This is a genomic window from Bradyrhizobium sp. WSM2793 (assembly GCF_000379585.1).
GTDB lineage: Bacteria > Pseudomonadota > Alphaproteobacteria > Rhizobiales > Xanthobacteraceae > Bradyrhizobium.
The window spans coordinates 219,063-265,218 of the sequence record NZ_KB902835.1 but is presented as its reverse complement, the minus strand read 5'-3'; the positions used below and the strand labels follow the sequence as shown (position 1 = coordinate 265,218).

Here is a 46,156-nt window from a genome sequence, read left to right as displayed (position 1 = left end):
GAAATATCGACTTGCGCGAAGGTCCGCAGATGATCCGCCCGCCCTGACGAGCCCAGGCAGGTGATGTTCTGTTCGGGGATGCCCTGGTTCACGAGCCGCGCAAGAAGACCGTCGCGCAGCATGGGATCGTCAAGCAGCGTATGCTTGATGATGATCCTGGATCCGGGCACCTCGCGCATCGCCCTCGACCACACGCGGATGGCCTCATCCGAGATCTTGGAGATGCGATTGAAAACGCCAAAGGTCACATGGCCGTTGCGGAGCATGGGAAGCTCCGAAGCAGGCACATCCAGGATGGGATCGATCGTGATCAGGCAAGGTAGATCGCAGACCTTTTCAGCCAGTAGACCACGGGCCGATTCCGGAATGAAGATCGGATCGGCGAGCACGTAGTCCATGGTCTGAAGGCCGGTGCCCGTGGCATGTCCGAAGCCCGTGACCTGGATCGGGGCGGGCTTGCGGGCGAAGACCGGGAGCCTGTTGCCGGTCGTATGCCCTGACACGTCGATCAGGATATCAATCTTGTCAGCCTCGATACGATCGGCCAGTTCGTCGTCCGAAAGCTGCCAGGCGTCGACCCAGACGTCCGCCAGCGACTTGAACTTGGCGGTCATCTCATCTCGTACCGGCGAGCACGAATAGCAGACGATCTCGAACTTGGCGTGATCATGGTGGCGCAGCACCGGCAAAAGACCGAACGCCGCTGAGTGGTACCAGAACTCGGCCGCGACATACCCGACCACGATCCGTCTGTCAGGATCGAGTTGTCGGGGTGCGTGCGTCCTCTGCGCCAATCTGGCGCCGATCGCATCCCCCCAGGATTTGCGCGCCGCTTGCTGGATCGCGAAATCGGCGTCGGAGAGAAAGTCCAGAAAATAGATCTTCCGCGCGAGCAGGTCCGGCTGGTCCGGCGCGATTGCGAGCGCGGCGTCGAGATGTTCGATTGCGGCTGCGATTTCGCCCTGGTTGGCAAAACAGGAGCTCAGCAGCGCCAATGCGATCGCCGAGCGCGGATTTTCTTCGAGCAAAGCCGTGCAGGCCAGGATCGCCTGCGCGGTATTACCCATGCTCAACGCGACTTCCGCCTTCCCCCGCAACGCAATTTCGAGCTTCGGTGAAAGCGCAAGGGCTGCGTCAAAATCCGCCGCCGCCTGTTCCAGCCGCGACAGCGCAAGATTGAGCCGTCCGCGGTGCGCCAGGAGCTTCGCCGAACCTGGCCTGATCGCGAACGCCGCTGCGAGCGCGGCTTCCGCCTCGTCGTAATGCTTGAGCTCGATCCCGACCACGCCCTTGCCGATAAGGGCTTCGGCGTGACGCGGCTGAAACAACAGAGCGCGCTCGAAACTCTGCCTGGCGCGGTCAAATCGGCCCAGCGCCAGCTCGGCGAGGCCACGATTGCAGAGCGCATCGGCATTGTCGGGCTTCAGGGCGATGGCGCGGTCGTACAGCTCGATGGCCTGTTCGGGCAGGTTCATCTGAAGCAAGGTATTGCCAAGGCCGGCCAAGGCCGGCGCAAAGTTCGGCTTCAGCGCGATCGCCTTTTCCTGACAGGCGCGAGCGGCGTCAAATTTCTGAAGGGCCAGATGCACTGCCGCGAGATTGTTGTGGGCCTCGTGCGAGCGTGGCTCGATCGCGATTGCGCGCTCCAGCAGCTGCTGCGCCTCCTGCAGCCGCCCGCTTTGTTGCACGCTCAAGCCGAGCAAATGCGTAGCGTCGAAATGATCCGGAACGGCTTGCACGATCTGGCGGCAAAGCGCCTCGCTCTCCGCATATCTACCCTGGCCATAGGCGCTCGCCGCTGCGGAGATGATACCGTCGGCCTGCTTCTTCAATTTCTTCTGCAACCGCGCATTCTGGAATGCGCGCGCGCCGGCGCTGCTCTGCAAGATGTCTCTCCGGGAGATGGTGCTCGGCGAGTCTAGCTGATTCGCGCAGTTAGCCTGACGGTCGGCGAGACCGGAAATTACCCGGGATATCCCGGGCCCGCGCTGGACTGTCCTGGCTCAGGAACCGCTGGGCGCGCCCGCCTCGCCGGCGACGGCGTTGCCTCACCCCGCAGCGGCGGCACAATAGTCGCGCCAGAACTGACGATAACCCGCTTCGAGCTCACGCGTGTAGATCTCGACATTGCCGGCTGGCGAAGCTGCGATCCGAGCCGGTAGGCCCGCGCGCAATTTAGCCAGATGCTCGGGCTGCGACGCAAACTTGCGGGCGATCTCGACATAGCCGTCGTCATCCTCGGCGACCCAGTCGTTAAGCCCGACCGCCGCCACGATGGCGCCGCCGGCACGCGATGAGGCGCCATGACCGAGCTTGGCCACGACAGGAACGCCCGCATAGAGGGATTCCCAGGTGCTGATGCCGCCATTCTGCGGGAATGGATCGAGCGAAATATCGACTTGCGCGAAGGTCCGCAGATGATCCGCCCGCCCTGACGAGCCCAGGCAGGTGATGTTCTGTTCGGGGATGCCCTGGTTCACGAGTCTCGCAAGCAGGCCGTCGCGGATCATGGGATCGTCAAGCAGCGTATGTTTGATGATGATCTTCGATCCGATCACCTCGTGCATCACGCTCGACCACACCCGGATCGCCTCGGCCGAGATCTTGTTGACACGGTTGAACACGCCGAAGGTCACATGGCCGTTGCGGAGCATGGGAAGGTCCGACGGCGGCACATCCAGGATCGGATCGATGGTGTTGAGGCACGGCAGGTCAAACACCTTTTCGGCCAGCAGATGCCGTGCCGATTGCGGAATGAAGACGGGGTCCGCGAGCACATAGTCCATGGTCTGCATGCCCGTGCCCGTCGCGTGTCCGAATCCGGTGGCCTGGATCGGAGCCGGCTTCCGCGCGAAGACCTGCAGCCTGTTGCCGGTCGTGTGGCCCGAAACGTCGATCAGAATGTCGACATGGTCGGCCTGGATGCGATCGGCGAGCTCGTCGTCCGAGAGCTGCCACGCATCGACCCAGACGTCCGCCAGCGACTTGAAGTTGGCGGTCATCTCGTCTCGTGACGGCGAGCACGAATAGCAGATGATCTTGAAGTTGGTGTGATCATGATGGCGCAGCACCGGCAGCAAAGTCAGCCCCGCCGAGTGCTGTCGGAATTCGGAAGCGACATAGCCGACCACAATCTGCTTGTCCGGATCGAGCGGCCGCTTCGGCAGCGTCCGCCGCGGTATCCTGGAGCCGATCACGTCCCACCAATCCCATCGCACCGCCTGCTGGAGCGCGAAATCGGCCTCGGCACGGAAGTCCTGCAAGAAGATCTTTCCCCGGATCGCATCTTCATAGTCCGGCCGGATCGCCAGGGCGCGATCGAGATATTCGATCGCGGCGTCCATGTCCCCCTGGTTCGAATGAGCAAAGCCCATCAGCGCCAGCCCTGTCTCCGAGCGCGGATTTCGCTCGATCAAGGCCGCAGCGGCCGCTATCGCCTGCGCTGTCTTTCCCATCACGAGGCAAGCCTGTGCCTTGCCTCGGAGAGCCAGTTCGAGCTTGGGCGAAATCGCAAGCGCCGCCTCGAAATCGGCGATCGCCGGTTCCATGCGCTGCAGCTCGTAATTGAGCCGCCCGCGTTGCGCCAGTATCTTCGCCGAAGCGGGCCTGATTGCGAGCGCCGCCGCGAGAGCAGCTTCCGCATCATCGTAATGCTTGAGCTCCAGGCCGACCACCGCCTTGCCGACGAGCGCCTCGACATGGCGCGGCTGAAACAACAGCGCGCGCTCGAAGCTTTGCATGGCAGGGGCAAACCGGCCCAGCGCCAGCTCGGCCAGACCACGATTGCAGAGCGCATCGGTATAATCGGGCTTCAGCTTGATGGCGCGATCGTACATCTCGATCGCCTGTTCGGGCAGGTTCATCTGAAGCGAGGTATTGCCGAGGCCTACCAGAGCCGGCAGAAAATTCGGCTTCAGCGCGATCGCCTTCTCCTGACATGTACGGGCGGCCTCGAATTTCTGAAGGGCCAAATGCACAGCCGCGAGATTGTTATGGGCCTCGTGCGAACGCGGATCGATCGCGATCGCGCGCTCGAGCAATTGTTGCGCCTCCTCCAGGCGCCCGCCCTGTTGCGCGCTCAGGCCGAGCAGATGCGTCGCGTCGAAATGATCCGGAATGGCTTGCAGGATCTGACGGCAGAGCGCCTCGGTCTCCGCATGTCTGCCCTGGCCATAGGCGCTCGCCGCGGCAGCGATGATGGCGTCGACCTGCTTCTTCAATTTCTTCTGCAACCGCGCATTCTGGAATGCGCGCGCCCCGGCGCTGCTCTGCAAGATGTCTCTCCGGAAGATGGCCCGTGGCGAGTCTAACTGATTCGCGTTCCGGGCCGGCCGGTCGGCCGGAGCGGAAATCCCTCCGGGCGTTCCGGGGCGTGTTGCAGGATCCGGCTCAGGAACCGCCGGATGCGTCTGCCCCGCTTACCGCAGCGTCGCCGCTTTCCGCGCCTGCGGCACAATAGTCGCGCCAGAACTGACGGTAACCCGCTTCGAGCTCACGCGTATAGATCTCGACATTGCCGGCGGGCGAGGCTGCGATCTGAGCCGGCAAGCCCGCGCGCAACTTCACCAGATGCTCGGGCTGCGACGCATATTTGCGGGCGATCTCGACATAGCCGTCGTCATCCTCGGCGACCCAGTCGCCGAGACCGACGGCGGCCACGATGGAGGCGCCGGCACGCGAAGAAGCTCCAATGCCGAGCTTGGCGACGACGGGAACGCCCTTGTAGAGGGATTCCCAGGTGCTGATGCCGCCATTCTGCGGGAACGTGTCGAGCGAAATATCGATCTTGTCAAAGGCCATCAGGTGATCGTCGCGCGAGGTGGTGCCGAGGCACGTGATGTCCTCCTCGGCAATGCCCTGCGCGATGAAGCGTGCGATCAGGTTATCGCGCAGCAAGACATCATCGAGCAAACCATGCTTGAGGATGATCTTTGATCCCGGCACCTCCCGCATGATGCGCGACCACACACGGATCGCATCATCCGAGATCTTGTAGATGCGGTTGAACACGCCGAAGGTGACGTAGCCGTTGCGGAGCATTGGCAGTTCGGAAGGCTGCAGATTGGTGACCGGCTCCATCGTGATCAGGCACGGCAGATCGTAGATTTTCTCCGGAAACAAATGTCGAGCCGATGGCGGAATGAAAATGGGATCCGCGAGCACGTAGTCCATGGTCTGCATGCCCGTGCCCGTCGCGTGTCCGAAGCCGGTTGCCTGGATCGGAGCCGGCTTCCGCGCGAAGCATTGCAGCCGGTTGCCGGTGGTGTGGCCCGAAACGTCGATCAGGATGTCGACATTGTCGGCCTGAATGCGATCGGCGAGTTCGTCATCCGACATTTGCCAAGCGTCGACCCAGACGTCCGCCATTTGCTTGAACATGGCGGTGTACTCGTCCGCTCCCGGCCAGGAGTAGTAGCAGATGATCTTGAACTTGGCGTGATCATGATGGCGCAACACGGGCAGCAAGGTGAGCCCCGCCGAGTGTTGCCGGAATTCGGCCGCGACATATCCGACCACGATCTGCTTGTCCGGATCCAGCGGCCGCTTCGGCAGCGTCCTTTGCGGAATCTTCGAGCCGATCGCATCCCACCATGACTTTCGTACAGCCTGCTGGACCGCGAAATCGGCATCCGCGAGGTAGTCCAGCAGGAAGATCTTGCCTCTGATCGCGTCTCCATAGTCCGGCCGGAGCGCCAGCGCACGATCGAGATATTCGATCGCAGCGTCCATCTCTCCCTGGTTCGAATAAGCGAAGCCCATCAGCGCCAACCCCATCTCGGAGCGCGGGTTGCGCTCGATCAAGGTCGTCGCCGCCGCCATCGCCTGCGCGGTCTTTCCCATGACGAGGCAGACCTGAGCCTTGCCCCGAAGGGCCAGTTCGAGCTTGGGCGAAATCGCAAGCGCCGCATCGAAATCCGCCAGCGCCTCGTGGAGGCGCTGCAGCTCGTAACTGAGCCGCCCGCGCTGGGCCAGGATCCTCGGCGCGCCGGGCTTGATCGCAAGCGCCGTGGCTAACTTGGCTGCCGCCTCCTCGTGGTGCCGCAGCTCCATGCTGACCATGCCGCTGCCGACGATGGCCTCGGCGTGACGCGGCTGAAACAGCAGGGCGCGATCGAAGCTCTCCTTGGCGCGCATGATCTGCCCAAGCACGAGTTCGACCATGCCGCGATTGCAGAGCGCGTCGGCATAATCCGGTTTGACCTTGATGGCGCGCTCGTGCATTTCGAGCGCCTGCTCGTACAGCCCCATATGCATCAGCGTGTTGCCGAGATTGGTCAGCGCCACCGCGAAATTGGGCTTCAGCGCGATCGCCCTCTCCTGGCAGCGCCGCGCGTCCTCGTAATTGCCGAGGTCGAAATGCACGGTCGCGAGGTTGTTATGGGCATCGTGCAGGCGCGGATCGAGCGCAATCACGCGCTCCAGCAGCTGCTGCGCCTCCTCGAAGCGCCGGCCGTCATGGGCGCACATGCCGAGCAGGTGGATGGCGTCGACGTGATCCGGAAGGGCTTTCAGGATTTCGCGGCACAGCGCCTCGGTCTCGGCATATCGGCACTGGCCATAGGCGTTCGCCGCAGCGGCGATGACGGCATCGGCCTGCTTCATCAATTTTTTCTGCAATCGCGCATTCTGGAATGCGCGCGCGCCGCCGCCGCTGTTCTGCAAGGTGTCTCTCCGGAGGATGCCCTGAGGCGAGTCTAACTGATTCGCAGCCATGGCCGGCCGGTCACCCGGCCGGCAGCGACTCCGGGATTTCCCGGGGGGCAACGCAAGGTCGGGCTACGCCACCTCGCCGCGTTCCGAGGCCGCGGCACAATGATCGTGCCAGAACCGGCGATAGGCCGCTTCGACCTCACGCGTGTAAAGTTCGACGTTGCCGGCAGGCGAGGCTGCGATCCGAGCCGGCAGTTCCGCCCGCAATTTCGCCAGATGAGCGGGCTGTGCCGCATATTTGCACGCGATCGCGGTGTAGCCGTCGTCATCCTCGGCGACCCAGTCGCCGAGGCCGACGGCCGCCACGATGGAGCCGCCGGCGCGTGCCGAAGAGCCATTGCCGAGCTTGGCGACGACCGGAACGCCCGCATAGAGCGATTCCCAGGTGCTGATGCCGCCATTTTGCGGGAAGGTGTCGAGGGAGATATCGACTTGCGCAAAGGCCAGCAGATGCTCGTGGCGCGTGGTCGAGCCCAGGCAGGTGATATTGTCTTCGGCAATGCCCTGAGCCACGAACCGCGCGATCAGGCCGTCGCGCAGCAAGGCATCGTCGAGCAGCCCGTGCTTGATGATGATCTTCGACCCCCTCACCTCACGCATCACCTTCGACCACACCCGGATCGCATCATCCGAGATCTTGTAGATGCGGTTGAACACGCCGAAGGTCACATGGCCGTTCCGGAGCATGGGAAGCTCCGAGGGCGGCACGTCCAGGATGGGATCAATCGTGATCAGGCAGGGCAGATCATGGACTTTCTCGGCCAGCAAATGGCGCGCCGATTGCGGAATGAAGATGGGATCGGCGAGCACGTAATCCATGGTCTGAAGGCCGGTGCCCGTAGCGTGTCCGAAACCCGTGACCTGGATCGGGGCCGGCTTGCGGGCAAAGACAGGCAGCCTGTTGCCGGCCGTATGCCCGGATACGTCGATCAGGATGTCGATCTTGTCTGCCTGGATGCGATCGGCCAGCTCGTCGTCCGAAAGCTGCGCGGCGTCGACCCAGACGTCCGCGAGAGGCTTGAATCTCTCGGTAATCTCGTCCTGCAGCGGCCAGCAGGAATAGCAGACGATCTCGAACCTCGTGTGATCGTGTTGGCGCAGCACCGGCAACAGCGCGAACGCGGCCGAGTGGTTCCTGAATTCCGACGCGACATAGCCGACGACGATCCGCCTGTCCGGATCGAGCGCCCGGGGCGGCAGTGTCCGTTGCGGCAGCCTGGCGCCGATCGCATCCCACCAGGATTTCCGCGCCGCCTGCTGGACCGCGAAATCGGCCTCGGGCAGATAATCCAGGATGAAGATCTTGCGTGCGATCGCATCCGCATAGTCAGGTGATATCTCGAGCGCCGCGTCGAGGTGCTCGAGCGCCGTCGCGACGTCTCCCTGGTTCGCGTAGCAGGCGCCGAGAAGCACGATTGCGTAATCGGACCGCGGATTGTCCTCGAGCAGGGTCTTGACGGCCGCAATCGCCTGCGTCGTGTTTCCCAAGAGAAGATTGACCTGCGCCTTGCCACGCAGCGCGAGCTCGAGCCGCGGCGATTGCGCCAGCGCCGCATCGAAGTCCGCCGCCGCCTGCTCCAGCCGATGCAGATCGAAATTGAGCCGTCCGCGCTGGGCCAGAATCCGCGGTGAACCCGGCTTGATCGCCAAGCCTGCGGCGAGGGCGGCTTCCGCCTCCTCGTAATGCCGGAGCTCGATGCACACCATGCCCTTGCCGGCGATCGCTTCCGCATGACGCGGCTGAAGCGACAGGGCGCGATCGAAACTCTCCTTGGCGCGCTCGGACCGGCCGATCATCAGCTCCGCCATGCCGCGGTTGCAAAATGCATCGGCGTAGTCGGGCCGCAGCCCGATAGCGCGTTCGTGCAGCCTGATCGCCTGTTCGCCGAGGCCGACGTTCAGGAGCGTATTGCCGAGATTGGTGAGGGTGATCGGACAATTCGGCTTCAGCGCAAGGGCCTTCTCCTGGCATGCGCGGGCGTCCTGGAATTTCTGCAGATCGAAATACACAGCGCCGAGATTTCCATGGGCATCGGGCGAGCGCGGATCGAGCGCAATCGCGCGCTCGAACAGCTGTTGCGCCTCCTCCAGCCGCCCGCCTTCATAGGCGCGAAGGCCAAGCAGGTGCGTGGCATGGAAATGATCCGGAACCTCCTCCACAATGCCGCGGCAGAGCGTCTCGGCCTCGGCAAATCTGCCCTGCCGGAGCGCCTCGACCGCGAGCGACATGACGGCGTCCGCCTGCTTCTTCAACTTCTTTTGCAATCGTGCATTCTGGAATGCGCGCGCGCCGACACTGCTCTGCAAGGTCTCTCTCCGGAAGTTGGTCCGGAACGAGGCACAGCTGATTCGGATGGTGCCAGGCTGGCGGCCCGGTCAGACCGGCGCGGTCTCCGGATGGCAGGTGCTCAGCGCAAAATCTGGCTCAGGAACAGTTTCGTGCGGGCGTGCTGGGGCGCCGCAAAGAATTCGTTCGGCGTGTTGGCCTCGATGATCTGGCCGGCATCCATGAAGACCACGCGGTTGGCAACCTCGCGGGCAAAGCCCATTTCGTGGGTGACGACCAGCATGGTCATGCCCTCCTCGGCGAGGTCCACCATGGTGTCCAGCACCTCCTTGACCATCTCGGGGTCGAGCGCCGAGGTCGGCTCGTCGAACAGCATGACCTTCGGGTTCATCGTCAGGGCCCGCGCGATTGCGACGCGCTGCTGCTGGCCGCCGGACATCTGCCCCGGAAACTTGTTGGCCTGATGCGGGATCTTGACCCGCTCCAGGAACTTCATCGCGTTGATCTCGGCGTCCTTCTTCGGGATGTTGCGCACCCAGATTGGCGCCAGCGTGCAGTTCTCCAGCACGGTCAGATGCGGGAACAGGTTGAAGCTCTGGAACACCATGCCGACCTCGCGGCGCACCGCGTCGATGTGCTTGAGGTTGGGCCCGAGCGCGATGCCGTCGACGACGATCTCGCCCTCCTGGAATTCCTCCAGCGCGTTGATGCAGCGGATCAATGTCGACTTGCCGGAGCCCGAGGGCCCGCAGATCACGATGCGCTCACCCTTCTCGACCGCAAGGTCGATGTCGCGCAGCACGTGAAAGTCGCCGTACCATTTGTTGAGGCCGGAAATCTTGACGATGGGGTCGGACATGGTGACCTCGATCAGTTGCGACGGTGGGCGTTGAGGCGGTGCTCGACGAACAGCGAGTAGCGCGACATTCCAAAGCAGAAGATGAAGTAGATGATCCCGGCAAAGGCGAAGCCGGTGAACGCGGTCGAAGGCGTCGACCATTTCGGGTCCGAGAACGAGGCCCTGAGCGAGCCCAACAGGTCGAACAGCGCTACGATCGAGACCAGCGAGGTGTCCTTGAACAACGAGATGAAGCTGTTGACGAGGTTCGGAATGACGTGACGCAGCGCCTGCGGCAGCACGATCAGCGAGGTCGTCTTCCACCAGGACAGCCCCAGGGCCGCGGCCGCCTCGCCCTGCCCTCGCGGGATCGCAGCGAGCCCGCCGCGGACGTTCTCGGCCTGGTAGGCGCCCGTGAACAGCGCGATGCCGATCAGCGCGCGGACGAGACCGTCGACGGTGAAATTGCCGGGCAGGAACAGGGGCAGCATGTAGGTGGCGAAGAACAGCACCGTGATCAGCGGCACGCCGCGCCAGAACTCGATGAAGGCGATCGAGAAGATCCGGATCAGCGGAATGGTGGAGCGGCGGCCGAGCGCCAGCGCGATGCCGATCGGCAGCGAGGTGACGATGCCGGTGACGGAGACCACCAGCGTCACCAGGAGGCCGCCCCACAAATTCGTCGTCACGACCGGCAGTCCACCGCGATCGAGACCCATCAGCTTGATCACCGCGGCGATGGCGAAGAAGGCAGCAATGCTCGAGGCCAGAGCGCGCCAACCCGTGCGCAAGCCGCCGCCGAGGCCGAAGGCGATCAACGACACGACTGCGGTCGTGACGGCAAAATCGGCCCAGACCGACTGACCCGCTCCCTGGATCTGATCGCGCAACCAGGTCAGCGGAAGGATCAGCCAGGAGATCGCCGTGCCGACCAGCACGATGAAATTCCCGACCGCCCACAACAGCGGCGCGACGGCGGAAGTCTTGCTGAAACCGAGCACGGCCTGCCCGGCGCCGATGATGCTCTCGTCGAACAATTCCAGCAGGCCGGCGGTCCAACTGAGGCCAAAGCCCTTGATGCCGCCACCGTGCAGCAGAAAGAACGCGACCACTGGGAATGCGAAGAAGAACAGACTGGCGTTGAGCCCCTTTGCCGGCAGACGCGGCACGAGCAATGGCACAAGCAGGACCGCCGCAAGGACAAACGCGAGGTTGACCCGCCAGCGCTCGGCCTCGGGATAAAAACCATAGATCAATTGCGGCAGCTTGGCCTGGATGTAGGGCCAGCAGGCGCCGACCGCAAAGCCGGCGTTCTCCGTGAGGCACGCCGTGCGGTCCTTGCCGCTCCAGACCGCATCGACCATCAGGAACCTGACCGAGGGAACGATGGTGAACCACAGCAGCAGGACGCCGACGATCGTGAGCAGGATGTTGGTGGGCGAGTTGAACAGGCGCGTGCGCATCAGCCCGACAAAGCCCGTGGTCTTCATCGGTGCGGGACGCTCGGTGAGCAGGTCGCGGCGGACGAAGCTGCTCGAGGCGATATCGCTCATGCGCCCAGACTCCGGCTGACGCGCCACCCGTAGACGCTCATGATCGCGCTGGTGAGCAGCGAGATCAGGAGATAGATGCCCATGGTCATCGCGATGATCTCGATCGCCTGCCCGGTCTGGCTCAGCGACGTGCCGGCGAACACCGAGACGAGGTCGGGATAGCCGATCGCGACCGCCAGCGACGAGTTCTTGGTGAGATTAAGGTACTGGTTGGTCAGCGGCGGCACGATGACGCGCATGGCCTGCGGCACCACGATCAGCCGCAGCGTGTTGCCGCGGCTGAGGCCGAGCGAGGCCCCCGCCTCCATCTGCCCCTTGTGGACGGACAAGATTCCGGCGCGCACAATCTCGGCGATGAAGGCGGCGGTATAGGTCGACAGCGCCAGCGTCAGCGCCACGAACTCCGGGATGATCCGCGATCCGCCGGCAAAATTGAAGCCCTTCAGCTGCGGCAGCTCGAAGGTGAAGGGCAGACCGAACACCAACATCGTGGCAAGCGGCAGCCCGAACAGCAGGGCCAGCACGGTGGGCCAGATCCGGATCATCCGCCCTTCCTGAAACAGCGCGCGCCGCGCATAGAAGCGCAAGACCAGTGACGCGGCGATACCGAGCGCCAGCATCGCCAGGAATGGCATCAGGCCGCTCCCGCCGATCGGGCTAGGAATGACGAGGCCGCGATTGCTGATGAAGGCAACGCCGAGCAGCGAGATGCTCTGCCGAGGATTGGGCAAGGCAGCCAGCACCGCGAGGTACCAGAACAGGATCTGGAACAGCAGCGGCAGGTTGCGGATGATCTCGACATAGATCTCGCCGACGCGCGACAGCAGCCAATTGGGCGACAGCCGGCACAGCGCGACGATGAAGCCGATCAAGGTGGCGAAGACGATGCCCACCACCGAGACCACGAGCGTGTTCAGGAGCCCGACCACGAACACGCGCAGGAACGTGTCCGAACCGGTATAGGAGATCAGGGTCTGGTTGACGTCGAAGCCGGCATTATTCCTGAGGAAGCCGAAACCGGCGGCGATGTGCTGGTTTTCGAGATTGGCGCGGGCATTGGAGACGATCTCATAGCCGATCCAGCCCAGGATCGCCGCGAAGGCAAACTGGACTGCAATGCCGTTCCAACCTGCCTTGCCACCCAGAACGCGCCTGATCTTCAGCGCGATCTGGGGTGGCGGTTTTCGGGCCTCGGTGCTCATGCCGCTGCCAGCGGATCAGGATGATCAGCGGATCGGCGGCGCGTACTGAAGACCGCCCTTGTTCCAGAGATTGTTGAGACCGCGATTGATGGCGAGCGGCGAGCCCGCGCCGACATTGCGATCGAACACCTCGCCGTAATTGCCGACCGCCTTCACGACCCGCACCACCCAGTCCTTGGTCAGGCCGAGTTGTTCACCGAAATTGCCGTCGGTGCCGAGGACGCGCTTCAACTCGGGATTTTCCAGCTTCGCTTTCTCGTCGACGTTCTTCGAGCTCACGCCAAGCTCTTCGGCGGTGACCATCGCGAACAGGGTCCACTTCACGATGTCGAACCACTGATCGTCGCCGTGGCGCACCATGGGGCCGAGCGGCTCCTTCGAGATGATCTCGGGAAGCACCATGTGGTCGTTGGGATTGGCAAGCTTCAGGCGATTGGCGTACAGGCCCGACTGGTCGGTGGTGAAGACGTCGCAGCGTCCGGCCTCATAGGCCTTGACCGTTTCGTCGTTGGTGCCGAACGCGATCACCTCGTACTTCATGTTGTTGGCTTTGAAGTAGTCGGCCAGATTTTGCTCGGTGGTAGTGCCAGTCTGCACGCAGACCGAGGCGCTGTTGAGCTCGAGCGCCGAATTCACCTTGAGCGACTTCTTCACCATGAAGCCCTGCCCGTCATAATAGGTCACGCCGGTAAAATTGGCGCCGAGCGAGGTGTCACGCGAGATGGTCCAGGTGGTGTTGCGCGAGAGCACGTCGATTTCGCCGGATTGCAGCGCGGTGAACCGGTCCTTGGCGGACAGCGGCACGTACTTGACCTTGGTCGCATCGTTGAAGATCGCCCCGGCGATCGCCTTGCAGACGTCGACGTCGAGGCCGGTCCAGTTGCCCTTGTCGTCGGGCGAGGAGAAGCCCGGCAGGCCCTGGCTGACACCGCAGGACAGCATGCCCCGGTCCTTGACCGTCTTGAGCGTTTGCGCGTCGGCGGCTTGGGCGGAGAGGCCGGCGGCGAGAGCAAGGGTGAGAGCCAGGGTTACGCGTTTCATGGGCTTTGGGCCTTTCAAAGTCGTCTCAAGGAACGTTGTCTCAGGATCATCGCTGCCAGGGCCAGGCGTATCAAGGCCAGCCCTGCAAGAGTCATGCTGGAAAACCTTGCCGAACACCCGCCGATCCCGGGAGGCCATACCTTAATCCCCGCCGCAGGCGCCCGCCGATATGGCTGTGGCGCAAGGTCCGGTCAGACGATGGATCGAAGGTCGCGGCAGGCCCCTCAACATGCGGCGACTGAATAGCACCTGCGCATCACAGAACGACTGGCGTGCCGGGTCAAGGGGTTGACGGGACTCTTCTGTGTTCTGTTATTAACGACAGCGGCCTTTCGGCCAGCCCGTCAGGCGCCAAGCCCGAGCGGAAACGCGGTTTTGAAAGCAGACGCATGGATTCCTCGCACCCCCAAGAGCAGCAGGCCGAGACCCGGCTGGTCACCTCCGGCCGCGACACCAAGGCGCAGAAGGGGTTCGTCAATCCGCCGGTCTTTCACGGCTCGACCGTGCTCTACCCGACCGCCGAGGACCTGCACGCCCATCGCGGCGAGTTCACTTATGGCCGTCACGGTTCCCCCACCACCAAGGCGTTCCAGGAGACGCTGATGGCGCTGGAGGGACCGCAATGCGCCGGCGTCGGCATCGTGCCGTCGGGGCTGTCGGCGATCTCGACCACCCTGCTCTCGGTGCTCAAGGCCGGAGACCATCTCCTGGTCTGCGACAACGTCTATCGGCCCTCGCGCAATTTCTGCAACGGCATGCTCACCCGCTTTGGCGTCGAGACCAGCTATTTCGATCCGATGATCGGCGCCGGCATCGACAAGCTGTTCAAGCCCAACACCCGGGCCGTGCTGGTGGAGGCCCCAGGCTCGCAGTCGTTCGAGATGCCGGACATCCGCGCCATCGCCGAGGTCGCGCATGGGCGCGGCGCGCTCGTCATCGATGACAACACCTGGGCAACGCCGCTCTATCACCGCTCGCTCGAACAGGGCGTCGACATCAGCATGCAGGCCGCAACCAAATATATCGGCGGCCATTCCGACATCATGTTCGGCACCATCTCGGCAAATGCCAAGGCCTGGCCGATGGTCGCCGAGGGCATCCGCCTGCTCGGCGTCTGCGCTGGACCCGACGACGTCTTCCTGGCGCTGCGCGGCCTGCGCACGCTGTCGGTGCGGCTGGCACAACATCACCGCTCAGGGCTCGACATGGCGCGCTGGCTGGCTAGCCGGCCCGAGGTCGCGCGTGTGCTGCATCCCGGCTTGGAGACCGATCCCGGCCACGCGATCTGGAAGCGCGACTTCACCGGCGCGTCCGGCCTGTTCAGCATCGTGCTGAAGCCGGCGCCGCAGAAGGCCGTCGACACCATGCTGAACACGCTCAAGCTGTTCGGCATGGGCTTTTCATGGGGCGGCTTCGAGAGCCTTGCGATTCCCTTCGATTGCGATGCCTATCGCACAGCGACCAAGTGGGCGCCCGGCGGCCCGACGCTGCGCCTGCATATCGGACTGGAAAGCGTCGACGACCTCAAGGCCGATCTCGACCGCGGCTTCGCTGCCCTCAAAGCGGCAATGTGAGCCTGCTCACAAGGCATCTCGACTGCGGACGCGCCAACGCGCGCCGCGGCGGACGCTCAACGCGCCGCGGGAACGTGCAGCTGGCGTAAACGTTAACGCCGACGCGCCAACAAAAGGTTTGAACCTCAAGCATTTGGCGCTAGCCTCACCAATCGACTCCAATCCGGACACGGAGCATGGGAACGTTGGTTCTGCTCGATCTGATGGGCGGCGTTGCGCTGTTGCTGTGGGGCCTGCATATGGTCCACAGCGGGATCTTGCGCGCCTTCGGTCCCGACCTGCGGCGGCTGCTCGGCAAGGCGCTGAGCAACCGCGGCAGCGCTTTCGCCGCCGGCCTCGGCCTCACCGCGCTGCTCCAGAGCAGCACCGCGACCGCCCTGATCACGAGCTCGTTCGCCGCCGAAGGCCTCGTCAGCCTCGCCGCGGCGCTCGCCATCATGCTCGGGGCCAATGTCGGCACGACGCTGATCGTGCAGGTGCTGTCGTTCAACATCGCAGCCGTCGCGCCGGTCCTGTTCGTGCTCGGCCTCGTCGCCTTCCGCTCCGGCCCGCGATCGCGGATCAAGGACATCGGCCGCGTCTGCATCGGCCTCGGCCTGATGCTGCTCTCGCTGCACATCCTGCTCGACACGCTGGCGCCGGCTGAGAACGCACCGGGCGTCCGCATCGTGATGTCGGCCATCACGGGCGATCCCATATTGTGCATCGTCATCGCCGCCCTCGTCACCTGGGCCGTGCATTCGAGCGTCGCCAGCGTGCTGCTGATCATGTCGCTGGCCTATTCGCAGTTCATCACGCCCGACGCGGCGCTGGCGCTGGTGCTCGGGGCCAATCTCGGCAGTGCCATCAATCCCGTGTTCGAGGGCGCCAGGCGTGACGATCCTGCGAGCTACCGCCTGCCGGTCGGCAATCTCGTCAACCGCGTGATCGGGATTGCCCTCGTCCTGCCCTTCCTGGGCACGATCGCCGAGCACATGCACGCCTGGCAGCCCGATCTCGCCAAGATGACGGCGGCTTTCCACATCGCCTTCAATGTCGGCACCGCCGTCGTCTTCATCGGCCTGCTCGACACCATGTCGCGCCTACTCACCCGCCTCCTGCCGGATCGCGTGCAGGAGGCCGACCCAGCCCGGCCGCGCTATCTCGACGAGACCGCGCTGGAGACGCCGTCACTGGCGCTCGCCGACGCCGCCCGCGAGACGCTGCGCATGGGCGACCTCGTTGAAGTCATGCTGCGCAAGGTGATGGCGGCGATGATGACCGGCGACCGTGCCCTGGTCGACCAGGTCTCCAAGATGGACAATTTCGTCGACGGTCTCGACGAGGCCATCAAGCTCTACGTGACCAAGCTGATGCGGGGCAGCCTCGACGAGAGCGAAGGACGGCGTGCGATGGAGATCATCTCCTTCGCCATCAATCTCGAACATATCGGTGACATCATCGACAAGAGCCTGAGCGAGCTCGCCACCAAGAAGATCAAGCGGCGCTTCCAGTTTTCGGCGGAAGGGGCCGACGAGCTCGCCGCCTTCCACAAGCGCACGATGGACTCGCTGCGGATCGCCTTCGGGGTCTTCATGTCGGGCGATGCCAACGAGGCGCGCAAGCTGCTGGTGGAGAAAGCCGCGCTACGCAACACCGAGCTCGCCGCGGTCGAGCGACATCTCGACCGCCTGCGCGAGGGCCGCCCCGAAACCATCGAAACGACGTCGCTGCATCTCGACGTGCTGCGCGACCTCAGGCGCATCCACTCGCATATCTGCTCGGTCGCCTATCCCGTGCTCGACGCGGCCGGCGTGCATTATCGCAGGACCGAGGCGGAGACAGCGGCCCTGCCAACCTCAGGCGCGGCCTCGGCCTTGCCGCACTAGAACCTGGGCTCAGCGATCGAGCGTCTTCGAGGCGCGGCCGCGGTTCTTGATGATCAGCATGATGTTGCGGATATAGATGATGGTCGCGAGCGATTGTCCGAGGATGATCACCGGCTCGCGCTTCACGACGCCGTAGACCAGCGTCATCAGTCCGCCGCCCATCGAGCAGAACCAGAACGCCATCGGCACCACGCTGTTGCCGGCGCGCTCGCTCGCGATCCACTGCACCAGGAAGCGCGCGGTGAAGAACAGCTGCGCGACGAGGCCGAATGCCAGCCAGAAATCGAACTTGGCGACGAAGACGTCGTAGAGATAATTGCTCAGCGCCTGACCGTATTGAATGATCATGCGTTCACCTCAGTCACATCTGGTGTCGGCTTCTTGCGGCGGATCAGCCACCATACGCCGGCGAGATCCATGATGCCGATCCACAGCCGGTCGAAGAAGCCGTAGTTGGACACGCCGGAATGGCGCGGCCGGTCGATCACGTCGACATAGGCGATGTCGTAGCCTTCGCGGCGGACCAGCGCCGGCAGGAAGCGATGCAGCCCGTCGAAATAGGGCATCATCAGGAAGACCTCGCGGCGGAATGCCTTGAGCCCGCAGCCGGTATCCCGCGTGCCGTCCTTCAAGATGGCGTTGCGGACGCCGTTCGCTATGCGCGACTGGAATTTCTTGAAGCCGGTATCCTTGCGTCCGACACGCTGCCCCGCAGCGAGGCCGACGCGCCCTGTGCCCTTCTCGACCGCCGAGATCAGGTCGGGCAGGAAGGCTGGATTGTTCTGGCCGTCGCCATCGAGGGTCGCCACGATCGCGCCGCGCGCCGCGCGCACGCCGCTGCGCACGGCCGCGGATTGGCCGCCTGATCTGGCGTGGCGAAGCTGGCGCAGATTGTCCCGCTGCGCCATGATCGCCGCGAGCCGTTCGCCGGTCGCATCGGTCGAGCCGTCGTTGACGTAGATGATCTCATAGGCCCAGCGGCCATCGAGCGCCGCGCCGATCTCCGCGATCAGCGGCGCGATGTTGTCGGCTTCGTTGCGCACGGGAACGACGATGGAAACCGAGGGCTGGGACGTCGACAAAGGCGGCTCGTGGTTGGAAGTGGGCCTGGGGACCCCTGGGAACCGGCGGTCCCGGCAGGCAGCCGCTTTTATGGGGCGGATGCCCCGCGGGCAACCCTTTTGAGACGGCCCGAGACTGCCCCCGGAAGAGGCACAATGGTGCCATCGGCGCGGATGGCAAAACCCAGCCGCCTGGCCGCGAACCAATAGCGGACCGCCATGGCGCCGACCGTGCCGACCAGGGCGCCGGCCACGACGTCGCTTGGGTGATGGGCGACCAGCACCAGCCGCGTCAACAGGATCACGATTGCGTAAGTGAACATCAACACGCGCAGGCGCGGCCACAATGCCGACACGGCAAACGCCAGCGCGAACGCCGCCACGGCATGGCCCGAAGGCAGACTGGCATAGGCCCCCGTGCCCTCGAACGGCACGAAGTTGAACGGATTGGCCTTGCCGCCGACAAACGGACGTCCGCGGCCGATGACATATTTCAGGACCTCGGCAACGAACGCCGACACGGCAATCGAAAGAAACACAAATTGCAGCCGTGTGCCGAGACCGAGGAGCAGCGCGCGGCTTGTGCCGTGAAGCCCCGCCGCAACGAACGCCAACACCACCAGCACGCCCCCGAGCACCGAGAGCAGGTACTCGTCCTTGCCGAAATCGGTGAGGATGCGGATCGGCCACAGGCTTGGCGTGCCGCGCGCCGGCATCAGCTGGATCTCGGTCTGGTCGAACGCGAGCATCAGCGCGATGACGAGAGCCGCGCCCGTCGCACTGAGCCACAGCGAATGCCGCGCCAGCTTTCGCGCGGCCTCTGCGCGGCGCGAATGCGAGGGCGTGCGGACGAGCTGCGCCAGCGCGCTCCGGGACACGGCGAGCAATTGCGCGGGATAGCCCGGACGGGGCGCGGGGCTGGTCGTAACAGGCATCCTATTCGGTGCCTTCCGAGCGGAAGATCGAGATCGAGATCGCGCGCCCTTGCGAGAAATTGTAGCCGTCGATGCGGGTGCCAACCTTGTAGCGCAGCCCGATCGCCTCGGCGCGCTGCACGAAGCTCCGCTCCGAACGCTGCTCGATCAGCGCAAAGCGGCAGCTGCCCTGCCTCAGGAAGTCGGCCGCGCCCGACCCGTCCGTGAGCAGGGTCTGGGTGCCCGTCAGGAAGACGAGGCTCGGCTCGTGATAGCCGGCCGCAGCCGCCTTTGGCCCGACACAGCTGACGTTGCGCAAGGCGCGCGCGATCTCGATGCTCGGAAACAGCGGCGTCAGCGACGGCAGCACGATGCCATACACCACCACCGCCAGCATCAAGGCCGCAACCAGCGCGTTGAGCAGCGAGCGCTCGGCGCGGTTGTTGTCGTAGAGCCACCAGGCGAACAGGCCGAAAATCAGCGATGCCGCGATAAACGGCCAAGCCACAAAAGCGGGCTGCCGCGTCAGCATCACGGCGCCGACCACCGCGATGATCGAGGTGGCCGCGGGGATCGCGAACCACCAGGCCGAACCGCGCATCAGCCAGGAGCGCGACAGCACGCGCCGCTCCACCGCACCGGCGGTGAGGATGGCGATCGCCGGGTACAGCGGCAGCACGTAATGCGGCAGCTTGGTCAGCACCGCCTCGAACACGATCCAGGACGGGATCAGCCAGGCCAGCAGAAACTGCGCGCCGGGCTCACGCCGCGCCCGCCACACCGCGGGTGCCGCCATCGCCGCGAGCGGTGCGCCCGGCCAGAACGTGATCCAGAACAGCGCCAGGTAAAGTCCAGGCGGCGCACCATGGGATTCCTGGGCGCCGATCTTGCTCAGCATGTCGCCGCCGACGGAATCGGCAAAGAAGGCATCGCCCGCGCGCCAGAAGATCGCGACGAACCAGGGCAGCACCAGCACCAGCATCCACATCAGGCCCCAGACCGGGCGCAGCTTCCACAGCCAGGAGGCATCGCGGTCCTGGATCGCGAGCGCGGCTATGGTCAGCCCTGCGAACATCAGGATCAGTGGGCCCTTGATCAGGATGCCGACCGCAAGCGCGGTCCAGAAGATCGCGGGCCAGCTCCACGGCGGATGCGTCTCGTCCTCGGCGCGCTGCCAGGACAGATAGGCTCGCGCCATCGCACCCATCGCGGCGGTCACGCAGAACAGCAGCATCGCGTCGGTCTTGGCGAGCCGCGCCTCGACGCCGAGCAGCACCGAAGCGCACATCATCAGCGCCGCCAGCACCGCGGCACGCCGCGTGACGAACCCGAGCGCGGCCCAATAGGTCATGAGCACGGCGCCGATCGCCCCGAACAGCGACGGCAGCCGGTAGACCCAGATCCGCAATTCGGCCTTCGGCAGCTTGAGCATCGAGGCGGCTTCGACCGTCGCCGATTGCAACCAATAGATGCCGACCGGCTTCTTGTAGCGGACGTCCTCCTGAAAGCGGATATCGACATAGTCGCCGCTCTCGACCATCTGCTTGGTGGCCTGGGCGAACCGCGCCTCGTCGCGATCGATCGGCGGGATCGTGAAGAAGCCCGGCAGGAACAACAGCAGCGCGCACACGAGCAGGAAGGCAACGGCGCGGGCATGGCTGGCCGTGGCGACATCGAGCATGCGCACGAGCCCGCTGCCCGGATTTGCAGGCGATTTTGGCTCGCGGGGCGCTCCAAAACGGGGAGTTGGGTAGGTCTCGGCCATTGGTTCCGCTTACGCTGAAACCGCCATCGCCACAACCGCTTAAGGCAGGGTCATTGAATTCGAATGACGACTGTGTCCGCGGCGCCCGTGGCGTCGATCACGGTGAGCCGCGCAAAGCCCGGACCGGGCGGATCGATCAGGCGCTGGCGGCGGCCGTCGATCTCGCCGAGCGCCGTACCGTTAACCATGACGGTCATGGGAAGCACGCCGCCCGCGACCTTGACCGGCATCGCGGCGCTCTCCTGCCCCCCGGAGCGATCGACGTCGATCCGCGAGCCGTTCAGCGGAAACTGGATATGCAGCGCCTGCTCACCGCCGGTCCGCACCAGTTCCCCCACCGGACGGAACCGCTTCAGCGGCAACGGCAGCTTGGCGTTGCTGGCAACCAGGGTTCCCTTTGGCGGCTTCGGCAATGCGGTCAGCGTCTTGCCGCTGCGGGCGAAGGCATCGAACAGGATCGGTGCGGCGGCGACGCGCCCGATCAGGCCGGGAACCGGCGCACCGTCGGGCCGGCCGACCCATACCCCGATGGTCATCCGGCCGTCGAACCCGACCGACCAGGCGTCTCGATAGCCGTAGGAGGTGCCGGTCTTGAAGGCGATGCGGTTGTGGGCGGCGTTCTCCGGCGGCGGCGTTCCCAGCAGCACGTTGCCGACCTGCCAGGCCGCGACCTGATCCAGCAGCCGGAGCGGCTCGCGGTCGTCCTTGTCAGCGATCACCTCGCGCAGCGGCTTGGTGGTGCCGAGGCGGGCAAAGCCCGTATAGAGCTGGGCGAGATCCTGCAGCGTCACGCCGACGCCGCCCAGACCCATGGCAAGCCCCGGCGCTTCGTCCTTGGGCAGGACCAGGTTGCCGCCGGCCTGCCGCAGTCGCGACGCCAGCCGGCTCGATCCGACGCGATCGAGCAGCACGATCGCCGGCACGTTCAGCGAGAGTTGCAGCGCCTTCCTCACCGGCACTGTGCCCTGGAAGGTCATGTCGAAATTCTCAGGCGCGTAGGAGCCGAAGCGGACCGGCCGGTCGTCGATCAGGCTCTCCGGGTGGACGAAGCCGTCCTCGAAGGCGAGCCCGTAGATGAAAGGTTTCAGCGTCGAGCCCGGCGAGCGGATCGCACGGGTCATGTCGACCTGCCCTGCCCGGCTCTCGTCGAAATAATCCGCCGAGCCGACGCGCGCGAGCACGTCGCCGCTCTCATTGTCGACCACGATGATGCCGACCGAGATGTTCGGCCCGAGCGCAATGGCGCGGTCACGCGCCAGCGGCTCCAGCACCTTCTGCAGGTTCGCATCCAGCGTCAGCTTGATGACCGGCTTATCCTTGACGGTCGACAGCGCGGTATCGGAGGCATGCGGCGCCAGGATCGGCATCGGCTTGCGCAGCCTTGGCACGGGCACGGCCTTGGCCTGCCTTGCGTCGTCGGCACTGACCACACGCTCCTCGACCATGCGATCGAGCACGCGGTCGCGCGCCTTGCGCGCGGCCTCGGGATGGCGGTCGAGGCGGCGCGTCTCCGGCGACTGCGGCAGCGCGACCAGCAGCGCGGCTTCAGCCAGCGACAACCGCTTCGGCTCCTTGCCGAGATAGCCAATCGAAGCGGCGCGGATGCCCTCGAGATTGCCGCCATAAGGCGCCAGCGCGAGATAGAGGTCGAGGATCTGCTCCTTGCTCATGCTGCGCTCGATCTCGATCGCGCGCACCATCTGCCGCAGCTTGGCGTAGAGCGAGCGCTGCCGCCGCGGCTCCATCAGCCGCGCCAGCTGCATGCTGATGGTGGAGCCGCCAGAGACGATGTGGCCGCGCGTCGCAAGCTGCAACGCGGCACGCCCGAGTGCGAGCGGGTCGAGACCGTTGTGGGCATAGAAGCGCTGGTCCTCATAGGCGAACAGCAGCTTGAGATAGGTCAGATCGACGCTGGATTTGGCATCGACCGGCAACCGCCAGCGGCCGTCGGCCATGGCGTAGGCCCGCAGCAGCTTGCCGTTGCGGTCGACGATGGTGGTGGAGACGTGCCGGGCCTCGTCGAGCGGGAGAGGTCCGAGCGAGTAGACCCAGCCGACGAAGCCGGTGATGGCGAGGATGAAAGAGAGTGCGAGGGCGGAGAGGATACGAAGGCCGCGGCCCCTTGCTGCGTCATGGCCGGGCTTGTCCAGGCCATCCACGTTCTTGCCCGCTGCGCCACAGTTCGTGGATGCCCGGGACATTTGCGCGAAGACGCGCTCCGCGCTTTTGCCCGGGCATGACGACTGAGTATGTGGCTCCGCTGCGCTCATTCAATCAGCACTCACTTCGCCGTCCGCACCTCGACCGTGCCCGTGCCCGTCCGGCCGTAGCGCGAGGGGTTGTACATGTCCTCGACATAGGCTTGCGGCAGCACGTATTTGCCGGGCGAGACCACGCGCACGATATAGGCGACGGTGAAGACCGACTTCGAATCCGAGGCGCGATCGACCGCCGCCGTGAAGCGATCGTCGCGGAACTCGGTATCCTTAGGCTCCTCGCCGTCCTCGATCCAGTCCAGCGTGCCGCTGTCGCCCGATGAGACCAGCTTCGGATTGTCGATCTCCAGGCCCGCCGGCAGATAGTCGGACACCATGATGTGGCCGTACTCGGGCTTGGCCTCGGTGATCTTCAGCACCACGGCAAAGCGCTGGTTCTGCTTGACCTTGCTGATGTCGGCCGGCTTGCCGTCGAGCGTGAAGTAATTGCGCTCGATCTTGAAGCCGTTGGACGCGGCCGGCTCCGGCGTCACCGGCGAGCCCGACACCGAGACCACCGCCTGCACCGGCGCATCGCCGGTGTTGGTGATCTTCAGCGGCTTGCCGCTCAACGTGTCCGCCTTGTAGCTGCGATAGAGCGCGGTCTTGACCGGCTGGCCATCCACTTCCATGGACAGGTTCTCCTTGGCCAGCGCTCGCGCCGCCAGCACCAGCCACGCATTCTCCTGCGTGGAGGTGTAGGGCGTCAGCCCGCGCGCGGTCTCGACCCGCGACACCGCCTGCGTCAGCGTCGCCTTCGGCGCATTGCCTTCGCTGGCAAGCGACACCAAAGCTGCGGCATCGCGAAGCTGCGAGCCGTAGTCGGTGCGGCCGAACTCGAGCACCGGCTTGGGCGCAAGCGAGTCGAGCGCGGCGCCGTACACGCGTTCGGCGCGGTTGCGGTCGCCGACGAGAGCGAGTGCCGCCGCAAGCTGCGACTTCGCGATCGGCGTCGCGAGGTTGTTCAGCTTGGTGTCGGCGAGATAGCGGAGATCGCCGATCGGCGCTGCGCCGTTGCGTGCGAGCACATAGAGGCCGTAAGCGAGATCGCGCCCGCCGTCCTTCTCCGGCTCGTTGCCGTTGACGACGGAATTGCGGATGCGGTCGAGCGCGTTCTTGAACAGCACGTCCGGCACCGCAAAACCCTTTTCGCGGGCGCGGGTCAGGAAGTCCGTCACATAGGCGTCGAGCCAGGCATCGTCGCCGCCGGCCGACCACAGGCCGAACGAGCCGTTCGAGCCCTGGCGGGCCAATAGCCGCTCGATCGCATCGCGGATGCGCTGGTCGACCTCGGTATCCATGGCGAGGTGCGCGCCGGCCGCGAGGTCGTTGACGTAGAGCAGCGGCATCGCGCGGCTCGTGATCTGTTCCGAGCAGCCATAGGGATAGCGGTCGAGCGCCTTCAGGATCGTCGCCGCATCGAGCGCGGTCGACAGGCTGGCCGAGACCGAGACGCTGCCGGTGCCCGGCACCAGGTCGGAGAACATGTCCGAGGTCAGCGTCAGGCTCTCGCCCTTCGCCAGCGTCCGGATCGAACGCCGCGCCAGCACTTGCGTCGCCGCCTTGACGTCGAACGCGTAGTGGCGCGCCAGCGTCAGCCCGTTCGGTCCCTTGATGTCGACGTCGAGCGTCGCCTGCCCGGCCGCGGTCGCGTCGATCGCGAGCGTGAACGAGTTGCGCTGCTTGGCGGCGAGCTTGACCGTGGTCGCGGGATTGCCGGTCATCTTCACCGGTCCACCCGTTTTCACGTTGATGACGTAGTCGCCGGCCTGGCCCTCGACATTGTCGATCTCGAGATTGACCGTGCCGTGGTCGCCGTTGAGCAGGAAGCGCGGCAGGGTCGTGGTCAGCACCACGGGGTCGCGGATCACGACGTCGGTGTTGGCGCGGCCCAGCTTGGTCGCGGTCCACGCCACCGCCATCACGCGTGCGGTGCCGGCGAACTCCGGAATGTCGAAGCTGACTTCCGCACTGCCATCGGCGCCAACCGTGACGATGCCGGAATAGAGCGCCAGCGGCTTTTGCGCGGGCGGCGAACCCTGCAGCTCACCAGCGCCGGCGTCACCGCCGGACTTGATCTGGCCGCGCGTACCGGACATGCCATCGATCAGCTGCCCGTAGAGATCGCGGATTTCGGCGCTCAGGCGGCGCTGGCCGAGATAGTGATCGTCCGGCGCCGGCGGCTTGTAATTGGTGAGGTTGAGGATGCCGACATCGACCGCGGCGATGACGATCTTGGCGTCCTCGCCCGGATTGAGCCCGTCGAGCTTGACCGGGATTGTCAACGCTGCGTTCGGCCGGATCAGCGCCGGCGGCGACAGCTTGACCTGCAAGGTGCGGGCCTGCTTGTCGATGCCGAACCATTTCAGGCCGATCGCCCGGCCCGGCATGCGCTGGGCCGCGGCATCGAGCGGCCGGCGCAGCGTCGCCACCACGTAAGCGCCGGTGCCCCAGTCCTTGCCGACCGGGAGCTTCACCAGCGCGGTGCCTTCCTTGACGTCGATCGTCTGCGTCGTCAGCAGGCGGTCGCCGAGCACGTTGATGGTGAGCTTGCCGGCACTGCGGACATTGACCGACACCGTCATGGTGTCGCCGGAGGAATATTGCGGCTTGTCGATCGAGGTCTCCAGGAGGTCCGGCGTGTCGGCGCTGCCGTCGGAATACCAGCCGACGTCGAACTGCACCGAGGTCACCGGGCCATCGGCATCGTTCGACTTCACATCGAGCCGGTAGCGGCCCGGCTGGGGGTTGAGCGAAATCCGCGCCGGCTTGTCGGCGGCAACCGTCACATCACCGTCGGCGACGCGCGAGGTCGACTTGACCGGCTCGTACTCCCAGTAATTGTTCTGGCGGTACCATTGGTAGCGCGACTCCATCTTCAGGAGCTCGTAGCGCAGGCCATCGCGGCGCAGCTTCTCGCCCTCGGGCGAGACGAACACGACATCGAACTCCGCCTTGTCGCCCTCGGCGACGTTCTTGTCACCGAACAGCGGCTTGACGCCGATCAGGGCGGTAGCGGGCGCAACCGGCAACACGATCTTGCGCTCGACGGCGCGGCCGCCGGTCTCCACCATGCGGACGAAGATCTGTGCCTCCTGCGGACGGGTCGAGGCCGGCTGTTTGTCCAGCGTCACCGGGAAGGTCGCAACGCCGTTGGCGTCGGCCTCGGGCAGGTTCTCAAGCGGCGTGCGCTCGTTGGAGGTGGTCTCCTCGTCGGCGACGCCGAACTGGTAGCCGGCAAAGCCCGGACGTTCGCTTGCCGGCGCGACCAGCATGTCGCCTTCAAGCTGCAGGCCGGACGCGGGCGCGCCATAGAGGAAATGGCCGTCCGCCTTAAGCTCCACTGGAGCGTTAGCTTTGATCAGCTTGTCCTTGGCGGACAAGTCGAATTCGATCCGATCGGGAACATAGTCCTCGACCATGAAGGTGGTCTCGCCAACCGAGGAGCCCTTCGGGTCGGTGAAGGCGCGCACCCGCCACGTCCCGGTCGGAACGGCCGAGTTGAGCGGCACGGACAGCGTACGGCCGCCGGCGCCCTGGTCGGCGAGCGCGGCACGTCGGTATTCGACGCCGTCAGGACGCTCGATCACCAGCGTCAGCGGTCCGCCGCTGACGGCATTGCCCTGCCCGTCGCGCAACAGCGCGGTGAGATAGACGGTCTCGCTGGAGCGGTAGACGCCACGCTCGGCATAGACGAAGGCATCGGCGCCTGCGGGCACCACGCGGCCGGAGACGCCGCGATCGGACAGATCGAAGGCGGAGGACTTCAGGCTGAGGAAGGCATAATCGGCCTTCTCGCCCGTGACCGTCAGCATCGCCGGCGACAGGCCGCCCTCGCCGCGCGCGAGGCCCGCCTCGAACAGCACGTGGCCACTGTCGTCGGTCTTGCGGGTCGCCAGGATCTCGTTGTTGCGGGCAACGAGCCGGACCTCGGCCTTGCCGACCGGATCAGTCGAGGCCAGCGAGTTGACGAAGACATGGATACCGTCATTGCCGGAATAGGCGGAAACGCCGAGATCGGAGACGATGAACCATTGCGTGGCGAGCTGGTAATCGTCGTCCGAGCCCGGGCCCTTGGCGGCGGCCGTCATCACGTAGACGCCCGGCTGAAGCTCGCCGAGTGCCTGGTCGACCGGAAAGGCCGTGGTGACGTCCTGGTTCAGCGTCATCGCGGTCGCGAGCTCGCCGGTCCAGACTTTTACGCCGCGCTCGTCGCCGAGATCGGAGAGCTGGTATTTCGACAGCGTCTTCTGGAAATCGCTGTCGACCACCGTGTTGATCAGATTGCGGTCGCCGATCCGGAACACGTTGATATTGACCGCGGGCGTGTTGACGCTGACCACGGGGATGCCGCGCTGGCCGGTTCGGGGCAGCACATAAGCCCGGCTGGTGAAGCGCACGAACGGCTTGCGGTCGCGCACATAGACGTTGAACTCGGCCGATTTCGGCAGCCCCTCCTTCACGGTGGACGGCAGGCCGGCGCGCAGATTGATGTTGTAGCGCTCGCCGTGCTTCAGCCCGTCGACGCAGAGCTGCTTGCCTTCGGCCGACAGCGCCGGCTTGTCCTGCCCCGCCAGCGCGAGGTACGGCGCGAAGTCGGTGCGTTTTGCCAATTCCTCGGAGAACTGGAAGCAGGCCCGCGGGCTCGCCGAATCCGAGTCCACGGTGTAGTCGAGCAGCCGGAAGCCATGCTCGTCCCGCATCTTCTCATATTGGCCGCGGACGTCGGCGACCTCGCGCAGGTCGAGCGCCAGGCGCAGCGAATCCAGCGCCGGCCGCCAAAGCTTGCGCTCCGACAGCGACTTGCCGAGCACCCCAAGCGCGTCGGCCTCCTCGCCCGGATTGCCGGCGCGCAGGTAGGCGATGTAGGCCGCGGTCGAGGCGCGTTCCAGCAGGAAAGTCTGCTCGCTCGAGCTCTTCGGCGATATCTGGAAGATGACTTTGGCAAGCCGCAGCCAGTTGCCAGCGTCTTCCGGCGTGGTCGCCGCGATCTGGCCGAGCACCGACAGGCCGGTGCGGTAATCATTGCGCCGGAAGGCGGCGTCGGCGTCCGTCTTCAGCGTCGCATTGGTCTTGGCGACGGGCCCAGCCTCGCTCTTGATCTGGGCCTCCAGCTTGATCGCGGAATCAGCGAGGTCGTCGCGCTTGAACGCCTTGTCGGCAGCGTGTGCTGCGCTAAGGCCGAGCGCCAGCGCGGCGCAGATTGTAACGGCGCGAACAAGACCGATCATGGTGGACTCCCGGAAATCGCGGACAGCCGCCCGCTGGCAGCATGAAATGCGCGGAAAGGTGACGGACTCAAGGCGATGGAACCAAAGGTGCAAATCGTCGCATTCGCCATGGAAAGGCAAGCCCAGAGGAGACTGATCAAGATACCGCCGCTCACGCCGTCCTGATGGCGCAGCGATACCCGACCCGTCGGCCGGCGGCCACATCCCGGAAGCTGGCCCGCGTTCCCGGCGATGTGATCCATCGTCCAGTCCGCGGCCGCTCAACCCGGCACCCTGACATGCCACCGTCTCGCTTTGTCGCGGCTCTGAGGAAAAGGGTTCGGTTCAGACTTGGCGAAAGACGATATTTTTCATATTTGGCATGGTAGATGAACCAGCCGGCCTCCCAACGGAGGCTGGCGTAGCGACGGTCCCATAGCTCAACTGGATAGAGTAGCGGATTTCTACTCCGCGGGTTGCAGGTTCGAGTCCTGCTGGGATCGCCAGTCTCATTTATATCCACCGCCCTTCACGAACGCGTGGGTAACCATACGCCGGCCTTTGAACGGCGCAGATCAGCCCTATGTATGCGCCGGGCGAATTGCGCCCGCGTTAAGGACTCCGATGCTTCCTACCGAATGGACGAGAATGGCTATCGCATCTGCGGTGGCGATCGTCGCGATGTCGTATCTGGCAATCGACGCAGGCGTGGTGAACACCAGTGTGGTCACAAGGCCCATCAAGGTAGCTCAGGCATCGATCGTTGGCGCTGGAATGGGCCAGCATCACCTTGCCTTCGCCGTTCAGGAGTGGGCGCGTCCCAGCCGCGACAACAACGAAAAGCCGGCCCTGGAGCATTGCCTGGCGATCGACTGATCGAGACGCCCTCGTCCGCGCAAGCGACGACATTCATCCTCTGCCACCAGTCGACTGACTAACCTGCCACCAGCGCGCAATCGCTGAGGTGAGATCGCCCCAGACCTCCGTCGGCAAATCCGAGACCGCCACCCGCACACTATATTGGTCCGTGGTCGCATCGTGAAACCACTCGGTCGCAGCAAAGTCGAAACCGAAGCTGCCGGCATGGCGAATCGGGAGGCCCTCGGCACGCAGTTCGTTGCTCATGTCCTCGGCGGCCTGCCGCGCGCTCGCCTCGTCGAGAGGGCGCGCGCCCCGCAAGGTGACATAGAGACCGTGGGCGAAATGGAGCTCGGCCGAGAGCGCCGGGAGCTTTGCAGCAAAATGGCGGCCCATGCTTCGGCCGTTGCGCAGGATCGCCGCAACACGCCGCTTCGTGAGGGCCCAGTAGACCGCGCTGCCGACAAAGGGCGGGAAGTGCGCCGGCAACGCCGCGCCGCCGAGCAGTCGCACCGCGTTGCGGGTTTCGGCTGCAAGACGTGTCCATTCAGGCCGCCCTGCCCGCTGCCGGTCCTCATCCCCCTGCACGAAAACCGCCGAGCCGAGGCGGCCATATTCCGCCCCGAGCGAATCGAGCTTGTTGTGACTTCGCACCAGCACCAGTGGAGTTCCGTATCGCCGGGCCCAGCTCAGGACGCGCCGGATCCGGCCCGAGCTGCCCGCGAAGCATGTCGTATCGAAAATCACGAGATCGAGACCCGAGCCGTCGCTTCGGATCGCCGCCTCAAAAGCGCCGGCGCGGGAGCAGGAATCCAACAGAAGAATTTTCGGGGAATTCGCCGAAGCAAACGCATCGTTCAGCGGCAGACTCAAAGCCACGAGCCGCAGATGAGGAACAAGACCCCGGATCAGCTCCAGTGTCTCGCCATAGGAGCCGGGAAGCACCAGCAAATCAGCCTTCTCGACGATTTGCGCGGAGGCGAGCAGCACGGCGGAGATCGCAGCCATGCCCGAGGCAGTATAGATCGCCGCGCTCATGCAGCCGCCGTCGAGCTCATAGAAGGAAGGACCGCGCACCGTAAGATCGGCACGCTGGTAATCGTAACTGAACTTGAAGGGCCCGCTGACGGGATCGGCGGTGTGCGACCAGGCTGTTTCCGTTGCCTTCCACTCGTGCAGCTCGTGCTCTGCCCTGAGCGCCGCAGTGATCTGGAATTTAGACCTGACGACCTCGTCGACCGATCGCGGACGCGTCAAATCGAGCCGATGCCTCAGGCAGTCATTCAACAGCCCGAGTTCCCAGTGCTTCCGTTCGAGATAGGCCTGAATGGTCTCCATGCGCGTCTTGGGCAGATCCGATCGGATGACAACGTACGGAAATCGCCTTGGGTCCAACGCGCGCCCGCTGCAACGAACGTCCATCCTGGCCGTTGAGACGGTGCAAGGAGGACAACATGTCTGAGATCAGAGAGCACATGAAGATCATCGGCAAGGACGGCGCACATGTCGGCACGGTCGACCGCGTCGAGGGCAACCGCATCAAGCTGACGCGGAAGGACAGCCCGGAAGGTCACAAGGACCATCATCACTACATCGACACGAAATATGTGGGTGCCGTCGAAGGCGATGTCGTCAAGCTCTCAATGAATGCCGACGCCGTGCCGAAGACGGAAGCCGCCTGAACATTGAGCCCCTTCGGGGGCATTTTGTTTGTTCACGATCCGACTCCGCTTCGTTCCAAAAGCACGAATCGTAATCGCAAAATCGGCGCTGCGCTTTTCTTAACATCGCGTTTCGTCAGATCGATCACGTAGCCATCGATCACGTAGCCATGGGCACGAGCGTCGGCCGCAGCAGGTACGCGTCGATCGCAGCGTTCGACAACAACAGCCTGCGCCGCTCTCCTCGCAGCATCAACCTATCGATCCGGTTCAGGATGAAGCGAGCGGAGTCCTCGTGCTCGCCTGTGAGCAGGCCGGATCGGTCGAGATATTTCCAGGCAATGTCGAAGGATTGGGCGCGTAACTCGGGGTCGGTCATGGACGGCCAACGTCCGCGGGGAACGGAGGTTCCTGAGCGTGAGCGAGGCGTTGCCCCGCGCAACGCCAGGCGTATCAAGCAGAGCACAACAAAATGCACAGCGGCGGGGAACGAGATCACGACCTGCACGTTGGATGGCTTGAAATCAGGTGGTGCCGACCTGCCAGCCCCGGTCGGCTTTGAAGGGCCCCGTGCTTGTCCCCCGAGCACGGGGCTTTCTCATGCAGATCAACCTATCGGCCGGGCTCGGCCCGTCATCGTCTGACGCGAAATTCCCCTGCGTTTGCCCTCAGTCCGCCCGCTCGTCGCGCCGCTCGCGGGCCAGCTCGTGCCAGGCCAGCGCCAACTGGATCAGCCGTTGCCGATCGGCGCCTTCCGATGCCGCGGCCCGCTTCATCGCGGCCTCCGCTTCGTGCTGTGGGTCGTACTTGGTACACATGAGACCGACTCTAGCCGGCCATCTGGACAAGCCCATGGCAATTTCGTCCGTATGATTGCGGGGTAACGTCCGGCACGACTGCTTCACTGCGTGCATGCGCTGATTGCGAAGCCATTTGGCTGGGCTTTCATCCAGGCGATCTGTGAATTGTGTCACAGTCCGCGACCTGCATCTCGGTTAGACCATGTCTCGACGCTCCAGCAGCCCGCGAAGGCATCGATGGTATTTCCCGTCATGACACAAGAAGCAGCAGCTCCGGCCAACGTCCCGACGCAACGACAAAGGACCGACCTGCTCGGCATCGCCTATCTCGGGACCATCGGCATCGTGATGCTGGCCTGGATCGCCGGCCTGGTCTGGGGCGCGATTGCGTTCTTCAACTGGCTCGTGTGACGCAGGCCGATCCGTCGCGCTGGCGAGCAAGGCTCGCGGCAGCGATCGTGCGCTAAAGCATGATCCGGAAAAGTGCGAAGCGGTTTTCCGGAAAGATCATGCGCAAACAACAACCGAAAGCGCGATGACGATTCATCCAAATCTCATCGCGCTTTAGAATAGGCAGTGCACCACCTGCCCCAGCTTGATCCCGCCGCAAACGATCATGGCCCAAAGCGCCAAGCTGATCTGGATTGCATCCAGCATGTCCCACGTCCCCGCGAATCGTGTTCCCAACGTTTTTTCTTTTGAGAATCGCGTGAAGCGGCACCGGGAGCCAGTGCTATTTTGAGGCAGTTGTTGTGCGCCGCCGAACGTCGCGCCGACATGCGCATCGAGACAATCGGTTGGCGGCACCAGAACAAAAGAGGCGGGCTTTCGCCCGCCTCTTTCAGGTCAGGATGCGACCATTGCCTTAGCGGCACGCTCGCGGATCGGTCGCCACGTACTGCCCGTCCGGATAGCGGTAGTAGCAATTGCCCTGCGCCCAGTAGTAGCCCGGCTGGGATGCGGCGGTGGCACCGGCGATGGCTCCGGTCGCGCCGCCGAGAACCGCGCCCGCGGCAGCCCCTGTGGCGTTACCCGAGATCAGTCCGCCCAGCACGCCGCCGACGATGGCGCCGCCAAGCGCGCTCGCGCCGGGATCAGCCGGCGGCGGCGGAGGTGGCGGTGCATAGGCGACCGGAGGCGGCGGCGGGGCATAGGCCACCGGGACGTCGTCGTAATACTCCTCGGAGATGTAGGCCGGCGGGCCGGCCATCCGCTGCGGATAATAATACCAGACGCCGCCAACGTCCCACCACCAGCCGGAGCGGCCGTTGTGGACTTCGTGGCGCCAGCGCCCACCATCCCATGAGCGATTGCCACGATAGGCCTGTCCGCCCCAGTCGCGCGTCGGAGCGGGACCACGGGCGACATGGCGTCCCGGCGGCGGGCCGCCGGCGCCGTGCGGACCGGGACCAGCATGGGGCTGGCCACCGGGCTGCGGCGCGGGTCGGGCCGCCTGCTGCGGCGGCGGGCCCCTGCGCATGTTCTGACTGTCCGGAGGCGGTGCCCCTGCGCCCGGGCGGGCCGGAGGCTGGCCGGCGTCCCTTGGTGGCCTTGCGTCCCTCGACGGCCCGGCGTCCTGGGCCTGTGCCGAAAGCGCGAGCAACGACATGGCCGAAACCAAGGAAATGATGATCTTCATGCGGCTGGACGCACTCATGCGTGCTTGACCCCTACTCTCTCGAATGCCGTGGTGCCTGGCGCGATAGACGATTCGGATCGCGCTCGGCTTGATGCCGGCTGACATAGCTGACCTGCTTTGGTCAGCTATGTCGCGTTACAAATGGTTAAGATCACGGCATTTTTTCGGCTCGACGGGCCGTGCTGGACCGCTTCTAGCGGGCCGGCTCGATCACGTTGCAATTGCTCCGCCCGGACATCAGGCAGTCCTGCATCTTGCTGGCCGCGGTGAGGTCCCGCGCGAGCCACCAGCCGACGCCGAGGATCAGGATCGCGATGATCAAGCCGGCGATCGCGCCACGGCGGTTATCACCGGGTTGGGATTTCGGCTTTTCGCCCCGTTCGGGCTTGGACTCGAGCTTGGACCTGGACATGGCTACCTACCGCGCGGGCGTGCCGGCTTACCACCTCTGCGACGTCCCGTCACATCCCGATCAGCCCAGTTCGTCGGGTTCAGCCTCGGGTCGCCCGGATCGCATCCTTGCGCGAGGTTTCGACCGCCGGGATCGCCTGTTGGAGCCGCGGTGCACAGGTCGTGAGCACGAACGCGGTCTGGGTGCATTCCCAGTCGGCACCCAGGACGGCACTCTCGATGGGCTGCGGACGAGCGAGCAGCAGCGCCGCGCCGGCAACGGCTATCAGGGCCAAGGCGATTGCGAGCGCCTTTTGGTGGAAGCGGAAGAACGTCATGCCCGTGCTCCGTCTCGTATCGGGGCGGACGCTAGGCGTCGCCCGCGTGCTCCCTTATGAGGGACATCACAATTCGGCAGTTTTTCCGGGCTACGAGATCGTCGGGGCGGCGATTTTTCGTCTACCTGATCGGCTGCGATTATGGGTGGCTTCGCGACGCGCGCCGATGTACACGCTTCTGCGTCGCGTGGCGCCCGCTATGCCCAGCCGACGTACCAACACGCAGTGATGTAGGGCTGAAAGTGAGGAAGACAAGGTTCGTTCGATGAGTGGATTCAGGGAACCAGGCTTCTCCGACCGACAAAAGGCGGCGCAGGAAGCACGCAAAAATCTTTTGAACAAATTCAAGTCGCAGCCCGGTCACGACGATCCGGCGGTTGCGGCACGACGCGCCGAGCGCGAGGCCCTCGCGGCCAAGCGCGCCGAGACAAAGGCAGCGCGCGAGGCCGAAAAGGCCGAGCAGAAGCGTATCGCGGAAGAGGCCGCAGCGGCAGAGGCAGCCCGGATCGCCCGCGAGGCGGAGGAAGCGATCGCCAAGCAGGCTGAAATCGAGGCCGAGCAGAAGGCCAAGCGCGACGCCCGCTACGCCGCCCGCAAGGCCAAGCGCAAGTAGCATTCCCGGTCGCGTTCAACTGAAGTTGAACTGACTATTCCGGGGCGGTCCACGTGACCGCCCCTGGGTTTTCGACGCACGTCCGTCTGCTGCGGACGACAGTCGAAGATCAGTTCTTCTTCATCATCCCGTCGTCCTTCTTCATCCCGTCCTTCGACATGTGATCTTTCTTCATGCCGTCGTCCTTGGACATGGTGTCCTTCTTCATCATGCCGTCCTTGGACATCGTGTCCTTTTTCATCATGCCGTCATCCTTGCCCATCTTGTCCTGAGCAAAGGCGGCCGGCGCGAGCGCGAGGCCGAGCGAGAGAGCGGCAGCGGAGACGCCGAGCACGATACGGGTGCGAATGGTCATGGATCATCTTTCCTTCGAGATGGTGTTGGTCAGCGACGGACGCCGCTATTCAATCTCGACGGATGGACGCCCCGCATTGTTACCTCCCCGCGAGATAAATTTTTGACGAGCCTGCTGCGATCCGCCGTTCTAGGGAGGCCGGGGCCTGCGGTGGAAAGCGGATGTGTGCAGCGCAGCACGGTCACCCCCCTTGCCGCGGCATTCGGTCTCGAACTATCAGATGAGAGAATATCGGGTGAAAGACCGGCTAGGATGGGCCTACGTGCCGGTCAAATGACCCGCCCAAATCACGCCAACAAGAACCGTTCGAAGAAACGCTCAGAGGGATCACACCATGCTCACGCGCCGCCATCTGCTCGCGACCGCGGTCGCCGCACCCGCCATTCTCCGCTTCGGCACCGGCACCGCGCAGGCCGCGACCACGCTGAAGATCTCGCACCAGTTCCCCGGCGGCACCATCGACAAGGGTGATTTCCGGGACCGGCTTTGCCGTATGTTCGCTGCTGAAGTCGCTAAGCGCAGCAACGGCGACATCGCCGCCGAGATCTATCCGAACTCTTCGCTGATCAAGACCAACGCGCAGTTCTCCGCGATGCGCAAGGGCGCGCTCGACATCAGCCTCTATCCGATGCCCTACGCCGGCGGCGAGCTACCGGAGACCAATATCGGCCTGATGCCCGGCCTCGTGACCACCTACGACCAGGGCCTGCGCTGGAAGAAGGAGCCGGTCGGCAAGGCGCTGACCGACTTCCTCGCCGACAAGGGCATCATCCTGCTCTCCTGGGTGTGGCAGGCCGGCGGCGTCGCCAGCCGCTCCAAGCCAATCGTCGCGCCGGAAGATGCCAAGGGCCTGAAGGTACGCGGCGGCTCGCGCGAGATGGACATGGTGCTGCAGACCGCCGGCGCCTCGGTGCTGTCGGTGCCCTCGAACGAAATCTACGCGGCGATGCAGACCGGCGCCTGCGATGCCGGCATCACCTCCTCGACCAGCCTGATCTCGTTCCGTCTGGAAGAGGTCGCCAAGTCCCTGACCTCGGGCGCGGGCGCCTCCTACTGGTTCATGCTCGAGCCGCTGATGATGTCGAAAGCGATCTTCGACAAGCTGCCGAAGAACCAGCAGGACATCCTGCTCGCGGTCGGCACCGAGCTCGAGGCCTTCGGCCGCAAGGGCGCGCAGGACGACGACGTCGAGGTCGCCAAGGTCTACGAGAAGGCCGGCGCCAAGGTCTCGGTGCTCGACGCCGCGACCGTCGGCAAGTGGCGTGACATCGCCCGCGACACCGCCTGGAAGGACTACAGCGCCAAGACCGCGACCTCGGCGAACCTGCTCAAGCTCGCCATCGACGTCGCCGCATGAGCCATGGTCCGCTTCCGGATCGTGACGATCAAACCATCGCTGCCGCAGGGACCGGCCTTGCGGCGGCGATCGATCGCGGTCTTGCCATCCTCAACGGCATCATCGTCGTGTTCGCCGCGATCGCACTGGTCGCGGCCTGCGCCATCCTGAGCTACAGCGTGCTCAGCCGCGCCTTGTTCAAGGCCGCCAATTACTGGCAGGACGAGGCCGCCGTGTTCCTGCTGGTCGGCGCGACCTTCATGACGGCCGCCTATGTGCAGCAGAACCGCGGCCATATCGGCATCGAGGCCTTTGTCGGCCTGCTCTCTCCGCTCGCGAACCGGATCAGGCTCTGGCTGGTCGACGCCTTCACGTTCCTGTTCTGCGCCTTCTTCACCTGGAAGTCCTGGACGCTGGCCCATGAGGCCTATGTCGACGGCCAGGTCTCCAACTCGATGTGGTCGCCGCCGCTCGCCATTCCCTATTCGCTGATGGCGTTCGGCATGAGCCTGCTCTGCATCCAGATCCTCGTGCAGCTTGCGCTGCCGTTTACCGGAGCCAAGCGTTCATGAGCGTGTTCGGTATCGGCGTTGCCTACGGCGTTGCGACGCTGCTCGTGATGTTCTCGGGCATGCCCATTGCGTTCGCGCTCGGCGCGGTCGCGGTCGTGTTCATGGGCATCTACATGCCGGCGGCGTCCCTCGATACGGTGACGCAAAACGTCTACGAGGAAATGGCCTCGATCACGCTGTTGTCGATCCCGCTCTTCATCCTGAAGGGCGCCGCGATCGGCAAGTCGCGCGCCGGCCAGGATCTCTATTCGGCCCTGCATGCCTGGCTGCATCGCGTGCCCGGCGGGCTCGGCGTCGCCAACGTTTTCGCCTGCGCGCTGTTCGCGGCGATGGCGGGCTCCTCGCCTGCGACTTGCTCGGCGATCGGTTCGGCCGGCATCCCCGAGATGCGCAAGCGCGGCTATTCCGGCGGCTTTGCCGCAGGGATCATCGCTGCCGGCGGCACGCTCGGCATCCTGCTGCCGCCTTCGATCACCATGATCCTGTTCGCAGTCGCCGCCGAAAAATCGCTCGGACGGCTGTTCCTCGCCGGCATCGGACCGGGCCTGCTGCTGGTCTCGCTGTTCGGCGCCTACGCCGTGATCCGCTTCCGTCAGGAATACGCCGCCGCAGAAGCGATCTACAAGAACGGTGGCCCGGAAGCTGCGATTCTCGCCCGCGACGAATACACGCTCGCCGAACGCTTCAGCGTGCTGCCGCGCGTGATCCCGTTCGTGCTGCTGCTCACCGGCGTCATGATCGCGCTCTATGGCGGCTACGCCACGCCGTCAGAGACCGCCGGCCTCGGCGGCCTGCTGGCGCTGGCGCTGATCGCGGCGATCTACAGCGTGTGGCGGCCGAGCGACCTTGCGCCCATCATGAAGTCGACGATCCGGGAATCGACCATGCTGATGATGATCATCGGCATGTCGCTGCTCTATTCCTACGTGATGAGCTATCTGCACATCTCGCAATCGGTCGCCGAATCCATCGTCGCGATGCACCTGCCGCGCTGGGAGCTGCTGTTCGCGATCCTCGTCATGGTCGTCGTGCTCGGCTTCTTCCTGCCGCCGGTCTCGATCATCCTGATGACGGCGCCGATCATTCTGCCGCCGCTGCGTGCCGCCAATTTCGACATCATCTGGTTCGGCGTGGTGATGACCATCGTGATGGAGATGGGGCTGATCCACCCGCCGGTCGGCCTCAACATCTTCGTCATCCGCAACGTCGCACCGGACATTCCCCTGCGCGAGGTGATCTGGGGCACGCTACCGTTCGTGCTGCTGATGATGCTGGCAGTGCTGCTGCTGTGCTTCTTTCCGGCGATTTCGACCGGGCTGCCGGATCTGGTGATGGGGCCGGACGGGAGCAGGTAACAGCAATCACGGCTGCCGTAGGGTGGGCAAAGCGAAGCGTGCCCACCATTCGCGATTGCGGTCACGGAGAGATGGTGGGCATGGCGCTATGCGCCTCTTGCCCACCCTACGATTTCTCTTTCCGCCGCGCCTTCGGCGCGACCACGCTGCCAGCCACCACCTGCAACAGATCCTTGCGCACGGCTTCGATATGCCGTTCCAGGAAGCGGCAGGCCTCCTCGACCTTCTGTGCGCGGCAGAGCGCGATCATATGGGCGTGCTCCTTCTCGGCGGTCCCCATCGCCTTGGTGTTGGAGAGCTGCAGACGCATGTAGCGGTCGCTGGTCTGGAGCAGCGACAGCACGATCGCGCGGGTGCGCGGCTGCGGGGCGTGCACGTAAAGCGCCATGTGGAAGTCGGCGTTGAGCTGTCCCCATTCGCTGACGTTCTTCGCCTTGATCGCCTTCTCGAAGCGCTTGTGGATGTCGTCGAGCCCGTCGAAATCGTCAGCGCAGAAACGCGGCGCCGACTGCGCCAGCAGCCGCGGCTCCAGGATGCAACGCAGATCGAACACGTCGTTGATCTCGTCCAGAGACAGCTCCGAGACGATGGCGCCCTTCTGCGGCACGATCCGCACCAGTCCCTCGGCCTCGAGCTGGAACAGCGCCTCGCGAACCGGAATGCGGCTGACGCCATAGGCCTCGCCGAGCGCATCCTGCCGCAACTGCGACCCGGCCGGATAGGTGCCGTCGAGGATCGCCTGCCTGAGCTGGTCGACGATCGCGGCCGACAGGGTGCGATGCTTCAGAGGCTGTTTCATCTGACCTTCTGTTGTCCTTCCCGACTCGTCCGGCCGAAGCGGTCTCTCTCTTGCATGTCGGGCGCTCCAGCAAAAGCCGGGCGTCCCACAAAGCAGCGTGCCCAGCAAAAGCGCGGCCTGCCGCCGAAATGACTCCAATCTCCGTTTGACACCAAAATTGTATAAATTATACATTTGTCGATAGCACGACAATTTTCGGGGTGTGGGGCCTCTTTCATGATCGAGCAGACGATCCCGGCCAACCGCGCGTTCAGCGTTCGACGGATGGTCATTCGCGCCTCCAGCGCCCTGCTCGCCGTGGAGCGCCTTGCGCTGATGGGCCTGATGTACGTGCTGACCGGCCTGATCCTGGTGAACGTCGTCACTCGCTACGCGCGCTTTCCGATCTACTGGATCGACGAATCCGCTGTTTATTGCGTGGTCTGGCTGACCTTCATCGGTGCCTCCGCGATGACGCGGCTGCGGCTCGACTTCGCGGTCACCATGCTGACGGAGCGTCTTTCGGGGCGACACCAGAAGATCGCGAAGGTGATCTCGACCGGCCTCGTCGTCGTGTTCGGCGCCGCCCTGATCGTCACCTGTGTGCTCTGGATGGATCCGATCGGCCTTGCCCGCGCCGGCTTCGACGGGCGCAAGCTCGCGGCCGAAACCTTCAACTTCCTGTACACCGAGCACACCCAGACGCTGAACTGGCCGACCTGGGTGCTCTACCTGACGCTGCCGATCTTCGCGGTGTCGATGACCGTTCACGGCCTCGCCAATTTGCTGGAAGATCTCGGGCTGGTGCCGCGCATGCCGCCAAAGGGCTTCCAGCTCTCCGAGCTCGACGGGGTCAACTGATGATCACGTCGGCGGCCTTTATGGTTTTCATGCTGGTCGGCGTGCCGATCGGCCTCTGCCTGTGCCTCGCCGGCCTCGTCTACATTGCGGCATCCGGCAATCCCGTGCTGTTCCAGCCCTATCCGCTGCAGCTGTTCGGCGGCGTCGACAGCTACGGCTTGATCGCGATTCCCCTCTTCATCCTGATCGGCGAGATCATGAATGGCGGCGGCATCACACGGCGCATCGTCGACATGGCGATGGCCTTCGTCGGCTCGCTCAAAGGCGGGCTCGCCTACGTCAACATCCTCGCCAACATGTTCATCTCCTCGATCCTGGGATCGGCGACCGCGCAGGTCGCGATCATGGCCCAGATCATGGTGCCGGAGATGGAGAAGAAGGGTTACGACAAGACGTTTGCTGCGGGGCTGACCGCCTACGGCGGCATGCTCGGCCCCATCATCCCGCCCTCGGTGATGTTCGTGGTCTACAGCGTGCTCGCGCAGGTCTCGGTCAGCGACATGCTGATCGCAGGCATCGTGCCGGGCGTCATCCTCACCGTGATGTTCTGCCTCGTCATCGCCTTGATGGGCTATGTCTACAATTATCCGCGCGCGGATTATCAGACGCCGCGCCAGCGCGTCATGACGATCCTGCGGACGTCGCCGACGCTGCTGATCCCGGTTGTCATCGTCGGCACGATTCTGAGCGGTCTCGCCAATGCGACGGAATCCGCCGCGGTCGGCGCTGTGGCCGCCGCACTCGTCGGAAAATACTGGACCAGGGAGTTCGAGTTCTCGCAGCTGCCGCAGATGATGCTGCGCAGCGCGATCTATTCGGCGATCGTGCTGTTCCTGGTCGCGGCCGCCGCGGTGTTCTCCTGGGTCCTGATCTTCGGCAAGGTGCCGCAGGAGACGGCTGCCTGGATCCAGACGGCCGCCAAGGACCCGGTCAGCTTCATGCTGATCTGCAACGTCATCCTGCTGGTGATCGGCACTGTCATCGACGGCATTCCCGGCCTGATCATGACGGTGCCAATCCTGCTGCCTGTTGCGACCGAGGTCTATCACATCGATCCCCGGCATTTCGGCGTCGTGGTGGTGATCAATCTCGTGCTCGGCCTGCTGTCGCCGCCGGTCGGGCTCTGCTTCTTCGTCGCGGCCGCCGTCACCGGCGCCAAGCCCGGCAAGATGTTCATGGTGACGCTGCCCTTCTTCGTCATCTCCTGCGTCCTCCTGGTGCTGCTCTCGCTCTATCCGTCGCTCTCGCTGATCCTCATCAAATAGGCCCGTTCAAAAGGAAGCCCGACCATGCCGCTTACACGCCGCCGCTTTCTCGCCGCCAGTGCCGCCGCATCGGTGTTCGCACCGTCGCTGGCGCTCGCCCAGGCCAAGGAATTCCGCCTCGGCCTGATCACTCCGAACGGCCATTCCTGGAACAAGGCCGCGCTCAAATTCGGTGACGATCTCAAGGCCGCAACCAACGGCCGCCTGACACTGACCGTGTTCCACTCCGGCCAGCTCGGCAACGAGCCCGCGATGATGCAGCAATTGCAATCCGGCGCGCTCGACATGGGCTTCATCCAGGCCGCCGAACTCGGCTCGCGCGTGCCGCACATCGCCGCGATCAACGCGCCCTACATCGTGCGCTCGACGCCGGCGGTGGCGAAATTTGTGCGGCATCCGGCGGCCGTGAAGCTGTTCGAGGTGCTGCCGCAGGAGACCGGCACCATCGGCCTCGGCTGGGGCATCACCGGCATGCGCGCGGTGTTCTCGTCGAAGGATTTGACGACGCTCGCCGACATCAAGGGCATGAAGCTGCGCATCAACCCGACGCCGGTCTATCGTGATTTCTATTCGTCCCTCGGCGCAGCGCCGACACCGATCCCGACGCCGCAGGTGTTCGACGCGATGGCCAACGGCCAGGTCGACGGCCTCGAGGCCGATCTCGAATTCTCCTGGAACCAGCGTTTCGACAAGGTGTCGAAGGTGATCCTGCAGATGAATGCCGTCTTCATGCCGATGGCGGCCGTCGTTTCCGGCCGGGTCTGGCAGTCGCTCCCCGCTGCCGACCGCGAGCTGATCACCAAGACTGTCAAGGCGACTCTGGATGCGCAGATCGACGAACTCGCCGGCAACGAGCCAGCGCTGATCGAGAACTTCAAGAACGCGCCGATCCCGATCCGCCAGGTCCCGGCGGGCGACACCGAGGCCGTCATCGCCGAATTCGACAAGATCTGGCTGCCCAAGGCACCGGTTCTCGCCGAGCTGCGCAAGGTCGGCGCGACGCTCTGATCCCACCCGCCATCCTCTTCACCGCGCCCGGCGGATCCAGCCCCCCGCCGGCAATCTTACCTGGAGTCAAATCAATGAGCCGCCGCGTTTCCTGGGAAGGCGTCTTCCCGGCCGTCACCACCCAATTCCACGACGATCTCTCGCTCGACATCGATGCAACCGCGAAGGTGATGGACGGGTTGATCCGCGACGGCGTCTCGGGCCTGATTGTCTGCGGCTCGGTCGGCGAGAACACCTCGCTGGAGCGCAAGGAGAAGGTCGCGATCATGGAGACGGCGAAGTCGGTCGCCGCCGGCCGCGTGCCCGTATTGTGCGGCATCGCCGAATTCACTACGGCGTTTGCGGTCGAGACGGCGAAGGAAGCCGCGCGCGTCGGCATCGACGGCGTGATGGTGATGCCGGCCCTGGTCTATTCGTCCAAGCCGCACGAGACCGCCGCGCATTTCCGCGCCGTCGCCTCCGCGACCGACCTGCCCGTGATGCTCTACAACAATCCGCCGATCTACAAGAACGACGTCACCCCGGACATTCTCGCCACGCTCGACGACGTCGAGACCGTGGTCTGCTTCAAGGATTCGTCCGGAGACACACGGCGCTTCATCGACACCAGGAACATGGTGGGCGACCGCTTCGTGCTGTTCGCAGGCCTCGACGACGTCATCGTCGAGAGCATCGCCATGGGCGCCGTGGGCTGGGTCTCCGGCATGTCGAACGCCTTCCCGCGCGAGGGCGAGACGCTGTTTCGTTTGGCCAAGGCCGGCCGCCTCGCCGAGGCGATGCCGATCTACGAATGGTTCATGCCGCTCCTGCATCTCGATGCGCGCCCCGACCTCGTCCAGTGCATCAAGCTGTGCGAGCACATCATGGGCCGCGGTACCGCACTGACCCGGCCGCCGCGCCTCGCGCTGCTGCCGCAGGAGAAGGCCGAGGTCGAGGCCATGATGGCCAAGGCACTCAAGAGCCGGCCGCGCCTGCCGGATGTGGGTCTGAAGGCTGCCTGAGCGCAGGTCTCGTAGGGTGGGCAAAGCGACTTGTCCGCCGTAGCTCGAAGAGCGAAGGCAGAAGCGTGCCCACCACCTGTCTCAATCATAAAAAGATGGTGGGCACGGCGCTAGGCGCCTTTGCCCACCCTACGGCACCTGCGCTTACAATGGCGAAGACCTACGAAGCCGCCCGCTTCCTCTTCGCATTCAGTGCTGACGCCACCCGGCTCACCGGCGGCTTGCCCAACACGCCGCTGATCGCGTTCGTGGCCGCCAGCAGCTTGTCCATGTCGACGCCGGTCCTGATCCCCATGCCCTCGAGCATGTAGACGACGTCCTCGGTCGCGACATTGCCGGTCGCTCCCGGCGCGTAGGGGCAGCCGCCGAGGCCGCCGGCTGCAGCGTCGATGACGCGCACGCCCTCCTCCAGGCCGGCATAGAGATTGGCGAGCGCCTGTCCGTAGGTGTCGTGGAAATGCATTGCGAGATTGGCGGCGGGAATGTTGGCGGCAACCGCGCGCAGCATCTCCTTGGCCTTATCAGGCGTGCCGACGCCGATGGTGTCGCCGAGCGAGACCTCGTAGCAGCCGAGATCCCACAGCGTCTTGGCGAGATCGGCGACGGCCTTCGGTTTGATTTCACCGTCGAACGGACAGCCGAGCACGCAGGAGATATAGCCGCGCACCTTGACGCCATCAGCCTTGGCACGAGCCAGCACCGGCTTGAACCGATCGATGGACTCCGCAACCGTGCAATTGATGTTGGCCCGGGAAAAACCCTCGGAGGCCGCGGCGAACACCGAGACCACTCTCGCGCCCGCGGCGCGCGCTGCGTCATAGCCCTTCTCGTTGGGCACCAGCACGTGGAATTCGGCGCCCTTGATGTGGTTCACGCCGCGCAGCACGGCATCCGAGCTCGCCATTTGCGGGATCGCCTTGGGCGAGACGAACGCCCCGACCTCGACCGTATCGAGGCCGGCCGCGACCAGCGCCTCGACGAAGGCGATACGGGCCTCGACGCTGACGGGCGTCTTCTCGTTCTGGAGGCCGTCGCGCGGCCCCATTTCGATGATGCGGACGGGGTCGCTCATATCACTCTCCCGCAGGTTCGACCACCGCGAGCTCGACGCCCTCCTGCACGATGTCGCCGACCTTGCACTTGATGGACTTCAAGACGCCGGCATAGGGCGCGCGCAGCGTCTGCTCCATCTTCATCACTTCCAGCGTCAGGATCGGCGCGCCCTTCTCGAGCTTGGCCCCCTCCTCGGCCAGCACGGCGACGACGGTGCCCGGCAACGGCGCCGCGATCTTGTCTTCGCCGATATGCTCCTCGCTCTCGCCGCCGAACGGATCGACCCAATGCAGGTCGAAGCGGCCGTTGCGCGTGCGCAGGTAAAGCTCATGGCCGGCGACGACCGCGGCGACCGACGATTTGACGCCGTCAAGCGTCAGGTCGAAGCCGCCGTCGCGCGGCGCGATCGCAAATGCCAATTCGCGTTCGCCGATGATCAGCGTCGACGGACCGCTGCCGTAGTTCAGCACGATCTTCTGCTCGGGCCCGTGCCCGACACGAAAGGCAAAGCTGCGCTGGCGGCGGCCGACCGGCTGCCAGCCAAAGGTCCGCCAGGGCGAATTCGCCTCCGCCTGCGCCGCGTGTCGTTCGTCGTCGATAATAGCGGCAACCGCGGCGCACAGCTCGAGCTCACCCGGCGCCGGCGCGGCCTGTGTCAGCACCACCAGCTCGCGCTCGATGAAGCCGGTGTCGATCGCATTCGTCCGCACCTTCGGATGCGTCATCAGCGCCGACAGGAACGGGATGTTGGTGACGATGCCGCGGACGTCGGACTCTTCCAGCCCGCGGTTCAGGCGCTCGATCGCAACGTCCCGCGTTGGCGCCCATGCGATCATCTTTGCGAGCATGGCGTCGTAATACGGCGAGACGCTATCGCCCTCGCGGTAGCCGGCGTCGATGCGCAGGCCACCGGTCTCGGCGGGCAGCCGCCAGGTCGAGATCCTGCCGACCGACGGCATGAAGTTCTTGGTCGGATTCTCCGCGTAGACGCGCGCCTCGACCGCGTGGCCGTTGAGCTTGATCTCGTCCTGCTTCAACGGCAGCGCCTCGCCGAAGGCGACGCGCAGCTGCCATTCGACGAGGTCGACGCCTGATATCAGCTCGGTCACGGGATGCTCGACCTGCAGACGCGTGTTCATCTCGATGAAGAAAACGTCCTTGCCGTCGGAGACGAACTCGATGGTGCCGGCACCGACATAGTTCACCGCGCCTGCGGCCTTTCGCGCGGCGGCACAAACCGCCTCGCGCTGCGCGGGATTGAGCGTCGGCGACGGCGCTTCCTCGATCACCTTCTGGTGTCGGCGCTGCAACGTGCATTCGCGCTCGAACAGCGAGAGCAGATTGCCGTGGCTGTCGCCGATGATCTGCACCTCGATATGCCTGGGATTGTCGACATATTTCTCGATCAGCATGCGGTCGTCGCCGAACGCGGCCTTGGCCTCGCGCTTGGCGCTGACGATCGCGGGCGCGAGCTCGTCGGCCGAACGCACGATCCGCATGCCGCGGCCGCCGCCGCCGGCGGAGGCTTTCACCAGGATGGGAAAGCCGATCTTGTCGGCCGCCTTCGAAAGCGTCGCCTCGTCCTGGGCCTCGCCGTGATAGCCCGGCACCAGCGGCACGCCGGCCTTCTCCATCAGCTCTTTCGAGCCGGACTTCGAGCCCATCGCCGTCATCATCCCGGCGGTCGGGCCGACGAAGACCAGTCCTGCATCGAAGCAGGCCCGTGCGAATTCGGCATTCTCCGACAGGAAGCCGTAGCCGGGATGCACGGCTTCGGCGCCGGTCTTGCGCGCGGCCTCGATCAGCCGCTCGACATTGAGATAGCTGTCGCGGGCCCGCGCCGGCCCGAGCAGCACGGCTTCATCCGCAAGCGCGACATGCATCGCGTCGCGATCGGCCTCGGAATAGACCGCGACCGTGCGCAGCCCCATGGCGCGTGCGGTGCGGATGACGCGGCAGGCGATCTCGCCGCGGTTGGCGATCAGGAGGGTGCG

The 46,156-nt window shown here is 64.8% G+C and carries 36 protein-coding genes and 1 tRNA gene (1 of these 37 running past the window's edge); 14 read left to right on the top strand and 23 right to left on the bottom strand.

Annotated features, from left to right (window positions below):
• From A3AS_RS0140705 to A3AS_RS0140670, 8 genes are all read right to left on the bottom strand, one after another.
• Positions 1–1,886: glycosyltransferase family 41 protein (locus tag A3AS_RS0140705; protein WP_018323164.1), on the bottom strand; the 1,886-nt coding region annotated here is incomplete at its 3' end.
• A gap of 162 nt (positions 1,887–2,048) precedes the next feature.
• Positions 2,049–4,274 carry a tetratricopeptide repeat protein gene (locus tag A3AS_RS0140700; protein ID WP_018323163.1) on the bottom strand — a complete coding sequence of 742 codons (2,226 nt, stop codon included), beginning with the start codon at positions 4,272–4,274 and terminating at the stop codon, positions 2,049–2,051.
• A gap of 115 nt (positions 4,275–4,389) precedes the next feature.
• Entirely contained in the window at positions 4,390–6,663 is a 2,274-nt protein-coding gene (locus A3AS_RS0140695; RefSeq protein ID WP_018323162.1) for a tetratricopeptide repeat protein, read from the bottom strand.
• A 114-nt stretch (positions 6,664–6,777) separates the two neighbouring features.
• Positions 6,778–9,018: a tetratricopeptide repeat protein gene (locus A3AS_RS0140690; RefSeq protein WP_026202885.1), complete on the bottom strand. Its 2,241-nt coding sequence runs from the start codon at positions 9,016–9,018 to the stop codon at positions 6,778–6,780.
• A 101-nt stretch (positions 9,019–9,119) separates the two neighbouring features.
• The gene (locus A3AS_RS0140685) at positions 9,120–9,857 is read right to left on the bottom strand and encodes an amino acid ABC transporter ATP-binding protein (RefSeq protein ID WP_018323160.1); all 738 of its coding nucleotides are present in this window, start codon (positions 9,855–9,857) and stop codon (positions 9,120–9,122) included.
• Between the two features lie 11 nt (positions 9,858–9,868).
• Positions 9,869–11,389: an amino acid ABC transporter permease gene (locus A3AS_RS0140680; RefSeq protein WP_026202884.1), complete on the bottom strand. Its 1,521-nt coding sequence runs from the start codon at positions 11,387–11,389 to the stop codon at positions 9,869–9,871.
• Positions 11,386–12,591 (bottom strand): amino acid ABC transporter permease, encoded by a 1,206-nt coding sequence (locus A3AS_RS0140675; protein WP_018323158.1) that lies wholly within the window; start codon positions 12,589–12,591, stop codon positions 11,386–11,388. The genes A3AS_RS0140680 and A3AS_RS0140675 overlap by 4 nt, the downstream gene beginning before the upstream one ends.
• A 24-nt stretch (positions 12,592–12,615) precedes the next feature.
• Entirely contained in the window at positions 12,616–13,632 is a 1,017-nt protein-coding gene (locus A3AS_RS0140670) for an amino acid ABC transporter substrate-binding protein (RefSeq protein WP_018323157.1), read from the bottom strand.
• Positions 13,633–14,021: 389 nt separating this feature from the next.
• On the opposite strand from A3AS_RS0140670, the gene metC reads away from it, so the two are divergent.
• A complete protein-coding gene (metC, locus tag A3AS_RS0140665; protein WP_018323156.1) occupies positions 14,022–15,206 on the top strand; it encodes a cystathionine beta-lyase in 1,185 nt (394 codons plus the stop codon).
• 176 nt (positions 15,207–15,382) lie between these two features.
• On the top strand, positions 15,383–17,074 hold the full coding sequence (locus tag A3AS_RS0140660; RefSeq protein WP_018323155.1) for a Na/Pi cotransporter family protein: 1,692 nt from the start codon (positions 15,383–15,385) through the stop codon (positions 17,072–17,074).
• A gap of 9 nt (positions 17,075–17,083) precedes the next feature.
• Here A3AS_RS0140660 and A3AS_RS0140655 read toward each other — a convergent pair whose 3' ends face one another.
• From A3AS_RS0140655 to A3AS_RS0140630, 6 genes are all read right to left on the bottom strand, one after another.
• Positions 17,084–17,422 carry a lipid-A-disaccharide synthase N-terminal domain-containing protein gene (locus tag A3AS_RS0140655; protein ID WP_018323154.1) on the bottom strand — a complete coding sequence of 113 codons (339 nt, stop codon included), beginning with the start codon at positions 17,420–17,422 and terminating at the stop codon, positions 17,084–17,086.
• The gene (locus A3AS_RS0140650; protein ID WP_018323153.1) at positions 17,419–18,156 is read right to left on the bottom strand and encodes a glycosyltransferase family 2 protein; all 738 of its coding nucleotides are present in this window, start codon (positions 18,154–18,156) and stop codon (positions 17,419–17,421) included. Before A3AS_RS0140650 ends, A3AS_RS0140655 begins: the two co-directional genes overlap by 4 nt.
• 68 nt (positions 18,157–18,224) lie before the next feature.
• On the bottom strand, positions 18,225–19,070 hold the full coding sequence (locus A3AS_RS0140645) for a phosphatase PAP2 family protein (protein ID WP_018323152.1): 846 nt from the start codon (positions 19,068–19,070) through the stop codon (positions 18,225–18,227).
• Position 19,071: 1 nt separating this feature from the next.
• A complete protein-coding gene (locus A3AS_RS0140640; RefSeq protein ID WP_018323151.1) occupies positions 19,072–20,814 on the bottom strand; it encodes a glycosyltransferase family 39 protein in 1,743 nt (580 codons plus the stop codon).
• 50 nt (positions 20,815–20,864) lie between these two features.
• Complete coding sequence (gene pbpC / locus A3AS_RS0140635) at positions 20,865–22,973, bottom strand: penicillin-binding protein 1C (protein WP_018323150.1); 2,109 nt, start codon at positions 22,971–22,973, stop codon at positions 20,865–20,867.
• A 122-nt stretch (positions 22,974–23,095) separates the two neighbouring features.
• Positions 23,096–28,300: an alpha-2-macroglobulin gene (locus A3AS_RS0140630; RefSeq protein ID WP_018323149.1), complete on the bottom strand. Its 5,205-nt coding sequence runs from the start codon at positions 28,298–28,300 to the stop codon at positions 23,096–23,098.
• Positions 28,301–28,708: 408 nt separating this feature from the next.
• Here A3AS_RS0140630 and A3AS_RS0140625 point away from each other — a divergent pair.
• Both A3AS_RS0140625 and A3AS_RS0140620 read left to right on the top strand, forming a co-directional pair.
• Positions 28,709–28,785: transfer RNA gene (locus A3AS_RS0140625), tRNA-Arg, on the top strand.
• Between the two features lie 118 nt (positions 28,786–28,903).
• Positions 28,904–29,155: a hypothetical protein gene (locus tag A3AS_RS0140620; protein ID WP_018323148.1), complete on the top strand. Its 252-nt coding sequence runs from the start codon at positions 28,904–28,906 to the stop codon at positions 29,153–29,155.
• Between the two features lie 33 nt (positions 29,156–29,188).
• On the opposite strand, the gene A3AS_RS0140615 is transcribed toward A3AS_RS0140620, so the two are convergent.
• On the bottom strand, positions 29,189–30,475 hold the full coding sequence (locus A3AS_RS0140615) for a hypothetical protein (protein ID WP_018323147.1): 1,287 nt from the start codon (positions 30,473–30,475) through the stop codon (positions 29,189–29,191).
• Between the two features lie 116 nt (positions 30,476–30,591).
• Here A3AS_RS0140615 and A3AS_RS0140610 point away from each other — a divergent pair, with 116 nt between their 5' ends.
• Complete coding sequence (locus A3AS_RS0140610) at positions 30,592–30,819, top strand: DUF2171 domain-containing protein (RefSeq protein WP_018323146.1); 228 nt, start codon at positions 30,592–30,594, stop codon at positions 30,817–30,819.
• A 139-nt stretch (positions 30,820–30,958) separates the two neighbouring features.
• Here A3AS_RS0140610 and A3AS_RS0140605 read toward each other — a convergent pair whose 3' ends face one another.
• Positions 30,959–31,177, bottom strand: coding sequence for a hypothetical protein (locus A3AS_RS0140605; protein WP_018323145.1), 219 nt, complete (start codon positions 31,175–31,177; stop codon positions 30,959–30,961).
• 673 nt (positions 31,178–31,850) lie between these two features.
• On the opposite strand from A3AS_RS0140605, the gene A3AS_RS48745 reads away from it, so the two are divergent.
• Positions 31,851–32,009, top strand: a complete 159-nt coding sequence (locus A3AS_RS48745) for a hypothetical protein (protein WP_018323143.1) — start codon at positions 31,851–31,853, stop codon at positions 32,007–32,009.
• A 454-nt stretch (positions 32,010–32,463) separates the two neighbouring features.
• Here the strand turns inward: A3AS_RS48745 and A3AS_RS0140585 are convergent, their stop codons facing one another.
• From A3AS_RS0140585 to A3AS_RS0140575, 3 genes are all read right to left on the bottom strand, one after another.
• Positions 32,464–33,255 carry a hypothetical protein gene (locus A3AS_RS0140585; protein WP_018323141.1) on the bottom strand — a complete coding sequence of 264 codons (792 nt, stop codon included), beginning with the start codon at positions 33,253–33,255 and terminating at the stop codon, positions 32,464–32,466.
• A 175-nt stretch (positions 33,256–33,430) separates the two neighbouring features.
• A complete protein-coding gene (locus A3AS_RS0140580; protein WP_018323140.1) occupies positions 33,431–33,649 on the bottom strand; it encodes a hypothetical protein in 219 nt (72 codons plus the stop codon).
• A gap of 79 nt (positions 33,650–33,728) precedes the next feature.
• Positions 33,729–33,965: a hypothetical protein gene (locus A3AS_RS0140575; RefSeq protein WP_026202882.1), complete on the bottom strand. Its 237-nt coding sequence runs from the start codon at positions 33,963–33,965 to the stop codon at positions 33,729–33,731.
• A gap of 265 nt (positions 33,966–34,230) precedes the next feature.
• Between A3AS_RS0140575 and A3AS_RS0140570 the strand changes: the two genes are divergently transcribed.
• A complete protein-coding gene (locus A3AS_RS0140570; protein WP_018323139.1) occupies positions 34,231–34,578 on the top strand; it encodes a DUF6481 family protein in 348 nt (115 codons plus the stop codon).
• Between the two features lie 109 nt (positions 34,579–34,687).
• On the opposite strand, the gene A3AS_RS0140565 is transcribed toward A3AS_RS0140570, so the two are convergent.
• Entirely contained in the window at positions 34,688–34,933 is a 246-nt protein-coding gene (locus A3AS_RS0140565) for a pentapeptide MXKDX repeat protein (RefSeq protein ID WP_018323138.1), read from the bottom strand.
• Between the two features lie 334 nt (positions 34,934–35,267).
• Between A3AS_RS0140565 and dctP the strand changes: the two genes are divergently transcribed.
• The 3 genes from dctP to A3AS_RS0140550 are packed head-to-tail and all read left to right on the top strand — an operon-like array spanning position 35,268 to position 38,196.
• Positions 35,268–36,290 carry a TRAP transporter substrate-binding protein DctP gene (gene dctP, locus A3AS_RS0140560; RefSeq protein WP_018323137.1) on the top strand — a complete coding sequence of 341 codons (1,023 nt, stop codon included), beginning with the start codon at positions 35,268–35,270 and terminating at the stop codon, positions 36,288–36,290.
• Positions 36,287–36,841 (top strand): TRAP transporter small permease, encoded by a 555-nt coding sequence (locus A3AS_RS0140555; RefSeq protein ID WP_018323136.1) that lies wholly within the window; start codon positions 36,287–36,289, stop codon positions 36,839–36,841. The genes dctP and A3AS_RS0140555 overlap by 4 nt, the downstream gene beginning before the upstream one ends.
• A complete protein-coding gene (locus tag A3AS_RS0140550; protein WP_018323135.1) occupies positions 36,838–38,196 on the top strand; it encodes a TRAP transporter large permease in 1,359 nt (452 codons plus the stop codon). Before A3AS_RS0140555 ends, A3AS_RS0140550 begins: the two co-directional genes overlap by 4 nt.
• 106 nt (positions 38,197–38,302) lie before the next feature.
• Here A3AS_RS0140550 and A3AS_RS0140545 read toward each other — a convergent pair whose 3' ends face one another.
• Positions 38,303–38,995 (bottom strand): GntR family transcriptional regulator, encoded by a 693-nt coding sequence (locus A3AS_RS0140545; RefSeq protein WP_018323134.1) that lies wholly within the window; start codon positions 38,993–38,995, stop codon positions 38,303–38,305.
• Between the two features lie 216 nt (positions 38,996–39,211).
• On the opposite strand from A3AS_RS0140545, the gene A3AS_RS0140540 reads away from it, so the two are divergent.
• The 4 genes from A3AS_RS0140540 (at position 39,212) to A3AS_RS0140525 (ending at position 43,109) form a co-directional block, all read left to right on the top strand.
• Positions 39,212–39,835, top strand: coding sequence for a TRAP transporter small permease (locus A3AS_RS0140540; protein WP_018323133.1), 624 nt, complete (start codon positions 39,212–39,214; stop codon positions 39,833–39,835).
• The gene (locus A3AS_RS0140535; protein ID WP_018323132.1) at positions 39,835–41,100 is read left to right on the top strand and encodes a TRAP transporter large permease; all 1,266 of its coding nucleotides are present in this window, start codon (positions 39,835–39,837) and stop codon (positions 41,098–41,100) included. Before A3AS_RS0140540 ends, A3AS_RS0140535 begins: the two co-directional genes overlap by 1 nt.
• Positions 41,101–41,124: 24 nt before the next feature.
• Positions 41,125–42,108, top strand: a complete 984-nt coding sequence (locus A3AS_RS0140530) for a TRAP transporter substrate-binding protein (RefSeq protein WP_018323131.1) — start codon at positions 41,125–41,127, stop codon at positions 42,106–42,108.
• Between the two features lie 74 nt (positions 42,109–42,182).
• Positions 42,183–43,109, top strand: a complete 927-nt coding sequence (locus tag A3AS_RS0140525) for a dihydrodipicolinate synthase family protein (protein ID WP_018323130.1) — start codon at positions 42,183–42,185, stop codon at positions 43,107–43,109.
• A gap of 160 nt (positions 43,110–43,269) precedes the next feature.
• Here A3AS_RS0140525 and A3AS_RS0140520 read toward each other — a convergent pair whose 3' ends face one another.
• Positions 43,270–44,181, bottom strand: coding sequence for a hydroxymethylglutaryl-CoA lyase (locus A3AS_RS0140520; RefSeq protein WP_018323129.1), 912 nt, complete (start codon positions 44,179–44,181; stop codon positions 43,270–43,272).
• 1 nt (position 44,182) lies between these two features.
• A protein-coding gene (locus tag A3AS_RS0140515; protein ID WP_026202880.1) for an acetyl/propionyl/methylcrotonyl-CoA carboxylase subunit alpha crosses the window boundary here: on the bottom strand, positions 44,183–46,156 show its 3' portion. 30 nt of this gene lie beyond the right edge of the window; only the last 1,974 of its 2,004 coding nucleotides appear in the window; its start codon lies beyond the right edge, outside the window — the gene reads right to left on this strand; the stop codon is at positions 44,183–44,185.

Excerpts from the sequence above, each read along its gene's own strand:
- A3AS_RS0140685 (WP_018323160.1), bottom strand. The coding sequence starts at position 9,857 with ATGTCCGACCCCATCGTCAAGATTTCCGGCCTCAACAAATGGTACGGC.
- A3AS_RS0140680 (WP_026202884.1), bottom strand. The coding sequence starts at position 11,389 with ATGAGCGATATCGCCTCGAGCAGCTTCGTCCGCCGCGACCTGCTCACC.
- A3AS_RS0140675 (WP_018323158.1), bottom strand. The coding sequence starts at position 12,591 with ATGAGCACCGAGGCCCGAAAACCGCCACCCCAGATCGCGCTGAAGATC.
- A3AS_RS0140670 (WP_018323157.1), bottom strand. The coding sequence starts at position 13,632 with ATGAAACGCGTAACCCTGGCTCTCACCCTTGCTCTCGCCGCCGGCCTC.
- metC (WP_018323156.1), top strand. The coding sequence starts at position 14,022 with ATGGATTCCTCGCACCCCCAAGAGCAGCAGGCCGAGACCCGGCTGGTC.
- A3AS_RS0140660 (WP_018323155.1), top strand. The coding sequence starts at position 15,383 with ATGGGAACGTTGGTTCTGCTCGATCTGATGGGCGGCGTTGCGCTGTTG.
- A3AS_RS0140655 (WP_018323154.1), bottom strand. The coding sequence starts at position 17,422 with ATGATCATTCAATACGGTCAGGCGCTGAGCAATTATCTCTACGACGTC.
- A3AS_RS0140645 (WP_018323152.1), bottom strand. The coding sequence starts at position 19,070 with ATGCCTGTTACGACCAGCCCCGCGCCCCGTCCGGGCTATCCCGCGCAA.
- A3AS_RS0140640 (WP_018323151.1), bottom strand. The coding sequence starts at position 20,814 with ATGGCCGAGACCTACCCAACTCCCCGTTTTGGAGCGCCCCGCGAGCCA.
- A3AS_RS0140630 (WP_018323149.1), bottom strand. The coding sequence starts at position 28,300 with ATGATCGGTCTTGTTCGCGCCGTTACAATCTGCGCCGCGCTGGCGCTC.
- A3AS_RS0140620 (WP_018323148.1), top strand. The coding sequence starts at position 28,904 with ATGCTTCCTACCGAATGGACGAGAATGGCTATCGCATCTGCGGTGGCG.
- A3AS_RS0140615 (WP_018323147.1), bottom strand. The coding sequence starts at position 30,475 with ATGGAGACCATTCAGGCCTATCTCGAACGGAAGCACTGGGAACTCGGG.
- A3AS_RS0140610 (WP_018323146.1), top strand. The coding sequence starts at position 30,592 with ATGTCTGAGATCAGAGAGCACATGAAGATCATCGGCAAGGACGGCGCA.
- A3AS_RS0140605 (WP_018323145.1), bottom strand. The coding sequence starts at position 31,177 with ATGACCGACCCCGAGTTACGCGCCCAATCCTTCGACATTGCCTGGAAA.
- A3AS_RS48745 (WP_018323143.1), top strand. The coding sequence starts at position 31,851 with ATGACACAAGAAGCAGCAGCTCCGGCCAACGTCCCGACGCAACGACAA.
- A3AS_RS0140585 (WP_018323141.1), bottom strand. The coding sequence starts at position 33,255 with ATGAGTGCGTCCAGCCGCATGAAGATCATCATTTCCTTGGTTTCGGCC.
- A3AS_RS0140580 (WP_018323140.1), bottom strand. The coding sequence starts at position 33,649 with ATGTCCAGGTCCAAGCTCGAGTCCAAGCCCGAACGGGGCGAAAAGCCG.
- A3AS_RS0140575 (WP_026202882.1), bottom strand. The coding sequence starts at position 33,965 with ATGACGTTCTTCCGCTTCCACCAAAAGGCGCTCGCAATCGCCTTGGCC.
- A3AS_RS0140570 (WP_018323139.1), top strand. The coding sequence starts at position 34,231 with ATGAGTGGATTCAGGGAACCAGGCTTCTCCGACCGACAAAAGGCGGCG.
- A3AS_RS0140565 (WP_018323138.1), bottom strand. The coding sequence starts at position 34,933 with ATGACCATTCGCACCCGTATCGTGCTCGGCGTCTCCGCTGCCGCTCTC.
- dctP (WP_018323137.1), top strand. The coding sequence starts at position 35,268 with ATGCTCACGCGCCGCCATCTGCTCGCGACCGCGGTCGCCGCACCCGCC.
- A3AS_RS0140555 (WP_018323136.1), top strand. The coding sequence starts at position 36,287 with ATGAGCCATGGTCCGCTTCCGGATCGTGACGATCAAACCATCGCTGCC.
- A3AS_RS0140550 (WP_018323135.1), top strand. The coding sequence starts at position 36,838 with ATGAGCGTGTTCGGTATCGGCGTTGCCTACGGCGTTGCGACGCTGCTC.
- A3AS_RS0140545 (WP_018323134.1), bottom strand. The coding sequence starts at position 38,995 with ATGAAACAGCCTCTGAAGCATCGCACCCTGTCGGCCGCGATCGTCGAC.
- A3AS_RS0140540 (WP_018323133.1), top strand. The coding sequence starts at position 39,212 with ATGATCGAGCAGACGATCCCGGCCAACCGCGCGTTCAGCGTTCGACGG.
- A3AS_RS0140535 (WP_018323132.1), top strand. The coding sequence starts at position 39,835 with ATGATCACGTCGGCGGCCTTTATGGTTTTCATGCTGGTCGGCGTGCCG.
- A3AS_RS0140530 (WP_018323131.1), top strand. The coding sequence starts at position 41,125 with ATGCCGCTTACACGCCGCCGCTTTCTCGCCGCCAGTGCCGCCGCATCG.
- A3AS_RS0140525 (WP_018323130.1), top strand. The coding sequence starts at position 42,183 with ATGAGCCGCCGCGTTTCCTGGGAAGGCGTCTTCCCGGCCGTCACCACC.
- A3AS_RS0140520 (WP_018323129.1), bottom strand. The coding sequence starts at position 44,181 with ATGAGCGACCCCGTCCGCATCATCGAAATGGGGCCGCGCGACGGCCTC.